Annotated in this window: 53 protein-coding genes and 1 pseudogene (1 of these 54 running past the window's edge); 39 read left to right on the top strand and 15 right to left on the bottom strand. The window is 55.1% G+C overall.

Translation table 11 applies throughout. The annotated features are described in order from the left end of the window. Positions 1-667, top strand: partial view of a cytochrome P450 gene (locus tag TU80_RS16405; RefSeq protein ID WP_057004921.1) — the 3' portion only. The gene continues 536 nt to the left of window position 1, outside the view; the window shows 667 of its 1,203 coding nt (coding positions 537-1,203); its start codon lies beyond the left edge, outside the window; it ends in the stop codon at positions 665-667. 85 nt (positions 668-752) lie between these two features. Here TU80_RS16405 and norR read toward each other — a convergent pair whose 3' ends face one another. After that, on the bottom strand, positions 753-2,276 hold the full coding sequence (gene norR / locus TU80_RS16400) for a nitric oxide reductase transcriptional regulator NorR (protein WP_046381570.1): 1,524 nt from the start codon (positions 2,274-2,276) through the stop codon (positions 753-755). Between the two features lie 160 nt (positions 2,277-2,436). Here norR and norV point away from each other — a divergent pair, with 160 nt between their 5' ends. Both norV and norW read left to right on the top strand, forming a co-directional pair. Further along, positions 2,437-3,879, top strand: a complete 1,443-nt coding sequence (norV, locus tag TU80_RS16395) for an anaerobic nitric oxide reductase flavorubredoxin (protein WP_017848948.1) — start codon at positions 2,437-2,439, stop codon at positions 3,877-3,879. Next, positions 3,876-5,009: an NADH:flavorubredoxin reductase NorW gene (gene norW, locus TU80_RS16390; RefSeq protein WP_057004920.1), complete on the top strand. Its 1,134-nt coding sequence runs from the start codon at positions 3,876-3,878 to the stop codon at positions 5,007-5,009. The genes norV and norW overlap by 4 nt, the downstream gene beginning before the upstream one ends. 138 nt (positions 5,010-5,147) lie before the next feature. Here norW and gyrB read toward each other — a convergent pair whose 3' ends face one another. From gyrB to dnaA, 4 genes are read right to left on the bottom strand one after another with little or no spacing between them, the layout of a single operon-like run. Then, positions 5,148-7,565, bottom strand: coding sequence for a DNA topoisomerase (ATP-hydrolyzing) subunit B (gene gyrB, locus TU80_RS16385; protein WP_017848946.1), 2,418 nt, complete (start codon positions 7,563-7,565; stop codon positions 5,148-5,150). 4 nt (positions 7,566-7,569) lie between these two features. Next, a complete protein-coding gene (recF, locus tag TU80_RS16380) occupies positions 7,570-8,673 on the bottom strand; it encodes a DNA replication/repair protein RecF (protein WP_010565854.1) in 1,104 nt (367 codons plus the stop codon). A gap of 20 nt (positions 8,674-8,693) precedes the next feature. Beyond that, positions 8,694-9,797 (bottom strand): DNA polymerase III subunit beta, encoded by a 1,104-nt coding sequence (dnaN, locus tag TU80_RS16375; protein WP_017848945.1) that lies wholly within the window; start codon positions 9,795-9,797, stop codon positions 8,694-8,696. A 38-nt stretch (positions 9,798-9,835) separates the two neighbouring features. After that, positions 9,836-11,353: a chromosomal replication initiator protein DnaA gene (gene dnaA, locus TU80_RS16370; protein ID WP_026140277.1), complete on the bottom strand. Its 1,518-nt coding sequence runs from the start codon at positions 11,351-11,353 to the stop codon at positions 9,836-9,838. A gap of 585 nt (positions 11,354-11,938) precedes the next feature. Here dnaA and rpmH point away from each other — a divergent pair. From rpmH to TU80_RS16220, 31 genes are all read left to right on the top strand, one after another. Continuing rightward, complete coding sequence (gene rpmH, locus TU80_RS31695) at positions 11,939-12,073, top strand: 50S ribosomal protein L34 (protein ID WP_003213577.1); 135 nt, start codon at positions 11,939-11,941, stop codon at positions 12,071-12,073. Positions 12,074-12,089: 16 nt separating this feature from the next. Continuing rightward, a complete protein-coding gene (gene rnpA, locus TU80_RS31690) occupies positions 12,090-12,494 on the top strand; it encodes a ribonuclease P protein component (protein ID WP_010565857.1) in 405 nt (134 codons plus the stop codon). Further along, positions 12,487-12,732 (top strand): membrane protein insertion efficiency factor YidD, encoded by a 246-nt coding sequence (gene yidD, locus TU80_RS31685; RefSeq protein WP_003213574.1) that lies wholly within the window; start codon positions 12,487-12,489, stop codon positions 12,730-12,732. Before rnpA ends, yidD begins: the two co-directional genes overlap by 8 nt. A gap of 2 nt (positions 12,733-12,734) precedes the next feature. Continuing rightward, a complete protein-coding gene (gene yidC / locus TU80_RS16360) occupies positions 12,735-14,417 on the top strand; it encodes a membrane protein insertase YidC (RefSeq protein ID WP_046381578.1) in 1,683 nt (560 codons plus the stop codon). A gap of 79 nt (positions 14,418-14,496) precedes the next feature. After that, positions 14,497-15,867, top strand: coding sequence for a tRNA uridine-5-carboxymethylaminomethyl(34) synthesis GTPase MnmE (gene mnmE, locus TU80_RS16355; protein ID WP_017848941.1), 1,371 nt, complete (start codon positions 14,497-14,499; stop codon positions 15,865-15,867). Between the two features lie 551 nt (positions 15,868-16,418). Then, entirely contained in the window at positions 16,419-18,311 is a 1,893-nt protein-coding gene (gene mnmG, locus TU80_RS16350) for a tRNA uridine-5-carboxymethylaminomethyl(34) synthesis enzyme MnmG (protein WP_057004955.1), read from the top strand. Continuing rightward, entirely contained in the window at positions 18,308-18,952 is a 645-nt protein-coding gene (rsmG, locus tag TU80_RS16345) for a 16S rRNA (guanine(527)-N(7))-methyltransferase RsmG (RefSeq protein ID WP_026140276.1), read from the top strand. The genes mnmG and rsmG overlap by 4 nt, the downstream gene beginning before the upstream one ends. Positions 18,953-18,970: 18 nt before the next feature. Then, positions 18,971-19,768, top strand: a complete 798-nt coding sequence (locus tag TU80_RS16340; protein ID WP_016978715.1) for a ParA family protein — start codon at positions 18,971-18,973, stop codon at positions 19,766-19,768. A 9-nt stretch (positions 19,769-19,777) separates the two neighbouring features. Beyond that, positions 19,778-20,650, top strand: coding sequence for a ParB/RepB/Spo0J family partition protein (locus TU80_RS16335; RefSeq protein WP_017848938.1), 873 nt, complete (start codon positions 19,778-19,780; stop codon positions 20,648-20,650). Positions 20,651-20,798: 148 nt separating this feature from the next. Continuing rightward, positions 20,799-21,206, top strand: coding sequence for a F0F1 ATP synthase subunit I (locus TU80_RS16330; protein ID WP_026140275.1), 408 nt, complete (start codon positions 20,799-20,801; stop codon positions 21,204-21,206). A gap of 16 nt (positions 21,207-21,222) precedes the next feature. Further along, positions 21,223-22,092: a F0F1 ATP synthase subunit A gene (atpB, locus tag TU80_RS16325; protein ID WP_017848936.1), complete on the top strand. Its 870-nt coding sequence runs from the start codon at positions 21,223-21,225 to the stop codon at positions 22,090-22,092. A gap of 133 nt (positions 22,093-22,225) precedes the next feature. Then, entirely contained in the window at positions 22,226-22,483 is a 258-nt protein-coding gene (gene atpE, locus TU80_RS31675; RefSeq protein WP_002555987.1) for a F0F1 ATP synthase subunit C, read from the top strand. Positions 22,484-22,540: 57 nt separating this feature from the next. Then, positions 22,541-23,011 carry a F0F1 ATP synthase subunit B gene (locus tag TU80_RS16315; protein ID WP_015886647.1) on the top strand — a complete coding sequence of 157 codons (471 nt, stop codon included), beginning with the start codon at positions 22,541-22,543 and terminating at the stop codon, positions 23,009-23,011. Positions 23,012-23,023: 12 nt separating this feature from the next. Then, complete coding sequence (locus TU80_RS16310) at positions 23,024-23,560, top strand: F0F1 ATP synthase subunit delta (RefSeq protein WP_017848934.1); 537 nt, start codon at positions 23,024-23,026, stop codon at positions 23,558-23,560. Positions 23,561-23,581: 21 nt separating this feature from the next. Next, positions 23,582-25,126 carry a F0F1 ATP synthase subunit alpha gene (gene atpA, locus TU80_RS16305; RefSeq protein ID WP_017848933.1) on the top strand — a complete coding sequence of 515 codons (1,545 nt, stop codon included), beginning with the start codon at positions 23,582-23,584 and terminating at the stop codon, positions 25,124-25,126. Between the two features lie 50 nt (positions 25,127-25,176). After that, positions 25,177-26,037 carry a F0F1 ATP synthase subunit gamma gene (gene atpG, locus TU80_RS16300; protein WP_017848932.1) on the top strand — a complete coding sequence of 287 codons (861 nt, stop codon included), beginning with the start codon at positions 25,177-25,179 and terminating at the stop codon, positions 26,035-26,037. 27 nt (positions 26,038-26,064) lie between these two features. After that, complete coding sequence (atpD, locus tag TU80_RS16295) at positions 26,065-27,444, top strand: F0F1 ATP synthase subunit beta (RefSeq protein ID WP_010565871.1); 1,380 nt, start codon at positions 26,065-26,067, stop codon at positions 27,442-27,444. Positions 27,445-27,488: 44 nt separating this feature from the next. Beyond that, complete coding sequence (locus TU80_RS16290; protein ID WP_046381581.1) at positions 27,489-27,914, top strand: F0F1 ATP synthase subunit epsilon; 426 nt, start codon at positions 27,489-27,491, stop codon at positions 27,912-27,914. Positions 27,915-28,029: 115 nt separating this feature from the next. Continuing rightward, complete coding sequence (glmU, locus tag TU80_RS16285) at positions 28,030-29,397, top strand: bifunctional UDP-N-acetylglucosamine diphosphorylase/glucosamine-1-phosphate N-acetyltransferase GlmU (protein WP_057004919.1); 1,368 nt, start codon at positions 28,030-28,032, stop codon at positions 29,395-29,397. Between the two features lie 230 nt (positions 29,398-29,627). Further along, the gene (locus TU80_RS16280; RefSeq protein ID WP_026140274.1) at positions 29,628-30,395 is read left to right on the top strand and encodes a DeoR/GlpR family DNA-binding transcription regulator; all 768 of its coding nucleotides are present in this window, start codon (positions 29,628-29,630) and stop codon (positions 30,393-30,395) included. Positions 30,396-30,405: 10 nt separating this feature from the next. Beyond that, positions 30,406-32,238 (top strand): glutamine--fructose-6-phosphate transaminase (isomerizing), encoded by a 1,833-nt coding sequence (glmS, locus tag TU80_RS16275; protein WP_057004918.1) that lies wholly within the window; start codon positions 30,406-30,408, stop codon positions 32,236-32,238. Positions 32,239-32,520: 282 nt separating this feature from the next. Then, the gene (locus TU80_RS16270) at positions 32,521-33,375 is read left to right on the top strand and encodes a TnsA endonuclease N-terminal domain-containing protein (protein WP_010567715.1); all 855 of its coding nucleotides are present in this window, start codon (positions 32,521-32,523) and stop codon (positions 33,373-33,375) included. Continuing rightward, complete coding sequence (locus TU80_RS16265; RefSeq protein WP_034101595.1) at positions 33,372-35,540, top strand: Mu transposase C-terminal domain-containing protein; 2,169 nt, start codon at positions 33,372-33,374, stop codon at positions 35,538-35,540. The genes TU80_RS16270 and TU80_RS16265 overlap by 4 nt, the downstream gene beginning before the upstream one ends. Continuing rightward, the gene (locus TU80_RS16260; protein ID WP_017848908.1) at positions 35,537-36,997 is read left to right on the top strand and encodes an ATP-binding protein; all 1,461 of its coding nucleotides are present in this window, start codon (positions 35,537-35,539) and stop codon (positions 36,995-36,997) included. The genes TU80_RS16265 and TU80_RS16260 overlap by 4 nt, the downstream gene beginning before the upstream one ends. A 16-nt stretch (positions 36,998-37,013) precedes the next feature. Continuing rightward, the gene (locus tag TU80_RS31670; RefSeq protein WP_082136168.1) at positions 37,014-38,681 is read left to right on the top strand and encodes a TnsD family Tn7-like transposition protein; all 1,668 of its coding nucleotides are present in this window, start codon (positions 37,014-37,016) and stop codon (positions 38,679-38,681) included. Between the two features lie 382 nt (positions 38,682-39,063). Continuing rightward, positions 39,064-40,695 carry a TnsD family Tn7-like transposition protein gene (locus TU80_RS31665; protein WP_232591053.1) on the top strand — a complete coding sequence of 544 codons (1,632 nt, stop codon included), beginning with the start codon at positions 39,064-39,066 and terminating at the stop codon, positions 40,693-40,695. 187 nt (positions 40,696-40,882) lie between these two features. Then, positions 40,883-41,215, top strand: coding sequence for a DUF2790 domain-containing protein (locus TU80_RS16240; protein ID WP_034101776.1), 333 nt, complete (start codon positions 40,883-40,885; stop codon positions 41,213-41,215). 217 nt (positions 41,216-41,432) lie between these two features. Next, a complete protein-coding gene (locus TU80_RS16235) occupies positions 41,433-42,758 on the top strand; it encodes an OprD family porin (protein WP_057004917.1) in 1,326 nt (441 codons plus the stop codon). Between the two features lie 484 nt (positions 42,759-43,242). Beyond that, positions 43,243-43,518 (top strand): metal/formaldehyde-sensitive transcriptional repressor, encoded by a 276-nt coding sequence (locus tag TU80_RS16230; RefSeq protein ID WP_010565096.1) that lies wholly within the window; start codon positions 43,243-43,245, stop codon positions 43,516-43,518. 11 nt (positions 43,519-43,529) lie between these two features. After that, positions 43,530-44,501, top strand: a complete 972-nt coding sequence (gene dmeF / locus TU80_RS31660) for a CDF family Co(II)/Ni(II) efflux transporter DmeF (protein ID WP_010565097.1) — start codon at positions 43,530-43,532, stop codon at positions 44,499-44,501. Between the two features lie 36 nt (positions 44,502-44,537). After that, a complete protein-coding gene (locus TU80_RS16220) occupies positions 44,538-44,720 on the top strand; it encodes a DUF1289 domain-containing protein (RefSeq protein WP_010565098.1) in 183 nt (60 codons plus the stop codon). 333 nt (positions 44,721-45,053) lie between these two features. Here TU80_RS16220 and TU80_RS16215 read toward each other — a convergent pair whose 3' ends face one another. From TU80_RS16215 to TU80_RS16200, 5 genes are all read right to left on the bottom strand, one after another. After that, a complete protein-coding gene (locus tag TU80_RS16215) occupies positions 45,054-45,521 on the bottom strand; it encodes a DUF411 domain-containing protein (RefSeq protein ID WP_010565099.1) in 468 nt (155 codons plus the stop codon). Between the two features lie 129 nt (positions 45,522-45,650). Next, positions 45,651-46,715: a copper resistance protein B gene (locus TU80_RS16210; protein ID WP_017848904.1), complete on the bottom strand. Its 1,065-nt coding sequence runs from the start codon at positions 46,713-46,715 to the stop codon at positions 45,651-45,653. Next, positions 46,687-46,935 (bottom strand): hypothetical protein, encoded by a 249-nt coding sequence (locus tag TU80_RS32705; RefSeq protein WP_130926104.1) that lies wholly within the window; start codon positions 46,933-46,935, stop codon positions 46,687-46,689. The genes TU80_RS16210 and TU80_RS32705 overlap by 29 nt, the downstream gene beginning before the upstream one ends. A 12-nt stretch (positions 46,936-46,947) precedes the next feature. Beyond that, positions 46,948-48,900 carry a copper resistance system multicopper oxidase gene (locus TU80_RS16205; RefSeq protein WP_016963499.1) on the bottom strand — a complete coding sequence of 651 codons (1,953 nt, stop codon included), beginning with the start codon at positions 48,898-48,900 and terminating at the stop codon, positions 46,948-46,950. Positions 48,901-49,078: 178 nt separating this feature from the next. After that, positions 49,079-49,285, bottom strand: coding sequence for a co-regulatory protein PtrA N-terminal domain-containing protein (locus TU80_RS16200; protein ID WP_010565102.1), 207 nt, complete (start codon positions 49,283-49,285; stop codon positions 49,079-49,081). Positions 49,286-49,684: 399 nt separating this feature from the next. Here TU80_RS16200 and flgB point away from each other — a divergent pair, with 399 nt between their 5' ends. Next, entirely contained in the window at positions 49,685-50,098 is a 414-nt protein-coding gene (gene flgB / locus TU80_RS31655) for a flagellar basal body rod protein FlgB (RefSeq protein ID WP_010565103.1), read from the top strand. A gap of 30 nt (positions 50,099-50,128) precedes the next feature. Here the strand turns inward: flgB and TU80_RS31650 are convergent, their stop codons facing one another. The 5 genes from TU80_RS31650 to TU80_RS16180 all read right to left on the bottom strand — a co-directional run bounded on the left by TU80_RS31650 (position 50,129) and on the right by TU80_RS16180 (position 54,197). Further along, positions 50,129-50,329, bottom strand: a complete 201-nt coding sequence (locus TU80_RS31650) for a heavy-metal-associated domain-containing protein (protein WP_010565104.1) — start codon at positions 50,327-50,329, stop codon at positions 50,129-50,131. 112 nt (positions 50,330-50,441) lie between these two features. Beyond that, on the bottom strand, positions 50,442-52,799 hold the full coding sequence (locus tag TU80_RS16195) for a heavy metal translocating P-type ATPase (protein ID WP_080943238.1): 2,358 nt from the start codon (positions 52,797-52,799) through the stop codon (positions 50,442-50,444). 2 nt (positions 52,800-52,801) lie between these two features. After that, positions 52,802-53,047, bottom strand: a complete 246-nt coding sequence (locus TU80_RS16190; protein WP_026140267.1) for a DUF2933 domain-containing protein — start codon at positions 53,045-53,047, stop codon at positions 52,802-52,804. Positions 53,048-53,140: 93 nt separating this feature from the next. Then, positions 53,141-53,677, bottom strand: a complete 537-nt coding sequence (locus TU80_RS16185) for a cupredoxin domain-containing protein (RefSeq protein ID WP_010565107.1) — start codon at positions 53,675-53,677, stop codon at positions 53,141-53,143. A gap of 166 nt (positions 53,678-53,843) precedes the next feature. After that, positions 53,844-54,197: a co-regulatory protein PtrA N-terminal domain-containing protein gene (locus tag TU80_RS16180; protein ID WP_010565108.1), complete on the bottom strand. Its 354-nt coding sequence runs from the start codon at positions 54,195-54,197 to the stop codon at positions 53,844-53,846. A gap of 205 nt (positions 54,198-54,402) precedes the next feature. On the opposite strand from TU80_RS16180, the gene TU80_RS16175 reads away from it, so the two are divergent. From TU80_RS16175 to TU80_RS16160, 4 genes and pseudogenes are all read left to right on the top strand, one after another. Next, positions 54,403-55,092 (top strand): heavy metal response regulator transcription factor, encoded by a 690-nt coding sequence (locus TU80_RS16175; RefSeq protein WP_010565109.1) that lies wholly within the window; start codon positions 54,403-54,405, stop codon positions 55,090-55,092. Further along, complete coding sequence (gene copS, locus TU80_RS16170; RefSeq protein ID WP_010565110.1) at positions 55,089-56,477, top strand: copper resistance membrane spanning protein CopS; 1,389 nt, start codon at positions 55,089-55,091, stop codon at positions 56,475-56,477. Before TU80_RS16175 ends, copS begins: the two co-directional genes overlap by 4 nt. A 359-nt stretch (positions 56,478-56,836) precedes the next feature. Further along, positions 56,837-57,220: a copper homeostasis periplasmic binding protein CopC gene (copC, locus tag TU80_RS16165; RefSeq protein WP_010565111.1), complete on the top strand. Its 384-nt coding sequence runs from the start codon at positions 56,837-56,839 to the stop codon at positions 57,218-57,220. 3 nt (positions 57,221-57,223) lie between these two features. Continuing rightward, positions 57,224-57,671: pseudogene (locus TU80_RS16160) on the top strand (copper homeostasis membrane protein CopD); the annotation flags it as partial.

Raw genomic sequence — 57,671 nt, 5'->3', positions numbered from 1 at the left:
TCTGCTGGACGTGCGCCGTACCGCTGGCGCCGCTGCGTCGCATGACATCACGACCCTCTTGCTACGCGACCAGTCCTTGGGAAGACCCCTGACGGACGACGAGATCGTCAGCATTCTACGTAACTGGACAGTCGGCGAACTCGGAACCATTTCCGCCTCGGTCGGCATTCTTGCGCACTATCTGGCGACCAACTTCGGGTGGCAGCAGCGATTGCGCGAACAACCCGCGCTGTTACCTGTCGCCATTGATGAAATACTGCGTATTCATGCACCACTGATCATGAACCGTCGGGTGACTACGAAAGAGGTCACGCTGGGCGGGCGCACGCTGGCGAAGGGTTCGCGTATTGCCCTCAACTGGGCGTCCGCCAATCGGGACGAAGCGGTCTTTGGAGATCCCGATGAATTGCGCCTCGATCGCGATCCCGAGCTGAACCTGCTCTATGGCGCCGGCATTCATGTCTGCCCCGGTGCGCCGCTTGCCAGACTGGAGCTACGGATCGTGATGGAGGAACTGCTTGGACGCACCAGCCGGATTACGCTGGCGCCGGATAAAGAACCAGTGAACGCGTTTTTCCCTGCCGGTGGGTTTTCTTCTCTACACCTGCAGATTCAGAAACCGCCGTCCCAACCGCTGGGCGCCGGCCTTCCCCCCGAGATCCGATAGCGTTTTATGCTGGACAGCTTGGCGGCGAGGGCGACATGTGGGTCAGCATGACTGACCTGCATTGAGCCCTGATCGGCCGCGAGTGTTATTTCAAACCGAGCCGCTTCGCCAGTCGGTGCAGGTTGGCCACATCCATATCGAGCATTCGCGCACAGGCAGACCAGTTATCTGCGCAATTTTTCAGCGTGCTTTCAATCAGCTGACGCTGGAAGCTATCCGTCGCGTCCCGTAGGCATTGGCCAACGCTGCTGGAAGGAACATCCACAGCAACAGGCAGTATCGCCAGCTGTTCGGGGACTTGATTGAAATGCTGTGCTTCCAGCAGCAGCTCTTCACTTTGCTGGGTCGCACGAGCAAGGATTGTCGCTCGATAAACAGCATGTTCCAGTTCGCGAACGTTTCCTGGCCACGAGTACTGCTTGAGCAACGACAGGCAACCGGCAGCCAACGCCACCCGTTGCAATCCCATGCGTACCCGGCTCTGCTCGCAGAAAAAACCCGCTAGCAATGTGATGTCCTGCCCACGCTCACGCAGTGGTGGCACATGCACAGGGAACACGCTTAAACGGTGGAACAGGTCGACCCGGAAGCGATTGTTCAGCACTTCCTGCTTCAGGTCACGATTGGTCGCGGCAAGCACCCTTACGTTGACCCGCAAGACGGTATCGTCACCGACCCGTTGCAGGTCGCCGTATTGCAATACCCGCAGCAGTTTTGCTTGCAGGCTCAGCGACAGTTCACCGATTTCGTCGAGGAACAGTGTGCCGTTATCGGCCATTTCGAACTTGCCGGTGCGATGATGGATCGCCCCGGTGAAGGCACCTTTGACATGGCCGAACAACTCACTCTCAGCCACTGACTCCGGCAGCGCAGCGCAGTTTAGATAGACCACAGGGTGACTGGCGCGTGATGAACCTTCATGTATCGCCTTGGCGACCAGTTCCTTGCCGACCCCGGTTTCTCCAGTGATCAAAACGTTCAGGTCGGAACCTGCCACCATTTCGATCTCTCTTTTCAACTGTTGCATGACCTCGCTGAGCCCGACCATTTCGGTGCCGGGTTTGCCCGCCGGGACATGACTGATGGAGAGAGGCGTAATGGTCTGACTCTCGAGTTGCTCGACCAGCAACGCATTGGTCAAGGCAGCAGAAGCGAGGGCGCCCACCAGTCGCAGCTCTTCGTCGCTGAAGTGATCAAACTGCGCCGGGTCCATGCCATCGATCGTCAGCGCACCAATCAGTGTCTGGTCCGCGAACAACGGTAACCCGATGCAGGCATGTACTTTGAGGTCCTGCCGGCTGGGGATCAGGCCGTCATAGGGATCAGGCAAATGACTCTCTGCCGGAAAGCGCACCACGTCACCGGCGCGGGCGATGGCTTCCAGACGTGGATGTGCATCAAGGCTGAAGCGGCGCCCCAGAACATCCGGTGCCAGGCCATCGATCGCCAGCGGACGGAACAGTCGCTGTTCATAACGTAACAAGGCAGAGGCGTCGCAACCCAGCAATTGGCGCAGGGTATTGATCAGACGTTGAAAGCGGTCCTGATGGGAAATGCCGCTTTGCAGCTCAATAGCGATGCGTGCCAGGGATTCAACGGAGAGACTCATGGTTTGTCACTTTGACAATGAATTAGTCATAAAGACAATAGTCGGGCAATGTCATATTGACAATCACTGTTTTATTTTTCCTTTAAAATCAACGATTTATTATGTGGCACGAAGGTTGCCATCTTCGATGTAGAACATCATTTCTATACCGAGGTAGGTCATGTCAATTCACGTCAAAAACAACATTCATTGGGTCGGTCAGCGCGATTGGGAAGTGCGGGACTTTCATGGCACAGAATACAAATGCCACAAAGGTAGCAGCTATAACAGCTACCTGATCCGTGAAGAAAAGACCGTACTGATTGATACGGTTGATCACAGGTTCAGTCGGGAGTTCATACAGAACCTGGCGATGGAAATCGACCTGAACACGCTGGACTGCATCGTCATCAACCACGCGGAAGAGGACCATGCAGGAGCGCTGACAGAGTTGATGTCGCTGATCCCGAATACGCCGATCTATTGCACCGCCAATGGCGTGGACTCGATCAACGGTCATCACCATCATCCCGAATGGAATTTCCACGTCGTCCATACCGGCGACACCCTGGATGTCGGCAATGGCAAACAGCTGGTTTTTGTGGAAACCCCGATGCTGCATTGGCCGGACAGCATGATGACGTACATGACCGGCGATGCCGTTCTGTTCAGTAACGACGCCTTTGGCCAGCATTACTGCGACGAACACCTGTTTAATGATGAAGTGGATCAAAACGAACTGTTCGAACAGTGCCAACGCTACTACGCCAATATCCTCACCCCCTTCAGTCGCCTGGTCATTGCCAAGATTACCGAGATCCTCGGTTTCAACCTGCCGGTCGATATGATTGCCACCGCTCATGGCGTGGTGTGGCGTGATAATCCGACGCAGATCGTGCACCGCTATCTGGAATGGGCGGCGGACTATCAGGAGGATCGCATCACCCTGTTCTACGACACCATGTCGAACAACACCCGCATGATGGCCGATGCTATCGCGCAGGGTATTCACGAAGTCGATCCAGGTGTGGCGGTGAAGATTTTCAACGTCGCGCGCCACGACAAGAATGAGATTCTGACCAACGTGTTCCGCTCAAAAGGCGTTTTGGTGGGCTCGTCCACCATGAACAACGTGATGATGCCGAAAGTCGCCGCGCTGCTGGAGGAAATAACCGGGCTGCGTTTTCGTGACAAAAAGGCTTCGGCGTTTGGCAGTTACGGCTGGAATGGCGGGGCGGTAGACCGTATCCAGACGCGCTTGATGGACGCTGGTTTTGAAACCACATTGGCGCTCAAAGCCAAGTGGCGGCCGGACGGCGAGGCGCTTGAGGTTTGCCGGGCTCATGGCCGCGAAATCGCTCGGCAATGGGCGCTGCATCCATCGACGGCTGCACATGTCGCACCCGCTGCAGCCACCGCAACTGCCCAGGCAGACCCCATCGCGGACAACGGCCTGCGCATGCGGTGCAGTGTCTGCCAATGGATTTACGACCCCGCGATCGGCGAGCCGATGCAGGATGTGCAGGCCGGTACGGCCTGGTGTGATGTGCCTGATTACTTCCTGTGCCCTGAATGTTCAATGGGTAAATCCGTGTTCGATGAGCTGCCTTCGGAGGCGACATGAACCGGGAAATCGTCATTGTGGGCTCCGGCTTCGCGGCTCGTCAGGTGGTCAAGAACTTGCGCCGGCTCGATGCGGCGGTGCCCATTCGATTGATCGCTGCAGACAGTTGCGATGAGTACAACAAGCCCGACCTGAGTCACGTCGTCAGTCTCAATCAGACCGCAGACGACATGACTCGCCAGCCTGCAGCAGAGTTTGCCGAGATGTATCGGTTGACCCTGAACTCGTGCTGCCAGCTCACTGCGATTGATCGCGAAAACCAGCGTGTTAGCACCGGTAATGAGGCATTCAGCTACGACCAACTGATTCTCGCCACGGGGGCGCAAGCCATGGTTCCGCCGATTCCCGGGCGGGAGTGGATGGTGACGCTGAACAGCCAGCAGGAATACCGTCATGCACAACATGCACTGCGGGCTGCACAGCGCGTACTGATCCTCGGGGCCGGCTTGATTGGCAGTGAACTGGCAATGGACATCAATCGTGCTGGAAAGCAGGTGGTGCTGATGGACAAGTCCTGCAGCCTGCTCGCATCGTTGCTTCCTGTTGAGGTGAGCAGCCGCCTGCAGCACCGGTTATGCCAGATGGGTGTGGAAATGCTGTTTAACCAGGCGTTGGTATCCATTGAAAAGAGAAACGATGGCCTGTTGGCGACGTTGTCCAACGGCCGACACATCAGCGCCGATGTGATCGTTGCCTCAATTGGGTTGAAACCCGATACGACGTTAGCCACACAGGCTGGCTTACGAGTGGACCGTGGCATTGAAGTTGATGAACGCATGTGTACCTCTGACCCACGCATATTCGCCGTTGGCGATTGCGCGCAAATCCAGGGCAAGCTACTGCCGTTTCTGCAACCTATCCAGGTAAGCGCCATGACCCTGGCGCGTAATGTGCTGGGTGGGAATGAGGAAGTTAAGTTCCCGGCGATGCTGGTGAAGGTCAAGACTCCGGAAATGCCGCTGCACCTGGCCGGAGAAACCAGCCGCAAGGATTTGCAATGGCAGATCAGCCTTGAGGCACAGGGGCTGATAGCCAGAGGCATGGATATGGCAGGGCAGTTACGTGCGTTCGTCGTCAGTGAAGACCAAATGAAGCAGGCCTTTACGTTACTACGGCAACTCTCGTTGTGAATCCAATTGGCAGAGCTCTCGCGCGTTCCTGGACATACGGGCAAAAAAAGGCCAACCCGCAGGGGTTGGCCTTTTTTGTAGCGCGGCGAAAGCAGCATAGTGTGAACGTCAGCTGCTTTTGTGAGTGCCTACACCCGATCAGAAATCCAGGTTAGACACCGCCAAAGCATTGCTCTCGATGAAGTCACGGCGAGGCTCGACCGCATCACCCATCAGGGTGTTGAAGATCTGGTCTGCGCCAATGGCGTCTTCGATGGTCACGCGCAGCATACGGCGCTGAGCGGGGTCCATGGTGGTTTCCCACAGTTGATCCGGGTTCATCTCGCCCAGACCTTTGTAGCGCTGGATGGTGTGACGCTTGGTGCTTTCGGCCATCAGCCAGTCAAGGGCTTCCTTGAATTCCCTGACCTGCTTCTTGCGTTCGCCACGTTGGATATAAGCGCCGTCGTCCAGCAGGGTGCTCAGTTGTGCGCCCAGGGTGACCACGGTTTTGTAGTCGTTGCTGCCGAAGAAGTCGCGGTTGAAGGTGACGTAGTTGGACAGGCCGTGGGAGATCAATTCGACCTCGGGCAGCCACACGTTACGTTCACGGTCTTCGCGCAGGCTGGCTTTGTACACCAGGCCGGATTTCTCGACGGTGCGCAGACGCACTTCGTACTGGGCCAGCCAATCCTGCATCGCTGCGTGATCGCCCAACTGCTCCAGGCTCACGGCCGGCAGGTAGATGAAGTGCTCGGTCAGCTCCTGAGGGTACAGGCGCGACAGACGCTTGAGCGTCTTCATGACCATGCGGAAGTCGTTGACCAGACGCTCCAGCGCCTCACCGGAAATGCCCGGCGCTTCTTCGTTCAAGTGCAGGCTGGCGTCTTCCAGGGCCGACTGCGTCATGTACTCTTCCATGGCGTCGTCGTCTTTGATGTATTGCTCTTGCTTGCCCTTTTTGACTTTGTACAACGGCGGCTGGGCGATGTAGATGTAGCCGCGCTCGATCAGCTCCGGCAACTGACGGAAGAAGAAGGTCAGCAGCAGGGTACGGATGTGCGAACCGTCGACGTCAGCATCGGTCATGATGATGATGTTGTGATAGCGCAGCTTGTCGATGTTGTACTCGTCGCGGCCGATACCGCAGCCCAATGCCGTGATCAAGGTGCCGACTTCCTGGGAGGAAATCATCTTGTCGAAGCGTGCTTTCTCGACGTTGAGGATCTTACCCTTCAACGGCAGGATGGCCTGGGTGCGACGGTTACGGCCCTGCTTGGCGGAACCGCCAGCAGAGTCACCTTCCACCAGGTACAGCTCGGAGAGGGCAGGGTCCTTCTCCTGGCAGTCAGCCAGTTTGCCCGGCAGGCCGGCGATGTCCAGCGCGCCTTTGCGGCGGGTCATCTCACGGGCTTTACGCGCGGCTTCACGGGCACGCGCTGCGTCGATCATCTTGCCGACAACCAGCTTGGCTTCGTTCGGGTTTTCCAGCAGGAAGTCGGAGAAGTACTTGCCCATCTCCTGTTCCACGGCGGTCTTCACTTCGGAAGACACCAGCTTGTCTTTGGTCTGGGAGCTGAACTTAGGGTCCGGTACTTTCACCGAAATAATCGCAGTCAGACCTTCACGCGCATCGTCACCGGTGGTGGCAACTTTGTGCTTCTTGGCCAGGCCTTCGGCTTCGATGTAGGTGTTCAGGTTACGCGTCAGCGCGGAACGGAAACCCACCAGGTGAGTACCGCCGTCGCGCTGCGGAATGTTGTTGGTGAAGCACAACAGGTTCTCGTTGAAGCTGTCGTTCCACTGCAGGGCGATTTCCACGCCGATGCCGTCTTCACGCTGGACGTTGAAGTGGAACACCTGGTTGACCGGAGTCTTGTTGGTGTTCAGGTATTCAACGAACGCACGCAGGCCGCCTTCGTACTTGAACAGCTCTTCCTTGCCGCTGCGCTCATCCTTGAGGACGATGCCGACACCGGAGTTGAGGAAGGACAGTTCACGAATCCGCTTGGCCAGGATGTCCCAGCTGAAGTGGATGTTCTTGAAGGTTTCGTCAGAAGGACGGAAGTGAATCTGGGTACCGGTAGTTTCGCTTTCGCCAACAACCTTCATCGGTTCCTGCGGAACACCGTGAACGTAGGTCTGCTCCCAAATCTTTCCGCTGCGACGCACAGTCAGCACCAGCAATTCGGAGAGGGCGTTTACTACGGAAACACCTACGCCGTGCAAACCACCGGATACTTTGTACGAGTTGTCGTCGAACTTACCGCCGGCGTGGAGCACGGTCATGATGACCTCTGCCGCCGAAACGCCTTCTTCTTTATGCACGTCTACCGGAATGCCACGACCGTTGTCGCGCACGGTGATGGACTCATCCGGGTGAATGATAATGCTGATGTCGTCGCAGTGACCGGCGAGAGCTTCGTCGATGGAGTTGTCGACCACCTCGAACACCATGTGGTGCAGACCGCTACCATCATCGGTGTCGCCAATGTACATACCGGGACGTTTGCGTACGGCATCCAAACCTTTCAGCACTTTAATGCTGGTCGAGTCGTACGTGTTTTCTTCGCTCATGCCTTCACTCCCGATGGTCGTGGGTCTGGGTGATACGGCCTTGTTCCACGTGGAACAAAGCGACTGGCGTTTCCGTCTGCCAGCCTTCCCTCAATAATTCGTGGTCTACACAGGTGATAAACACCTGGCAGCGTAAGTCTTCCAACAAGCGGCATAACGCTCGGCGGTGTTGCTCGTCGAGTTCTGACGGCAAATCATCCACCAGATAAATACATTGACCGCGCCGGGCCTGGCTAACCAAATGCCCTTGGGCGATACGCAATGCACATACCACCAGCTTCTGCTGGCCGCGGGACAAGATATCCGCGGCATTATGTGCGCCTAACCTAAGACGCAAATCAGCGCGCTGGGGGCCGGCCTGGGTGTGGCCGATTTGCTGATCCCGCTGCAAGGACGTGGCGAGCACTGCACTCAGTTCACGCTCTTTGTCCCAACCGCGGTAGTAGCTCAGCGTCAGCCCTTCGAGGTCCAACAACTCACTCAAGGTCTGCTCAAAGACTGGTTTCAAGGCTTTGATATAGGCGCGGCGGTATTCATCTATTTCGTCGCTGGCCAGGCACAGTTCCCGGTCCCAGGCTGCTTGCGACGCGGCGTCAAGTGTACCATGCCGCAGCCATGAGTTCCGCTGCCGCAAGGCCTTCTGCAGGCGCTGCCAAGTGGCCATGAAGCGCGGTTCCACGTGGAACACTCCCCAATCGAGGAACTGCCGACGGATTTTCGGCGCGCCTTCGAGCAAACGGAAACTGTCGGGGTTGATCAGTTGCAGCGGCAGGATTTCCGCCAACTGCGCCGCGCTGCGAGCATTTTGCCCGTCGATGCGGATCTGAAACTCGCCCCCGCGATCACGGGATATCCCCAGGCTGCTGTGGCCGCCTTCAGCCAACTCGACCTGGCCAAACACCGTACACGCCAGTTGTTCGTACTGAATCACCGGCAACAGGCGGGCACTGCGGAAAGACCGGGCAAGCCCCAACAAATGGATGGCTTCCAGCACGCTGGTTTTGCCACTGCCGTTGGCGCCATGGAGGATATTGATGCGGGGGGAGGGGGAGAAGGTCACCGGGTGCAGATTGCGCACCGCGGTGACCGAGACGCGACTGAGGGACATCTAGCTTCTGCTGAGCATGATTACAGACGCATCGGCATAACAACGTAAGCCGAGTCATCGTTATCGGATTCTTGCACCAGCGCACTGCTGTTGGAGTCGGACAGAATCAGGCGAACCTGTTCGGTGGTCATCACACCCAGCACGTCGAGCAAGTAGCTCACGTTGAAGCCGATTTCCAGCGAACCGCCGTTGTAGTCGACGCCCACTTCTTCTTCCGCTTCTTCCTGTTCCGGGTTGTTGGCCTGGATCTTCAGTTGGCCGTTGGCCAATTGCAGGCGAATACCCCGGTACTTTTCGTTGGACAGAATCGCAGTACGGCTGAACGCCTCACGCAGGGCCTGACGATCACCGACCACCAGCTTGTCGCCACCCTTAGGCAGTACACGCTCGTAATCCGGGAACTTGCCGTCAACCAGCTTGGAGGTGAAGGTGAACTCGCCGGTGGTGGCGCGGATGTGATGCTGGCCCAGGACGATGCTGACAATACCGTCCGGCTCGGTGAGCAGACGCGCCAGTTCAAGGATACCTTTGCGCGGCACGATCACCTGATGACGGTCCGGCTGACCGATATCGGCCTTCATCGAACACATGGCCAGGCGGTGACCGTCGGTGGCCACGGCGCGAATAATGCCTTCCGACACTTCCAGCAACATACCGTTGAGGTAATAGCGCACGTCCTGCTGGGCCATGGCGAAGCTAGTGCGCTCGATCAAACGACGCAGTTTGCTTTGCTCCAGGCTGCAGGTCAGCGAACCCGGGCCTTCTTCCACAGTCGGGAAGTCATTGGCCGGCAACGTCGACAAGGTGAAGCGACTGCGGCCGGCCTTGACCACCAGCTTCTGCTCATCGACCTTGATGTCGATCAGCGCGTCGTTGGGCAAGCTTTTGCAGATATCCATCAGCTTGCGCGCGGGCACGGTGATCTCGCCAGGTTCAGCGGGCTCTTCCAGCTGAACGCGACCCACCAGTTCGACTTCCAGGTCGGTGCCGGTCAAGGACAATTGCTGGCCCTCGACAACCAGCAATACGTTGGAAAGCACCGGCAAGGTCTGTCGGCGCTCGACGACGCCTGCGACCAGTTGCAGGGGTTTCAACAGGGCTTCGCGTTGAATGGTGAAGTGCATGGTCTAGTCCCTTGCCTTAATAAGCTGCGCTGGTGTCATCAAGTAGTCAGTGTACGCAGCAGGTTCTTGTAGTCCTCGCGAATATCCGCGTCGGATTCCTTAAGCTCGTTGATCTTGCGGCATGCGTGCAAGACCGTGGTGTGGTCGCGACCACCGAAGACATCGCCGATTTCCGGCAGGCTGTGGTTGGTCAACTCCTTGGAGAGTGCCATGGCCACCTGACGCGGACGTGCCACCGAGCGCGAACGGCGCTTGGACAGCAGATCGGAAATCTTGATCTTGTAGTACTCGGCCACGGTGCGTTGGATGTTATCCACACTCACCAGTTTGTCCTGCAGAGCCAGCAGGTCTTTCAGGGATTCGCGAATCAGCTCGATGGTGATGTCGCGGCCCATGAAGTGCGAGTGCGCGATGACCCGCTTGAGCGCGCCTTCCAGCTCACGCACGTTGGAGCGAATGCGTTGGGCGATGAAGAACGCGGCGTCGTGGGGCAGATCGACTTTGGCCTGATCGGCCTTTTTCATCAGGATCGCCACGCGGGTTTCCAGCTCCGGTGGCTCGACCGCCACGGTCAGGCCCCAGCCGAAGCGCGACTTCAAGCGTTCTTCCAGGCCTTCGATTTCCTTCGGGTAGCGGTCGCTGGTCAAGATGACCTGCTGGCCGCCTTCGAGCAGGGCGTTGAAGGTGTGGAAAAACTCTTCCTGGGAACGTTCCTTGCGCGCGAAGAATTGAATGTCATCGATCAGCAAGGCATCCACGGAACGGTAGAACCGCTTGAACTCGTTGATAGCGTTGAGCTGCAGGGCCTTGACCATGTCAGCCACGAAGCGCTCCGAGTGCAGGTACACGACCTTGGCATTCGGGTTCTTCTTTAATAGATGGTTACCCACCGCGTGCATCAAGTGCGTCTTACCCAGGCCAACGCCACCATAAAGGAACAGCGGGTTGTAACCGTGCTTGGGGTTGTCGGCGACTTGCCAGGCGGCCGCGCGGGCCAGCTGGTTGGATTTACCCTCGACGAAGTTCTCAAAGGTAAAGGTGCGGTTCAGGTAGCTGGTGTGCTTGAGCGCGCCTTCGACCTGCACGGTGCGCTGCTCGGCGCGAACCGGTGCTTGCTGGGAACTGGCACCCGCCATCGGATCGAAGCTGTCGCGGGACGGCTCTTCATTGGCCGGCGCGTTTTTCTGGGCCGACGATTTCGAAGGCGTCGGCGCGGGAGCCGGCGCGTGGTTGACCGGAGCCGTCACCGCCTGGGCTTGCGACGCGGCAGCCGCCAATGGCGCATTCGGCGCAGCGCGAGGCGCGGAGCTACGTTTGCTGCCTATTAATAAGGAGAGCACGGGCGCGAGGCCGTTGCCATGTTCATCGAGCAATTCGAGAACGCGGCTCAGGTACTTCTCGTTGACCCAGTCGAGAACAAAACGGTTGGGTGCGTAGACGCGCAACTCGTCGCCTTCGGCTTCGACCTGTAGCGGACGGATCCAGGTGTTGAATTGCTGGGCAGGCAGCTCATCGCGCAAAAGCTCTACGCACTGCTGCCAAAGTTCCACTGACACGGATATCCCCTAAGTTGAAAGCCGGTGAGGCAAAAACAGCCGCCATTGTAGCGGTCGGCCGCCCACTTATCCACATGTAGGTTGCGCACAGGCCAGCCAAAATCAACGCCTTAACGTGAATAAAGGCGACCAATGGTCTGTGCATAAGCTCTGTGGATAAGCGCCCCTGAGCTCGTTGCACAAGTGGGGTCGAAAGTCTGTGGGTAACTGGCCTGTGGATAACAACCCATTCCACCCACAGCTTATCCGACAGCGCAGCACAGGCAGAGCACCGTTTCTCCCCCGTGTTGTCATTCTCTGTACATCACGTGGAATAAGGCCTAAAGGCAGTTATCCACAGAGGAATGCCTGCCTAGCTTTTATAAGCTTTACAGAAAAGCTTTAAATAACTTCCTTCTTTATTTTTATATCTATGGCATTGCCCTTGGAAGCTCGCTGGACAAAAAAGGGCGGATTGCCTGTAAAGATCTAATTGAAGGAAAAGCTGGTTGGAAATTGACCTAGAGGCTTGCTTTCTCTAGAATCGCCGGTCTCTTAAAACGGGGGCCATTCCGGCCCGTTGTGGACGAACCAGGTAACAACGCCATGAAACGTACTTTCCAACCAAGCACCATCAAACGCGCCCGTACCCACGGCTTCCGTGCTCGCATGGCTACCAAGAACGGCCGTGCTGTCCTGTCGCGTCGCCGCGCCAAAGGTCGTGCGCGTCTGGCAGTTTGATAATCCGGTACTGGTGGTGAGTCAGGACTTCAGTCGGGAAAAGCGTCTGCTTACCCCCCGGCACTTCAAGGCAGTCTTTGACTCCCCCACCGGCAAGGTTCCGGGGAAAAATCTCCTGCTCCTTGCGCGTAACAACGATCTGGATCACCCCCGTCTCGGGTTGGTGATCGGCAAGAAGAGCGTAAAGCTCTCCGTTGAGCGCAATCGCCTCAAGCGTCTGATGCGCGAATCGTTTCGCCTCCACCAGGACACTCTGGTTGGTTGGGATATTGTTATCGTCGCGCGCAAAGGCTTGGGGGACGTAGAAAACCCCGAATTGATTCAGCATTTCGGCAAGCTCTGGAAACGTCTGGCGCGTACCAACAAACCAGCACCAGCAGTCAGCACCGAAACTGTAGGGGTAGACAGCCTTGATGCGTAAACTGGCACTCGTTCCGATCCAGTTTTACCGCTATGCCATTAGTCCTCTGATGGCCAACCACTGTCGTTTCTACCCCAGTTGTTCCTGCTACGCGTTAGAGGCCATAGAAAATCATGGTCTTCTGCGCGGTGGCTGGCTGACCTTTCGTCGTTTAGGTCGCTGTCATCCGTGGAATCCCGGTGGTTATGACCCGGTTCCACCTATCCCTACCTCCCGTTCTTCTTCGATGGCCGAGTAATCATGGATATTAAACGCACGATCCTGATCGTCGCCCTGGCAATCGTGTCCTACGTCATGGTTCTTAAGTGGAACCAGGACTACGGCCAAGCTGCCCTGCCGACTCAGAATGTTGCTGCCAATCAGGCTGCGCCGGCTATTCCGGACACCCCGCTGGGTAACAATGCGTCCGCGAGTGCCGATGTTCCCAGCGCGAATGGCGAGACAAGCGCCCCTGTAGAAACGCCAGTTGTCACCAATAAAGACCTCATCCATGTGAAAACGGATGTGCTCGACCTGGCTATCGATCCACAAGGTGGTGATATCGCGCAGCTGAAACTGCCGCTGTATCCACGTCGCCAAGACCATCCGGATGTTCCGTTCCAGCTGTTCGATAACGGCGGCGAACGCGTTTATCTGGCACAAAGCGGCCTGACCGGCACCAACGGTCCGGATGCGCGTGCTACCGGTCGTCCGGTTTATTCGACCGAACAGAAGACTTATCAACTGGCTGACGGCCAGAACCAGTTGAACGTCGACCTGAAATTCAGCCTCGACGGCGTCAATTACATCAAACGCTTCAGCTTCACCCGCGGTTTGTACGACTTGAAGGTCACTTACCTGATCGACAACGAAAGCGACAAAGCGTGGAGCGGCAACCTGTTTGCCCAGCTCAAGCGTGATGGCAGCGCCGATCCTTCTTCCAGCACTGCCACCGGCACCGCGACTTACCTGGGCGCCGCCCTGTGGACAAGTAACGAGCCGTACAAAAAAGTGTCGATGAAAGATATCGACAAGGGCGCGCTGAAAGAAACCGTCCAAGGTGGTTGGGTTGCCTGGTTGCAACACTACTTCGTGACCGCGTGGATCCCGAACAAGGGTGAAGCCAACCTGGTGCAAACCCGCAAGGACAGCCAGGGCAACTACATCATCGGCTTTACTGGCCCGACGTTGACCGTTGCTCCAGGCGCCAAGGCTGAAACCACCGCGACCCTGTACGCCGGCCCGAAAAGCCAGGCAGTGCTCAAAGAGTTATCCCCAGGTCTGGAACTGACTGTGGATTACGGCATCCTGTGGTTCATTGCCCAGCCGATCTTCTGGCTGCTGCAACATATCCACAGCATCGTCGGCAACTGGGGCTTCTCGATCATCTTCCTGACGATGCTGATCAAGGGGATCTTCTTCCCACTGTCGGCCGCCAGCTACAAGTCGATGGCGCGCATGCGTGCCGTGGCCCCGAAACTGGCCGCGCTGAAAGAACAACATGGCGACGACCGGCAGAAAATGTCGCAGGCCATGATGGAGCTGTACAAGAAAGAGAAGATCAACCCGCTGGGTGGATGCTTGCCGATTCTGGTGCAGATGCCGGTATTCCTGTCGCTGTACTGGGTACTCCTGGAAAGCGTGGAAATGCGCCAGGCACCGTTCATGCTGTGGATAACTGACCTGTCGATCAAAGACCCGTTCTTTATCCTGCCGATCATCATGGGCGCGACCATGTTCATCCAGCAGCGCCTGAACCCGACTCCGCCGGATCCGATGCAGGCCAAGGTAATGAAAATGATGCCAATCATCTTCACCTTCTTCTTCCTGTGGTTCCCGGCTGGTCTGGTGCTGTACTGGGTGGTCAACAACGTGTTGTCGATCTCTCAACAGTGGTACATCACACGTAAGATCGAAGCGGCTACCAAAAAAGCCGCGGCGTAACTTACTCTGTGGATAACCACTCAAGACGCCCCCTAGTGGGGCGTTTTGCTTTCCGTCACTTTTGTTCTGGAACCTGCTGATGAGCGCTCCTCGTGAAACCATCGCTGCTGTCGCTACCGCCCAAGGTCGCGGCGGTGTCGGTATCGTTCGAATTTCCGGGCCGCTCGCCGGCATGGCCGCCAAGGCCATCAGCGGTCGTGAGTTGAAACCGCGCTACGCCCATTACGGCGCGTTTCTGGATGCGGATAACCAGGTGCTGGACGAAGGCCTGGCCCTCTATTTCCCGGGGCCGAATTCCTTTACCGGTGAAGACGTCCTTGAATTGCAGGGTCACGGCGGCCCCGTCGTGCTGGATATGCTGCTGCAGCGCTGCCTGCAACTGGGCTGTCGCCTGGCCCGGCCGGGAGAATTCAGCGAGCGTGCATTCCTCAACGACAAACTCGACTTGGCCCAGGCCGAAGCCATTGCCGATTTGATCGAGGCCAGTTCTGCACAGGCGGCGCGCAACGCCTTGCGCTCACTGCAGGGCGCGTTTTCCCTGCGCGTGCATAACTTGACCGAGCAACTGATCAGCCTGCGCATCTATGTGGAGGCGGCGATTGATTTTCCGGAAGAAGAAATCGACTTCCTCGCCGATGGCCATGTGTTGGCGATGCTGGATAAAGTCCGCGACGAGTTATCCACAGTACTGCGCGAAGCCGGGCAGGGCGCGTTGTTGCGCGACGGCATGACCGTGGTGATTGCCGGGCGCCCCAATGCGGGCAAATCCAGCCTGCTCAATGCCCTGGCCGGCCGTGAAGCGGCGATCGTCACCGAGATTGCCGGCACCACCCGGGATATCCTGCGCGAACATATCCACATCGACGGCATGCCGCTGCACGTCGTCGATACGGCCGGGCTGCGTGACACCGACGACCAGGTGGAAAAGATCGGCGTGGAACGCGCCCTCAAGGCCATCGGCGAAGCCGACCGTGTGCTGCTGGTGGTAGACGCCACTGCGCCAGAGGCGGTGGACCCTTTTGCCCTGTGGCCGGAATTCCTCGAGCAACGGCCCGACCCGGCCAAAGTCACCTTGATCCGCAACAAGGCTGACCTGACTGGCGAAGCCATTGCCATGGAAACCAGTGAGGATGGCCACGTCACGATCAGCCTGAGTGCCAAGTCGGCCGGGGATGGCCTGGAGTTGCTGCGCGAACACCTCAAAGCCTGCATGGGCTATGAGCAGACGTCGGAAAGCAGCTTCAGCGCCCGTCGCAGGCACCTGGAGGCGCTGCGCCATGCCAGCGCGGCCCTGGAGCATGGTCGGGCGCAGCTGACCTTGGCTGGCGCCGGTGAGCTGTTGGCTGAGGATTTACGCCAGGCGCAGCAGCTATTGGGCGAGATCACCGGGGCATTCAGCTCGGATGACCTGCTGGGGCGGATCTTTTCCAGCTTCTGTATCGGTAAATAGACCTTCGTTGTCCACAGACAGGCCATTCGTGCCTGTCTGTTTCTCTTGTTTCAGCCGATTTCCTCTCTTTCTGCACTCCTGAGCCAGCCATTGGTGGCCTCACCGTGGGCGCGATTTGCGTTGGCGCAGCAATTTCTGTGGATTAAGCCCTGTGAATAACCGCGCCTGTGCCCGGTTGATAACAGGGCTTGAAACCTGAGCGAAAACCCCTCTGTGGATAACCGCCTGTTTAATCCACAGGCTTAAAGCACTTATCCACGCCGCTCATGGACACATGACCACAGACTTTTGAATCTCTGTACATTACGTAAATAAAGGGCTGTAGCAATCTATCCACAGAAATTAGGCTCAGTATAAATAAACATAAAAACAAAGATTTAATATCTTTCTCTCTTTTAATTTCTATTGTCTGTGATTCATCCACAGCTGGTTAAATTTTGTGCAAAGGGTTCTTTAGGAAGGGCTAAGTCCCTATACTGGCCGCCAAAGCTCTAAAACCAGCTCAATCAATCAATTCCTAATTACCTACATAAGCAGGCACGAGGTGCGTGGTGGATTTCCCTTCCCGTTTTGAAGTGATCGTCATCGGCGGCGGTCATGCCGGTACCGAGGCAGCACTGGCCTCAGCACGCATGGGTGCAAAAACCCTGTTGCTGACGCACAACGTGGAAACCCTTGGTGCCATGAGTTGCAACCCTGCCATTGGCGGCATCGGCAAAAGCCATCTGGTCAAGGAAATCGATGCCCTTGGCGGCGCGATGGCCATGGCCACCGACAAAGGGGGTATTCAATTTCGTGTGCTGAACAGCCGCAAAGGCCCAGCCGTGCGTGCGACCCGGGCACAAGCCGACCGCATCCTGTACAAGGCGGCGGTACGCGAAACCCTGGAAAACCAGGCGAACCTGTGGATATTTCAACAGGCAGCCGATGACCTGATCGTCGAACAAGACCAGGTCCGCGGTGTTGTTACCCAGATGGGCCTGCGTTTCTTCGCTGAATCCGTGGTGTTGACCACCGGCACGTTCCTCGGTGGACTTATCCACATCGGCATGCAGAACTATTCCGGTGGCCGCGCCGGCGATCCGCCGTCGATTGCCCTGGCACAACGCCTGCGCGAACTGCCGCTGCGGGTCGGTCGCCTGAAAACCGGTACGCCGCCGCGGATCGATGGGCGTTCGGTGGATTTCTCGGTGATGACCGAGCAGGCCGGCGATACGCCGATTCCGGTGATGTCGTTCATGGGTTCGAAAGAGCAGCACCCGAAACAGGTGAGCTGCTGGATTACCCACACCAATGCGCGCACCCACGAAATCATTGCCGCGAACCTCGACCGTTCGCCGATGTATTCCGGGGTGATCGAAGGCATCGGCCCGCGTTACTGCCCGTCGATCGAAGACAAGATCCACCGCTTTGCCGACAAGGAAAGCCACCAGGTCTTCATCGAGCCCGAAGGCTTGACCACTCACGAGCTGTACCCGAACGGGATTTCCACTTCCCTGCCGTTCGACGTGCAAATCCAGATCGTGCAATCGATTCGCGGCATGGAAAACGCGCACATCGTGCGTCCCGGCTACGCCATCGAGTACGACTACTTCGACCCGCGTGACCTGAAATACAGCCTGGAAACCAAAGTGATCGGCGGTCTGTTCTTCGCCGGACAAATCAATGGCACCACCGGTTACGAAGAAGCCGGCGCCCAAGGTTTGCTGGCCGGGGCCAACGCCGCGTTGCGCGCGCAGGGCAAAGACAGCTGGTGCCCGCGTCGCGATGAAGCGTATATCGGCGTGTTGGTCGACGACCTGATCACCCTGGGTACCCAGGAACCGTACCGGATGTTCACTTCGCGGGCGGAATACCGTCTGATCCTGCGCGAAGACAACGCCGACCTGCGCCTGACCGAAAAAGGCCGCGAGTTGGGCCTGGTGGATGACGCGCGTTGGGCGGCTTTCTGCAAGAAACGTGAAAGTATCGACCTGGAAGAGCAGCGCCTGAAAAGCACCTGGGTTCGCCCGGGTACCGAGCAGGGCGACGCGATCGCCGAAAAATTCGGCACGCCGCTGACCCACGAGTACAACCTGCTGAACCTGCTGTCCCGTCCGGAAATCGACTACGCTGGTCTGATTGAAGTGACCGGCGGCGGCGCAGACGATCCGCAGGTCGCCGAACAGGTCGAGATCAAAACCAAGTACGCCGGTTATATCGATCGCCAGCAGGACGAGATCGCTCGCCTGCGCGCCAGTGAAGACACCAAGCTGCCTGTGGATATCGATTACACCGGGATTTCCGGGCTATCGAAAGAAATCCAAAGCAAGCTGGGGATAACTCGCCCGGAAACCCTGGGCCAGGCTTCACGGATCCCCGGTGTCACCCCGGCAGCCATTTCGCTGTTGATGATTCATTTGAAAAAACGCGGCGCGGGCCGTCAGTTGGAGCAAAGCGCTTGAGTTCGTTGGTCACCTCGCAACACGCCGAAGAGTTATCCACAGGAGCACGCCAGTTGGGTGTCGACCTGAGCCCCGCCCAGCACGAGTTGCTGCTCGGCTACCTGGCCCTGTTGATCAAATGGAACAAGGCTTACAACCTGACGGCGGTGCGCGACCCCGACGAAATGGTCTCGCGCCACTTGCTCGACAGCCTGAGCGTGATGCCGTTCATCGAAAACGGCCGCTGGCTCGACGTCGGCAGCGGCGGCGGGATGCCTGGCATTCCGCTCGCTATCCTGTTTCCCGAGTCGCAAGTGACCTGCCTGGACAGTAACGGCAAGAAGACCCGCTTCCTGACCCAGGTCAAACTCGAACTGAAGCTGGACAACCTGCAAGTTATCCACAGTCGCGTCGAAGCCTTCACGCCGCCGCAGCCTTTCAACGGAATTGTTTCCCGGGCTTTCAGCAGCATGGAGAATTTCAGCAACTGGACCCGCCACTTAGGCGACCGCGACACACGTTGGCTGGCAATGAAGGGCGTTCATCCAAGCGACGAGCTGTTAGCATTGCCGGCAGACTTCCACCTCGATAGCGAACACGCCTTGGCCGTACCCGGTTGCCAAGGCCAACGCCATCTGCTGATACTGCGCCGCACGGCATGATTGGGAACACAAGCAAGAATGGCTAAGGTATTCGCGATAGCGAACCAGAAAGGTGGCGTGGGTAAAACCACCACCTGCATCAACCTCGCAGCATCCCTGGTCGCGACCAAGCGCCGGGTGCTGTTGATCGATCTCGATCCACAGGGCAACGCCACCATGGGTAGCGGTGTGGATAAACACGGCCTGGAAAACTCGGTCTACGACTTGCTGATCGGCGAGTGCGACCTGGCCCAGGCCATGCACTATTCCGAACACGGCGGTTATCAACTGCTGCCGGCCAACCGCGACCTGACGGCGGCGGAAGTGGTGCTGCTGGAAATGCAGATGAAAGAAAGCCGTCTGCGCAGCGCCTTGGCGCCGATCCGCGAGAATTACGATTACATCTTGATCGACTGCCCGCCGTCGCTGTCGATGCTGACGCTCAATGCGCTGGTGGCCGCCGATGGCGTGATTATCCCCATGCAGTGCGAGTACTACGCACTGGAAGGCTTGAGCGACCTTGTGGATAACATCAAGCGCATCGCCGAACTGCTCAACCCGAACCTGCAGATCGAAGGCCTGCTGCGGACCATGTTCGATCCGCGCCTGAGCCTGATGAACGATGTGTCGGCGCAGCTCAAGGAACACTTCGGCGATCAGCTGTACGACACCGTGATCCCACGCAACATCCGCCTGGCCGAAGCGCCAAGCTATGGCATGCCCGCGCTGGCGTATGACAAGTCCTCGCGTGGCGCCATTGCCTACCTGGCATTGGCCGGCGAGATGGTTCGTCGTCAACGCCGCAACTCCCGTACCGCTGCAGCCCAGCCAACTTAAGGAAACCCCATGGCCGTCAAGAAACGAGGTCTCGGACGTGGACTGGATGCACTGCTGAGTGGTCCGACTGTCACGACCCTTGAAGAACAAGCGGTACAGGCCGACGAGCGCGAGCTGCAGCACCTGCCGCTGGACCTGATCCAGCGCGGCAAATACCAGCCGCGCCGGGACATGGACCCGCAGGCGCTGGAAGAACTGGCCAACTCGATCAAGGCCCAGGGCGTGATGCAGCCGATCGTGGTCCGCCCGATTGGCGCCGGCCGCTTTGAAATCATCGCCGGCGAACGCCGCTGGCGCGCGAGCCAACAGGCCGGCAAGGAAACCATCCCGGCGATGGTGCGCGATGTGCCGGATGAAACCGCCATCGCCATGGCGTTGATCGAGAACATCCAGCGCGAAGACCTCAATCCGATCGAAGAAGCGATCGCTTTGCAGCGTTTGCAGCAGGAATTCCAGCTGACCCAGCAACAAGTGGCCGATGCCGTGGGTAAATCCCGCGTGACCGTGTCCAACCTGCTGCGCCTGATCGCACTGCCGGAAGTCATCAAGACGATGCTTTCCCATGGCGACCTCGAAATGGGGCATGCGCGTGCTTTGCTCGGTTTACCGGAAAATCAACAGGTTGAAGGGGCGCGACACGTTGTCGCACGGGGTCTCACCGTTCGTCAGACCGAGGCCCTGGTTCGACAGTGGCTCAGTGGTAAACCTGCACCGGTCGAAGCGGTCAAAACTGATCCGGATATCGCGCGTCTCGAACAGCGCCTGGCCGAGCGCCTGGGCTCTGCGGTGCAAATTCGACATGGCAAGAAGGGTAAAGGCCAACTGGTCATCGGCTATAACTCGCTAGATGAGCTTCAGGGTGTTCTTGCCCACATCCGCTGAAACAATTGCTTATGTAGCGTGTGATCGGAAATCACTACCTGACAGTTGAATAGGGGCAGAACCGCCCCTATACTCTGCGCGCATTTTGTCGGCACAAATTATGCCAAGTTATTGATTTCCGGCAGCCGACCATTGAGGAGCAAGAGTGGTGGAAACCCGCACGCCAAACACGTCGTCGTTCCATCGCTTGGCCGTTTTCCCGGTTCTATTGGCGCAATTTGTCATTTTGCTGATCGCCGCACTGGCGCTTTGGTATTGGCATGGAGTCGTAGCGGGATACTCGGGACTCTGCGGTGGCCTGATAGCCTTGCTGCCCAATATGTATTTTGCTCACAGGGCCTTTCGGTTTTCCGGCGCCCGAGCAGCCCAGGCCATCGTCCGGTCTTTTTATGCCGGCGAGGCGGGGAAATTGATTTTGACGGCAGTGCTGTTTGCACTGACCTTTGCAGGTGTGAAGCCATTGGCGCCGCTGGCTGTATTCAGCGTCTTCGTGTTGACCCAACTGGTCAGCTGGTTCGCTCCCCTGCTAATGAAAACAAGACTTTCGAAACCTTAGGGCGTTTGAGGCAACCATGGCAGAAACAACCGCTTCGGGCTATATCCAGCACCACTTGCAGAACCTGACCTTCGGTCAGCTTCCCAACGGCGGCTGGGGCTTCGCCCACACCGCAGCAGAAGCCAAAGAAATGGGCTTCTGGGCTTTCCACCTGGATACTCTGGGCTGGTCGGTCGCATTGGGTCTGATTTTCGTCCTGATTTTCCGCATGGCGGCAAAGAAGGCGACTTCCGGTCAACCGGGTGCCCTGCAGAACTTCGTTGAAGTATTGGTCGAATTCGTCGATGGCAGCGTGAAAGACAGCTTCCATGGCCGTAGCCCGGTGATTGCACCGCTGGCACTGACCATCTTCGTCTGGGTGTTCCTGATGAACGCCGTCGACCTGATTCCGGTCGACTGGATTCCTCAGTTGGCCATCCTGATCACTGGCGATCACCACATTCCATTCCGTGCGGTGTCCACCACTGACCCTAACGCCACCCTGGGCATGGCCCTGTCGGTGTTCGCGTTGATCATTTTCTACAGCATCAAGGTCAAGGGCATCGGCGGCTTCATCGGCGAACTGACCCTGCACCCGTTCGGCAGCAAGAACATCTTCGTTCAAGCCCTGCTGATCCCGGTGAACTTCCTGCTGGAATTCGTGACTCTGGTCGCCAAGCCGATCTCCCTGGCCTTGCGACTGTTCGGCAACATGTATGCCGGCGAGCTGGTGTTCATTCTGATCGCTGTGATGTTCGGCAGCGGTCTGCTCTGGCTTAGCGGCCTGGGCGTTGTTCTGCAGTGGGCGTGGGCTGTGTTCCACATCCTGATCATCACCCTGCAGGCGTTTATCTTCATGATGCTGACCATCGTCTACCTGTCGATGGCGCACGAAGAGAACCATTAAGGCCAGTCTCGACTAGTCTGATGTCCTTCCCGGTAAAACGGGAAGGTGGCCTGAAAGGGCTATGAAACGATTTGTTTTACCGCTTTAAAATCTAAAAAACCTAAACCATACGACGTAAAAGTCGGGAGGAAAGATGGAAACTGTAGTTGGTCTAACCGCTATCGCTGTTGCACTGTTGATCGGCCTGGGCGCCCTGGGTACTGCCATTGGTTTCGGCCTGCTTGGCGGCAAATTCCTGGAAGGCGCAGCGCGTCAGCCAGAAATGGTTCCAATGCTGCAAGTTAAAATGTTCATCGTCGCCGGCCTGCTCGACGCCGTGACCATGATCGGCGTTGGTATCGCTCTGTTCTTCACCTTCGCGAACCCCTTCGTTGGTCAACTCGCTGGCTAATCACTCGAATTTTCGAGTTGATTGGGGTGATGGACAACGAATGAGCGAGGTGTTGGCGTGAACATTAATGCAACCCTGATTGGCCAATCCGTTGCGTTCTTCATTTTTGTAGTGTTTTGCATGAAGTTCGTGTGGCCTCCGGTCATCGCGGCTTTGCACGAACGTCAGAAGAAGATCGCGGATGGTTTGGACGCTGCCAGCCGTGCAGCTCGCGACCTGGAGTTGGCCCAAGAGAAAGTGGGTCATCAACTGCGCGATGCTAAAGCACAGGCAGCTGAAATCATTGAGCAAGCCAAGAAGCGCGGCAACCAGATCGTCGAAGAGGCTGTTGAAAAAGCCCGCGTCGAAGCTGATCGTGTGAAGGCTTCGGCTCATGCCGAGATCGAACAGGAACTGAACGGCGTCAAAGACGCGCTGCGTGCCCAACTGGGTGCGCTGGCGGTCGGCGGTGCCGAGAAGATCCTCGGTGCCACAATCGATCAAAACGCGCACGCGGAGCTGGTTAATAAACTGGCTGCTGAAATTTAAGCGAGGGCGATCATGGCAGAACTGACCACGTTGGCCCGACCTTACGCTAAGGCAGCCTTCGAGCACGCCCAGGCCCACCAGCAGCTGGCCTCTTGGTCAGCCATGCTCGGCCTGGCTGCAGCAGTGTCGCAAGACGACACCATGCAGCGCGTGCTCAAGGCCCCGCGCCTGACGAGCGCAGACAAGGCCGCCACGTTTATTGACGTGTGCGGCGACAAGTTCGATGTGAAAGTGCAGAACTTCATTCACGTCGTTGCCGAAAACGACCGTCTCCCGCTTCTGCCGGAGATTGCCGCTCTGTTCGACCTGTTCAAGGCCGAGCAAGAGAAGTCGGTAGACGTTGAAGTGACCAGTGCTTTTGCATTGAACCAAGAACAGCAAGACAAACTCGCCAAGGTTCTCAGTGCACGACTCGACCGGGAAGTGCGCCTGCAAGTTGCGGAAGACAAATCCCTCATTGGGGGCATTGTCATTCGCGCCGGCGACCTGGTTATCGATGGCTCGGTTCGCGGCAAACTCGCGAGCCTTGCCGAAGCATTGAAATCTTGAGTTTGAAGGGGCAGCAGAGCAATGCAGCAACTCAATCCTTCCGAAATAAGTGAAATTATCAAGGGCCGCATCGACAAGCTCGATGTGACCTCCCAAGCCCGTAACGAAGGCACTGTCGTCAGCGTATCTGACGGCATCGTGCGGATTCACGGTCTGGCCGACGTCATGTACGGCGAGATGATCGAGTTTCCGGGCGGCGTCTACGGTATGGCCCTCAACCTGGAGCAAGACTCCGTAGGTGCCGTTGTATTGGGCGCGTACACCAGTCTGGCTGAAGGCATGAGCGCCAAGTGCACCGGCCGCATCCTGGAGGTTCCGGTTGGTAAGGAACTGCTGGGTCGCGTAGTCGACGCACTGGGTAACCCAGTTGACGGCAAAGGTCCGCTGAACAACACCGAGACCGATGCGGTCGAGAAAGTTGCTCCAGGCGTGATCTGGCGTAAGTCGGTAGACCAGCCTGTACAGACTGGCTACAAGGCTGTCGATGCCATGATCCCAGTCGGCCGTGGCCAGCGTGAGCTGATCATCGGTGACCGTCAGATCGGTAAAACCGCTCTGGCGATCGACGCGATCATCAACCAGAAGAACAGCGGCATTTTCTGCGTCTACGTAGCCATCGGTCAGAAACAATCGACCATCGCCAACGTGGTTCGCAAGCTGGAAGAAAACGGCGCCCTGGCCAACACGATCATCGTGGCTGCCAGTGCTTCGGAATCTCCTGCGCTGCAATTCCTGGCACCGTACTCCGGTTGCACCATGGGTGAATTCTTCCGTGACCGCGGTGAAGACGCGCTGATCGTTTATGACGATCTGTCCAAGCAAGCAGTGGCTTACCGCCAGATTTCCCTGCTGCTGCGCCGTCCACCAGGCCGTGAAGCCTACCCAGGCGACGTGTTCTATCTCCACTCCCGTCTGCTGGAGCGCGCATCCCGCGTTTCGGAAGAATACGTAGAGAAGTTCACCAACGGCGCAGTGACCGGCAAAACCGGTTCCCTGACCGCACTGCCGATCATCGAAACCCAGGCTGGCGACGTTTCCGCGTTCGTTCCGACCAACGTGATTTCCATCACCGACGGTCAGATCTTCCTGGAATCGGCCATGTTCAACTCGGGCATCCGCCCTGCAGTGAACGCCGGTGTTTCGGTATCCCGTGTGGGTGGTGCCGCTCAGACCAAGATCATCAAGAAGCTCTCCGGTGGTATCCGTACCGCTCTGGCTCAGTACCGTGAACTGGCGGCATTCGCCCAGTTCGCTTCTGACCTGGACGAAGCGACCCGTAAGCAACTTGAGCATGGTCAGCGCGTTACCGAGCTGATGAAGCAGAAGCAATACGCCCCGATGTCGATCGCTGACATGGCGTTGTCGCTGTATGCCGCTGAGCGTGGGTTCCTGACCGACGTTGAAATCGCCAAGGTCGGCAGCTTTGAACAAGCGCTGATTGCTTACTTCAACCGCGATCACGCCGAATTGATGGCGAAGATCAACGTGAAGGGTGACTTCAATGACGATATCGACGCTGGCATGAAAGCCGGTATCGAGAAGTTCAAGGCCACCCAAACCTGGTAAGCCGCAGCGGGAGCCGCAAGGCTCCCGCTTGCTAACCTGATAGGTGTTACATGGCAGGCGCAAAAGAGATTCGCAGTAAGATTGCGAGCATCAAAAGCACGCAAAAAATTACCAGCGCCATGGAAAAAGTGGCGGTCAGCAAAATGCGCAAGGCACAAATGCGTATGTCGGCTAGCCGTCCTTATGCGGAGCGTATCCGCCAGGTAATTGGGCATTTGGCCAACGCCAACCCGGAATACCGCCACCCGTTCATGATCGACCGCGAAGTTAAGCGTGTGGGTTATGTGGTAGTGAGCAGTGACCGTGGTTTGTGCGGTGGTTTGAATACCAACCTGTTCAAGGCCCTGGTCAAGGACATGGCGGTAAACCGCGAAAACGGCGTCGAGATCGATCTGTGTGTAGTTGGTAGCAAGGGTGCGGCCTTTTTCCGCAACTTCGGCGGTAACGTCGTTGCAGCTATCAGCCACCTGGGTGAAGAGCCGTCGATCAATGATTTGATCGGCAGTGTGAAGGTGATGCTGGATGCGTACCTGGAAGGCCGGATTGACCGCCTGTCCGTGGTATCCAACAAGTTCATCAACACCATGACCCAGCAGCCTACCGTGGAGCAATTGATTCCACTGGTGGCGACTCCGGATCAGGAACTCAAGCACCACTGGGACTACCTCTACGAACCAGACGCCAAAGAGCTGCTTGACGGCTTGATGGTGCGCTACGTGGAGTCGCAGGTGTACCAGGCGGTGGTCGAGAACAACGCAGCTGAACAAGCGGCGCGGATGATCGCGATGAAAAACGCTACCGATAACGCCGGTGATCTGATCAGCGATTTGCAGCTGATCTACAACAAGGCGCGTCAGGCTGCGATCACCCAAGAGATCTCGGAAATCGTCGGCGGCGCTGCCGCGGTTTAACGGTTCAAATATTCAGAGGATCCAGCTATGAGTAGCGGACGTATCGTTCAAATCATCGGCGCCGTTATCGACGTGGAATTTCCACGCGACAGCGTACCGAGCATCTACAACGCTTTGAAAGTACAAAGCGATGCAGGCACCACTCTGGAAGTTCAGCAGCAGCTGGGCGACGGCGTGGTTCGTACCATTGCAATGGGTTCCACCGAGGGCTTGAAGCGCGGTCTGGGTGTTCTGGACACTGGCGCTGCCATCTCCGTACCGGTCGGTAAAGCGACCCTGGGCCGGATCATGGACGTTCTGGGTAACCCGATTGACGAAGCTGGCCCGATCGACACCGAAGAGCGCTGGGGCATTCACCGTCCAGCACCTTCGTTCGCGGAACAAGCTGGCGGCAACGACCTGCTGGAAACCGGCATCAAGGTTATCGACCTGGTTTGCCCGTTCGCCAAGGGCGGTAAAGTCGGTCTGTTCGGTGGTGCCGGTGTAGGCAAGACCGTAAACATGATGGAACTGATCCGTAACATCGCCATCGAGCACAGCGGTTATTCCGTGTTCGCCGGTGTGGGTGAGCGTACTCGTGAGGGTAACGACTTCTACCACGAGATGAAGGACTCCAACGTTCTGGACAAAGTGGCACTGGTTTACGGTCAGATGAACGAGCCGCCGGGAAACCGTCTGCGCGTAGCACTGACCGGCCTGACCATGGCCGAGAAGTTCCGTGACGAAGGTAACGACGTTCTGCTGTTCGTCGACAACATCTATCGTTACACCCTGGCCGGTACTGAAGTATCCGCACTGCTGGGCCGTATGCCTTCGGCAGTAGGTTACCAGCCGACCCTGGCTGAAGAGATGGGCGTTCTGCAAGAACGTATCACTTCGACCAAGGAAGGTTCGATCACTTCGATCCAAGCGGTATACGTACCTGCGGATGACTTGACCGACCCGTCGCCAGCGACCACCTTCGCCCACTTGGACGCCACCGTCGTTCTGTCCCGTGACATCGCTTCCCTGGGTATCTACCCAGCGGTCGATCCACTCGACTCGACTTCGCGCCAGCTGGACCCGAACGTGATCGGCCAGGAGCATTACGACACCGCTCGCGGCGTTCAGTACGTGCTGCAGCGTTACAAAGAACTGAAGGACATCATTGCGATCCTGGGTATGGACGAGCTGTCGGAAACCGACAAGCAGTTGGTATCCCGCGCTCGTAAGATCCAGCGCTTCTTGTCGCAGCCGTTCTTCGTGGCTGAAGTCTTCACCGGTGCCTCGGGTAAATACGTTTCCCTGAAAGACACCATTGCTGGCTTCAAAGGCATCCTCAACGGTGACTACGACCACCTGCCAGAACAAGCGTTCTACATGGTCGGCGGCATCGAAGAAGCGATCGAGAAAGCCAAGAAACTGTAATCCCGGCGCCCGGCAACGGGCGCTCATCAGGTTGAGGCAATCAGATGGCTATGACAGTCCATTGCGATATCGTCAGCGCGGAAGGGCAAATCTTCTCCGGTCTGGTAGAAATGGTGATTGCACACGGCGAACTCGGTGACCTGGGTATTGCCATGGGCCACGCGCCATTGATCACCGGTTTGAAGCCAGGTCCGATCACTCTGACCAAGCAAGGCGGGGAACGGGAGGTGTTTTACATCTCCGGTGGTTTCCTCGAGGTTCAGCCGAACATGGTCACGGTACTTGCCGACACCGTGCAACGTGCTGCTGACCTGGATGAAGCCTCCGCTCAGGCTGCCGTCAAGGCTGCTGAGAAGGCCCTGAACGAAAGAGGCGCAGATTTCGACTACGGTTCTGCTGCCGCTCGTCTGGCCGAGGCCGCAGCTCAGCTGCGTACCGTCCAGCAGATCCGCAAGAAGTTTGGCGGCTAAGCCGTTACGCCTCATGCGTGATTGATTAAAAAGGGTAGCCTCGGCTACCCTTTTTCTTTTTTTGCAAAACACTTCTCTGGTCTGAAGCCGGACCGCCCAGGATTGGTAGCCATTCATGTCTCTAGAAATCGTCATTCTCGCCGCTGGCCAGGGCACCCGCATGCGGTCGGCCTTGCCCAAAGTGCTGCACCCGGTGGCCGGTAACTCCATGCTTGGCCATGTTATCCACAGCGCCCGGCAACTGGCCCCGCAACGCATCCACGTCGTCATCGGCCACGGTGCCGATGTGGTGCGTGAACGCCTGGCCGCGGATGACCTGAATTTCGTATTGCAAGACAAGCAACTGGGCACCGGCCACGCTACCGCCCAAGCCGTGCCGTTCATCAAAGCCGACACGGTGCTGATCCTCTACGGCGACGTGCCCCTGATCGAAGTGGAAACCCTGCAGCGCCTGCTCAAGCACGTCGTGCCCGGCCAGATGGGCCTGCTCACCGTCGAACTGGATGACCCTACCGGCTACGGCCGCATCGTGCGCAACGCCGACGGCAAGGTCGCCGCTATCGTCGAGCACAAGGACGCCAGCGACGCCCAACGCGCCATCACCGAAGGCAACACCGGGATTCTCGCAGTGCCGGCCAATCGCCTGGCGGACTGGATGAGCCGTTTGTCCAACAACAACGCCCAGGGCGAGTACTACCTGACCGACGTGATCGAAATGGCCGTCAACGATGGCTTGCTGGTCGCCACCGAACAGCCCCACGACCCGATGGAAGTGCAGGGCGCCAACGACCGCAAGCAACTCGCCGAACTGGAGCGTCACTACCAACTGCGCGAAGGCCGCCGCCTGATGGCCCAGGGCGTGACCCTGCGCGACCCGGCGCGCTTCGATGTGCGCGGTGAAGTCACCGTGGGCCGGGATGTGCTGATCGACATCAACGTGATTCTTGAAGGTCGTGTGATCATCGAAGACGACGTGGTGATCGGGCCGAACTGCGTGATCAAGGACAGCACCCTGCGCAAGGGCGTGGTGATCAAGGCCAACAGCCATATCGACGGTGCGGTGATGGGCGAGGGCAGCGATGCCGGCCCGTTTGCGCGCCTGCGTCCCGGCAGCGTGTTGGAAGCCAAGGCCCATGTGGGTAACTTTGTCGAATTGAAAAACGCCCATCTGGGCGAAGGCGCCAAGGCCGGCCACCTGACGTACCTGGGCGATGCGGTGATCGGCGCGCGGACCAACGTCGGCGCTGGCACCATCACCTGCAATTACGATGGTGCCAACAAGTATCAGACGACGATTGGTGAAGACGTATTCATCGGCTCCAATAACTCGCTGGTTGCACCTGTAACCATCGGTGATGGCTCAAACACCGCAGCGGGTTCAACCATCAATCAGGATGTGGATAAGTCCCAGCTTGCCGTGGCCCGCGCCCGTCAGCGCAACATCGACGGTTGGAAACGCCCGGTCAAAATCAAAAAGAGCTGAGTTATCCACAGTCTTATCAGCAACAAATAGTCAATGTGGGAGGGGGCTTTCCCCCGATGGCGACGGTCCAGTCAAAGCACTTAATGACTGACACACTGCTATCGGGGGCAAGCCCCCTCCCACATTAGCCCTTCGCCAGTTTCAAAAATTTGCGGCATGCTGCTTGACGATCTTTCGCCAATAGGTTTTTATTGCCTTCGTTATCTTTCGAAACGAAACATAAAGTCACCATGTCGAAACGAAATACACCCCAACGACGCCACAACATCCTGACCTTGCTCAATCAACTGGGCGAAGTCAGCGTGGATGAATTGGCCAAGCGTTTCGAAACCTCGGAAGTCACCATCCGCAAGGACCTGGCCGCCCTCGAAAGCAACGGCCTGCTGCTACGCCGTTACGGTGGCGCGATCACCATGCCCCAGGAGCTCGTCGGCGACCCTGCCCAGCCGATCTCGGTCTACAAGCGCGCCATCGCACGTGCCGCCGTGATGCGCCTGCGCGAACACGCACGCATCATCATCGACAGCGGCAGCACCACCGCCGCCATGATCCCCGAACTGGGCCACCAGCCCGGCCTGGTGGTGATGACCAACTCCCTGCACGTGGCCCGCGCCTTGAGCGAGCTGGAACACGAGCCGGTGCTGTTGATGACCGGCGGCACCTGGGACCCGCATTCGGACTCGTTCCAGGGCCAGGTCGCCGAGCAGGTGCTGCGTTCCTACGACTTTGATCAACTGTTCATCGGCGCCGACGGCATCGATCTGCAGCGCGGCACCACCACGTTCAACGAGCTGCTGGGCCTGAGCCGCGTGATGGCCGAGGTTGCCCGTGAAGTGGTGGTGATGGTCGAGTCCGACAAGATCGGCCGCAAGATTCCCAACCTGGAACTGCCCTGGAGCAGCGTCCATACCCTGATCACCGATGATCGCCTGCCGCATGAGGCCCGCGACCAGATCCAAGCCCGCGGCATTACGCTGATATGCGCGGCAATCATCTAGGAGAAACACCATGTGTGGCATTGTTGGCGCAGTCGCTGAACGTAACATCACCCCCATCCTGATCGAAGGCCTCAAACGCCTGGAATACCGCGGCTATGACAGCGCCGGTGTGGCGGTCTTCACCAACGCCGGCAAGCTGGAGCGCCTGCGTCGTCCGGGCAAGGTCAGCGAGTTGGACCAGGCCCTGGCCGGCGAACCGCTGGTCGGTCGCCTGGGCATCGCCCACACCCGTTGGGCCACCCACGGTGCGCCGTGCGAACGTAACGCCCACCCGCACTTCTCTGGCGACGTGGCCGTGGTACACAACGGCATCATCGAAAACCACGAAGCGCTGCGTGAACAGTTGAAGAGCCTGGGTTACGTGTTCACCTCGGACACCGACACCGAAGTCATCGCCCACCTGCTCAACCACAAGCTCAAGGACCACAACGACCTGACCGCCGCCCTCAAGGCCACGGTCAAGGAACTGCACGGCGCCTACGGCCTGGCCGTGATCTGCGCGAGCCAACCCGACCGCGTGGTTGCCGCACGCAGTGGCAGCCCGCTGGTGATCGGCCTGGGCCTGGGGGAAAACTTCCTCGCCTCCGACCAACTGGCCCTGCGCCAGGTCACCGACCGCTTCATGTACCTGGAAGAAGGCGATATTGCCGACATCCGCCGTGACAGCGTGGCGATCTGGGACGTAAACGGCAATTCCGTCGAGCGCGAAGCCGTGCAATACCGCGACGGCGCCGAAGCGGCCGACAAGGGCGCGTTCCGCCACTTCATGCTCAAGGAAATCCACGAGCAACCGGCCGTGGTGCAACGCACCCTGGAAGGTCGCCTTGGCGACAAGCAAGTGCTGGTCAACGCCTTCGGCCCGCAAGCCGCCGAGCTGTTCGCCAAGGTGCGCAATGTCCAGATCGTGGCCTGCGGCACCAGCTACCACGCCGGGATGGTTGCGCGTTACTGGCTGGAAGAACTGGCCGGCATCCCGTGCCAGGTCGAAGTCGCCAGCGAATTCCGCTACCGCAAGGTGGTGGTGCAGCCCGACAGCCTGTTCGTGACCATCTCGCAGTCCGGCGAAACCGCCGACACCCTGGCTGCCCTGCGTAACGCCAAAGAGCTGGGCTTCCTCGCCAGCCTGGCGATCTGCAACGTCAGCATCAGCTCCCTGGTCCGTGAGTCCGACCTGACCCTGCTGACCCAGGCCGGTCGCGAAATCGGCGTGGCCTCCACCAAAGCCTTCACCACCCAACTGGTCGGCTTGCTGCTGCTGACCCTGTCCCTGGGCCAAGTGCGCGGCACCCTGGCCCCCGGCGTCGAAGCCACCCTGGTGGAAGAACTGCGCCGCCTGCCGACCCGCCTCGGCGAAGCGCTGGCGATGGACAGCACCGTAGAAAAAGTCGCCGAGCTGTTCGCCGACAAGAACCACACCCTGTTCCTCGGCCGTGGCGCGCAATACCCGGTGGCGATGGAAGGCTCCCTGAAGCTCAAGGAAATTTCGTACATCCACGCCGAAGCCTACCCGGCCGGCGAACTGAAACACGGCCCATTGGCCCTGGTGGATGACGACATGCCGGTGGTCACCGTCGCGCCGAACAACGAACTGCTGGAGAAGCTCAAGTCCAACCTGCAGGAAGTGCGCGCCCGCGGCGGCCAACTGATCGTCTTCGCCGACGAGAAAGCCGGCATGGTCAATGGCGAAGGCACCCACGTCATCAACATGCCGCACATCCACGACACCCTGTCGCCGATCCTCTACACCATCCCGCTGCAATTGCTGTCGTACTACGTCGCCGTGCTCAAGGGCACCGACGTTGACCAGCCGCGCAACCTGGCGAAGTCGGTGACGGTGGAGTAATACGGCTGGCGCCGGAAGGCCCGTCTGGTTTTGAACAATAAAGATTGACACAAAACAATAAAGTTTGACACTGATGAACATAGATTGACACAAGGCTCAACCCCCCGTATCTACAGGGGTTTTCCTTTCCAGGCTTTCCCTTTGGTCTGGATTCATCGCTTCAACTTTCAGCGGGTGTAGTCTGGAAAATGTTTTGAATACGGCCGCTTTGGCAGTCGTGTCCTTCTACGACTTTTTCTCGACGCGAGGTGAAGCGGTCCGCATCGACTGAGGAGGCGTGGGTTGCGAGGTCGTAAGTTTGCATCACAGCAGGACATTGAACGGCACATTGCAAATGGATTTGGCGAAGGCGCCGGGGCAAGCTACGTGCCTTGGCTGCGGGTACAAGATGTCCCGTCGATAGGTCGTTCGCACAAGATTCAAGGTGTGAAGATCGAGAGAATTCATCACCTACTGTCAGATCTCGAGCGTTCGTACTTCCTTGTGTGTGAATTTTCTGAAGACGTCGTGGATATCCGAGAGCAATACCCTTTACTACCCACAGAGCGTGCGCAAGCGATAGCGTCGGCGATAGCTGTACGCTATCCAAGATACCCTAGAACAACACTGCCTTATGTGATGACAACAGACTTCCTGTTAACTGTTAAAGACCCGAGCGGAAACTTCAAATCGGTAGCTAGGACGGTGAAGTATCGTTCCGATTTAATTGGCAACAGAAGTAAAAGAACGCTTGAGAAACTTGAGATTGAAAAGCGCTTTTGGGAAAGCCAAGGTGTTGATTGGAAAATCGTAACAGACGAGTTTTTTACACGAGATTTGATAAAAAATATTGGACTAATCAGGAGATACTCGAAGCTCTCTCGTGATTTAATGAAACTGCCGTTGCATTCGAATTTTATTGAGTGCCTAGTGAACAGCCGGGAATATTCGTGGACCTTGGCCACCTGTCTAAGAAAAATAGCATCCCTTCTGTCAATTTCCTATATAGACGCTCAAGCAATTTTCTTTCATCTGGTTTGGACCAAGATACTGAAAATAGATTTGGTTAACACTCCTCTCCATCTTACTGGTCTAGTTCCTGACTTCGAAGTTTCCGCGAGCCCTGTCCAAGTATCGTTGAAGGAGAAAATGTCATGACTGTTCTCGTTAATGACGTTTTCGAGCCTGTAACCGATCTGTCGGTCATCTCTACGATAGCCAGGCTCCTTTACCAGGATGAAACGCGTGACTTAGCAGTTGTGATAGATCTAGCTGACCCACCCCGGCAGCCGTACGCGGTTGGTCTGGAGGAGCTGCGTCGCTCGATAGCATCTGGTCACACCAAACCAGCAGCCATCACCACGCCCGAGTTTATGCTTGTGCTTGAGGAACAGTTGGATGAGAGAGCCAAGCAAGGCCGGGACGAAAAGTGGGCCGTTATCGCCCCTCTATTAGATCCTGAATACCCGGGACAAATATTTGTACGAGGTGAGTTAGGCCGGCTTGTTAGCAGACGGGCGTCAGAGCTCGGAATCCAGCGGAAAACGATCTATCGGCTTCTTTACCGATATTGGTTTTATGGTCAAGTTCGCAACTCATTGCTTAGTAATTATACGGCGGTAGGTGTTGCGGATAGAAAATATGATCCAAGTAGGCCACCAGGGCGAAAGCCTAAATTTCAAGGCGTTCTTACTTCGCCTTCCAAGATGCTTAGTGCGGTTGATAAACGATGCATCCGTGTTGGGTATGCTCTATATGTAAGAGATAAGAAATCTTCTATTTCGAGCGCATATGACGAAATGTTGAGACGATTCTACTCAGTTCGAGACATCTCTAAAAACAGTGAAGAAGAGCTTCGTTTGTTGCCTGGTTCAGAACTCCCCAGCTTGAGGCAGTTCCAATATTGGGGACAGATTTTTTTCGACGAGATTGAAACCGAGCGTGGCCGTAAAGGATTGAGGAGATGGTTAAAAGACTGCCGTCCGCTTTCAGGTACCGTTCGCGATTGGCTGCGTGGACCCTGTCATCAGTTCGAGATCGACGCGACTATTGCCGATATTTATTTGGTCAACAGCTACTCCAGGCGGATGCTCATTGGCCGGCCCGTAGTTTATATCGTTGTGGATAGCTTCTCCGGAATGATTGCTGGTCTCTATGTAGGATTGGAGGGCCCTAGTTGGAATGGGGCCAGGCAAGCGCTGTTCAACGCATTTACCTCCAAAGTCGAGTTCTGCGCTCAGAACGGCGTCGAAATCAATGCAGATGATTGGAATTGTCACCACCTGCCCCACCAGATTTACGCCGACCGAGGAGAGATGCTGTCACTCGCAGCAGAGGGGCTATCGTCAGGATTGGGAATTGAGATGGGCACTGCTCCGCCTTATCGGCCGGATTGGAAGCCTATGGTGGAAAGTCGGTTTGGCATTTTGAATGATTTGACGGGTATCAGATGGCTACCTGGCGGGGTAGCAGCGCGAGACAAAGAGCGAGGCGAGCGAGACTACCGGCTCGATGCCACGCTGAATCTCAAAGAGTTCACCCAAATCCTCATCAAGTGCGTACTCCACTATAACGGGCACCATCGACAGCCTGAACGACTGACTCAGGCGATGATGAATGACGGCGTTGAACCTACACCCAACGGGATATGGAATTGGGCCTACGACAACGACCTGATCGAATCCAACAAACGTCCTGACGAGCTGGTTTACCTCCATCTCTTGCCTCGCGAGCGCGCGACCGTTCAAAAGGGCGGGGTGATGTTTCGCGGCATGCACTACGTGTGTGATATGGCCATAGAGAAAGATTGGTTTGCCAAGGCTCGCAAAGGGGGCGTTTGGTCAATAGAGTGTTGGTTCGATCCGAACTCTGCGGCACACATTTGGATTCAGGGAGAGGCCAAGCAGTTTATCCGTTGTGATCTTCGACGATCGGATGCCGGTTACGCGAATTACCGCTCGGACGAGATTTTTGATCTGCTCGAAGCCTATCGCCAAAAACCGCCTACTCGCCGGCGAGCCGAGCTGGAAAGCCGTGTGCAGCTTAGCGATCAGGTCCACCAGATCATCAGTCATGCACTCGCAGAACGAAAACTGGAACCTGCTCCGCCCACCAAGGCAGAGGCCACTGGAAACATCCGCGAGAACCGCGCAGAAGAACGTCTCCGTGAGCGTGAAAATGCTGTTGTTCCTGAAGGCGTTAGGGCGGAGCCAGCTTCACTTCAATCTGAATTGACACCGAAAGCGCATGATTCATATGCCGGCGAGCGCACTGCGCAGGTTATCGATTTGCTCAAAAGAATTCGGCCAGGACAGGCAAAATGAAAGGTGCACAGACGTTTGCCAATTACGTCAGACAGGACATTAGTGAGTATGCGGGTAACCCGCTTATCGAAGCTTTGCCTCCGATATTGTCGGAGGCGGCGGCTGTTGAGCTGATCTCGAATTTTCCTCAGCCGGTGGATCCGAAAGAGCTGACGCTCGAAGGAGCCACTCGAATTCACTGTATCGACCGGCTAAGAACCGTGGTACAGCCGTTTTTGCTACATCTGGAACTGGAGGCCCTGTTCTCACTGCTCATTCGTCGAGGGTATGTTGGGCGTAACCCGATGTCGCCCGCTACCGTCCGGCATTTGCATTCTTTATCTGGGGCTCAGCGTTACCACGATGCGTTCAAGTCCACTGCAGAAACGTTTACCGTCGTTGGCCTGAGCGGCATTGGCAAGTCAACGGCACTCCACGCCATTTTGAGCCTTTATCCACAGACAATCCGTCATGAGCGCTATGAAGGAAAGCAGTTTGTTCATACCCAAATCACATGGCTGAAGCTTGACTGCCCTCGGGATGGATCGCTGGCTGGATTTTGTCAGCAGTTTTTTTATGCGGTGGGTGACGCTCTGGGAGACAAGGACTACCACAAGCGCTACAGGCATCGAAACATCAATGATGCGCTGCAACAAATGGAGCAGGTGGCCAGCACGTTTTTCATCGGCGCCTTATTGATCGACGAGCTGCAAAACCTCCACCTGGCGAAAACCGGTGGTAAGGAGAGCATGCTGAATTTTTTTCTGCATTTGGTAAATAACATTGGGATCCCGGTCGTTTTCAGTGGCACGAATTCGACGATTAGCCTGTTCTCAGAAGCCATGCGGACTGCCCGCCGAGTCTGTGGTGCCGGCACGCTCGAATTCAAACGATTCGAAAAGGATGATGAGGAGTGGCGGTTGTTGGTCGAAAATCTCTGGAGCTATCAGTGGTGCAAGCAGATTGCTGAGCTGACCGACGAGATTTTTGACACGCTGTATGAGCACACTCAAGGCGTCACAGATTTCTTGGTCAAGCTGCTGGTATTGAGTCAGCGTTATGCGGTCCAGAGTGGCTCGGAGTGTTTGACTGCTGAGATCCTGGTGAAGGTAAGCAACTCAAAAATGCAGATTCTAAAGCCAGCCCTTTCAGCTCTGCGTAGCCGAGATCCGAAGCGGATGCGACAGTTCGACGATTTGCTGCCGATCGAGGATCAGCTGAGCGAAATGATGGTCTTCGATGGTTTGGCACGAGAGGATCGCCTTGCCTTGCTTCGAAGCGTTGTATCCCGTGAGAAGCCGGCAGACCCATCTCCAAGCATTCTTGCGAAAGACCACCCATCGCCGATTGCTACTGCTGTGGAAAACTCAGAGGCTAAAGCGCTTAGCGAACATGACGCTCCTCTCGAAGCTCTGCGCGCTTCGGGCTGGCTCAACGAGGACCTTTTTGAGTTCTCACCGATGTATCACAAAGCGTGAGTCGGAGGGTGGTGAAGTGCACCTTAAACTCCATTTCTTCCCTGCTGCGTTTCCCGACGAGACGCTGCACAGCGTGATTTCTCGCTATGCCCGTCTTTGTGGTGTTCGTAATTGCCAAGCAGCATTTGCCGGACTGAAATCGGCGGCAGCATTTTCGCAAAATGTGGCATTCCCGAGTCACTTAGGGGATTTTGTCGATGCACTACCCAGCGGTACCGAGCTATCGGTAGCCGAGGTCCTCATGCGCCACACATTATTACCCTACTATGCGCCGTTTTTGAGGATGAGCCAGGTTGAACACGCTCGGACGCTGATGACCGCTGATGGGAAAGGTTTGATGTTAAAGCTGGGCGTCAACGCGAGCCGTATTGGATTCGCCTCCCGAGTGCGGTTATGCCCAGAATGTATCGCCCAAGATCAGGCTCAACGGGGAGTTGCTTACTGGCACAGGGTACACATGCTTCCAGGCGTGCTGGTATGTCCGCATCACGGCACGTCACTCAGGATTCTTGATCCTCGCTGGTCCAGCCGCAGCTCTCGACAACTTAATCTGCCGAGTGATGAGAATGTGCAAGCACACACGGTACTTCTCGACACCCCGTTGCGGTGTATGCCGCCGCTTCACGAAATAGCGTTGCGTTCGCTTCAGGTCATAGAGTCTGAAGTCAATGCTTTGTCGGCGGAGGCGGTGCGCTACACGCTTTTACAAAGGGCGACGCAGCTCAACCTTGCCTCTGATAACCATCGCTTGCACCTGCACATGCTGGCGCAGCACATGGCCGATTTTTTTGCCGCACTCCCGCGTGAATGGGAATTTTCTATACTCGGAGATGTTCGTGCAGGTACACCCGCCTCATGGGTCACGAAGCTGCTTCGCACGCCTATAACCTCCCACCATCCGCTCAAATACATTTTATTGGCCGGTGCTCTGGGCATTGAAATGGTGAGCTTGCTGCATGGTCAATGCCCAGTGAAACAGGCGGTGGCATGTGATCCGAAAGCTCACATTCGGCTTCTCGCGCGCCTTTCTCCGGTGATGCCTAGTAAAGGCCTGGACTGTTCGTCAGCCGCTGTGTGGAAACATGCTCTTGAAGGAGCTGATGCCAAAAAGATCGCTGCCGTTCTAGGCGTTTCATCAGCGTATGTCTATCGTCACATCCGAAATGTACCCGGTGGGCAAGATGCTTGGAGGGAGGCACGATTTCACATTGAGCTATGCGCAAGACGCGCGGCTTTCGAGGCTGATTATCGATGTTACAAAGCACATGCATGCAGGGGGTATGCATGGCTGTATCGTCACGATATACAGTGGCTTTCGGAGTCAACTGCAAACCCAAGCCCACATCGTACGCCTCGTCTAAATAGCACCGAAATGTTCGCTGCCCTCGATGCGAGACTGGCCGGCGAAGTCCGTCAGTGTGCCGATACGCTTTATGCTCTCGCGGGTAAGCCTGTCCGCATTTCGCGTACCAGGATTGGTCGGGAGCTTCATGTTCTTTCTCGCTTCGAAAAGCAGCTCTGCAAGCTTCCTCTCTGTGCAGCAATGCTCGAAAAAGTATGTGAACCAATCGAAGGCTTTCACGATAGGCGTCTGCGATGGGCTAGACGCCAATTGTTCTCGGAGGGCAAGCCTATATCACGTTCTTCGCTCTACAGGGTCGCGAGCATTCGGCCCCCGCTGTAATCCAGCCGGGCATTCCCTCTATCTAAAAAAAGTTCTAAATCAATTCACCGTGAACACATTGTTTTTCTGTTAATGAAAATTTACACCCACCAGAATAGCGCCGGCATACGCTGGATGATCACAATCATCATCTAAAACGTATTAACCCGCGATCACCCGAAATAGTTTTGCAATCGCCATTGGCTGACCTACACGGGTTATCGATACGTGTTCTGTATTTCAAGCAGTACGGGCGCGGCGGGGTTTAGATGAATTTACTACGATTCAAAGTTGAGCGGCTGTGTAATTTCCAAATCCAGACCGGATACAGAATTTTACGGGTTGCATATATACTGCCCCCGGATGCACGTTCTCTTCGACCCCTACCTTTAATTGGTAAATGATGTCTGATCTATTATTTTTTCCCGTGTCGATGCCGGATGAAATGCTGCACTCTCGTGTCACCCGCTATCACTATCTGTCAGGCAATAGAACCGCGGCAGAAACCTACCGCGATTTGTTCGCATCGAAACCCTTTTGCATTGGTGGCATCGTACCCAAGCAGATCGAGAGGCTCGCGCACAGGCTGCCGGGGCAATCGGAGAGCAATCTCGCAGAGCTGATCAGTAGCAATACTACTTTTCCTGCTTACCGGCCGTTTCTTGGGGTTAAGCAGGGGCCGGAGAACAACGAAGGACCGCTGGGTTATGACGGGGTGGTACGGGTGCCCCGCAGAGAAGAGTCCACCCATGGCAAGGCTAAGCTTTGTCCTACCTGCGTTCAGGAAGATTTGATTGAGCGGGGTTCTGCCTACTGGCATCGATCTCACCAGATACCCGGTGTTGCCGTCTGTTGGCGTCATGGCGACGCATTGATCCATGCCTGCCCCGAGTGCTCTCGCCCGTTCTACCGTAAATTGAAACTGCTTCCCAATCTGACTGAGCCATGCGCATGCGGCTGGAGCCCGTTAAACAGCGCAGCAATACACAAGGGTTCAAAGATGGAACAGAAAGTCGCTCTGTTCGCACACGATATCTTGCAACGCAATATTCCTCCGATAGGCAGCACGGTATTGAGTTCGTGCTACGTCCGCCAATGCAAGAAGCGCGGATTCATTTTCGGAAAAAATGCGGGCATTGCGAAACTATTCGACAGCATCCAAAGCGCTTACGGCGATGAACTTTTGGCGCAGATTGATCCAGCCTACAACAACGGAAAGCATGAGCAATGGATCCGGCTCAAATCAGATAAAGGTCAGCTAAATATGCCGCTCGCGCGGCATTTGATCATTGCTCTTCATTTGTTTTCCAGTGCAGATAACTTTGAAGAGGCTCTGAAGAATGAGTCTATCCTGCTGAGTGCCTCTGTTTCTACGCGAGTTCCCAAAGGCGAACAATCGCTTCCTAACCAAAAAACTAGATATCGCCAAAAAATTGAGTTGCTTTTAGCGCTGCGTACCGACGCCGATGTCGAGTACCTCTGGAAGAAGGCGTACAAACCTACGCAATGGATTCTAGAAAATGATAACGCATGGTTAATGGCAAAACTCCATGCACCTAAAAAACCTACAGTTACGGTCGAAAAGTCCGTCGACTCAAGAGACGGCGCCTATGCAGCCCTTATCGAAGCGGGCGTAGATGAGCTGTATAAAGTTACGAAAGATCCGAAGAGAGTGAACATTCGGAATTTGCAATCGCTACTCCCAGGTTCGTTACCTCATGAGCTGGATCTACGCAAGCAGAGGTTCCCCCTTACTTATCAACAGATCAAGATTCATCAGGAGTCAGTATGGCATTTCCGTCTAAGAACTTTGGTGTGGACTGTCTCTGAACTCATCAGGATGAAGCTCCCCGTGAATTACTCGACGGTAAGATTGACCTCAGCGGTATCAAGCAAGGTTTTCCTGGTTTTTTCCAGTTTCTTCGAGTGGGATCTGGAAAGCCTGGCCAGAACAGGGGTCGACGCAGAGGCCTTGCTCAGATCTACCGGCGTATCAAGGGATTGGGAGGGACCACCGGTTTCAATAAGCTTTTGAGGGCATCTGTGTTCCGTTAGCTTCTGCCAACCTTTGGTGATAACAAAAATGCCATCTGGCTTGAAAGCGTAAACGCGGAGTAGGGTCCACCTTTCACATTAGTAACCTTCGCGGCAGCTTTCTGAAAGCTTTCACTTGTTACTCTTTAACTCAGAAAATTGAGCTTTAGGAGAAAATCATGAAAGCAATGACAGCAATGAAAGCGTTTTGCGCCGCTTCGATTTTGACCTTATCTTCATTAGCCATGGCTGAAGGAGGCGGTGACCGTGTGTATGGTCGGATGATGCAAGAGAACCAACAGGCAATGGAGCAGTACGCCTTAGAAAACGGAAAGGCGATACCTGAAGTTGTTCATTATGAATATGGAATGAACCTTGATGTCCAGAAGGTAATCAGTACCACTCAGGCCAATAAAACCTGCGGCGTAGCCCCTTCGCGCATGACTTATGAAGATTCGGCGGGCAAGATCAACACCTTGGAGTACATGGTCATGGGCACAAACTGCCCGCACGGAAGCTAGTAGAGATAAGCGATGTCTGCACCAGACTACTCGATATATTTTTAGGCATGCTTACTGTTCGCTGACATAGAAGTAATTTTCAGGTCACGCTGGAGTTATCTATTGTATGAAATTATGTCTGCCGGCGCGTAGAGGAAACCCTCACGTGCCGGTGGCTTTTATAATGATAAAAATATTTCACAAAGAAACTCTGCCAAGCTAAAGCCTGGAGTGTTAAATGAACAATAAAAGCTTTTACAGTCTTTCTCTCATTGCCCTTGGCATGAGCATGGGGCAAGTTGCAGTGGGCGTTGAACAAAAGCCTGAAGGGTTCATTGAGGGGAGCACCTTTAGTATTCTCAATCGAAATCTTTATTTCAATCGAGATTATCGAAAAGGCCAGTCAAGTCCTACGGGCAATGGCTACTCAGCAGAGTGGGCTCATGGCATTATCGGTCGTTTTGAGTCTGGTTTTACACAAGGCGCCGTCGGGTTCGGCATCGATGCGTTTGCAATGGAAGGCCTCAAGCTTGACTCAGGCGATGGTCGCTCGGGAGCTCGAAGTTCAGTCGATGTCTTGCCGCACAACAGTAAAGGCCAACCTGAAGACTCCTATTCAAAAGTAGGCGGCGCCGCAAAGGTCCGTTTCCTGGATACAGTCGTCAAGGTAGGGGATGTCTTTCCGTCGACTCCTGTCGTGGCGTATGGGGATTCCCGACTCCTCCCGGAAAGTTTCCGTGGTGCAACGTTTACCAACACCAGCATCAAAGACCTGACCCTTCAGGGTGGTCGGCTGCATGCGATGAGCCAACCCAACTCCAGTGGCATGCGTGATGGCTTTTCGACTTTCTACGCCGGGGCGGTTGATGCTCCGTGGATTGCTTATCTAGGGGGCGATTACACCGTCAATGAGCACGTAGGTGTAAGTCTTTACACCAGCCAATTCAAGGATGTTTGGAACCAGTATTACGCGGGCACCACATTGAGCTATCCACTCTCAGACAGCGTATCGCTGATCGGTGGCTTTAATTATTACCGAGCCGTTGATGAGGGAAAAAAACTTCTGGGGAGCTTCGATAACAACATCTGGAGCGGCAAGACCGGGGTCAAACTCGGAGCTCATACGGTGACCGTCGGGTATCAGCGTAACAATGGCAACGACGACTTTGACTACCTACGTCAATCAGATTCGATTTTCTTGGATAACTCTATTCAGTACAGCGACTTCAACTCCCCGAAAGAGCAATCTTTGCAGCTACGCTATGATCTAGATATGCAGGCTTTCGGCATCCCCGGTCTTAGCTTCATGACTCGTTACGCGAAGGGTTGGGACGCGGACTATTCCAACGCGAACAGCGTGTACATGCGTCGCGGAGCGGATGGTGCCCCATTACAGGACCAAAAGCGTTGGGAGCGAGACATTGAGGCTAAGTACGTCATCCAGTCAGGTTCTCTGAAGGATATGTCTTTGCGTGTTCGCCAGGCAACGACACGAGCCACCGATTTCGAATCTGATTTGGACGAGGTCCGACTGATTGTCGAATATCCACTGCAACTCCTTTAACGGGCGCTAGCCCTCGGCATCAGGTGTCCGATTACCAGATACACCCCGTCTCTTTGTTTCTCCTTTGGTTTTGGAGACGGCTTAGGCGCCCTAGTGGCGCCTTTTTTTGTGGACTGTCGTTACAGTTTATTTGTCTTAGCCGTCGTTCCAGTGTTCGCACTATGGGGCCAACTACTGTACTGAGTCGCTTTTGCGGAAGATGACGTCTTGCTTGAGAGGCCTCATAGCCTATCCCTGAGTTGTACGGGGTTCTGCGCGATCCAAGGCTAGGGCATTCAGATAATCCTACAGACACCCGCCATCTAAGCGTGACTGAGGGGCGTATCTGCTCCTCGACTTTATTGGTTTTGCCCAGCAAAACGATATTGTTTCGATTGCAGATTTTATTGCAGCAACGCTGCCGGTCGGAAGGCTTCCACGGCACGCTTGTATGGTTCGTTGGAGCATGTGATGATGCACTCAATATAGGCAGGGGGGGTATGGTATGGGTCATTTGAGATCAAGCAAAGACAATCTTCTTAAACGCGTGAAGCGCATCGCTGGGCAGATCCAGGCGATTGAGCGAGCACTCGACTCTGATGATGACTGCTCCAAAACCTTGCTTTTGGTCGCTTCGACCCGTGGCGCTATTAATGGGCTGATGGATGAAATCATCGAAGATCACGCTCGTGAACACGTCGCGAATCCCACACTCAGCAACGAAGAAAGAGCGAAAGGCGTCGATGAGCTTCTCGAAGCCATTCGCCGCTATTCCAAATAGGATTTACCCAAATGAGTAATGCGTACATCGACTTTTCCCACGACCATATGTTCCTTGGGAAATCACATGAAGAAAACGCAAAGCGAACCTTGTGGGTAGTGGCTCTGACCGTCGTAATGATGGTTGCTGAAATCACTGCCGGTTATCTCACTGGCTCAATGGCATTGCTGGCAGATGGTTTTCACATGGCAACGCACGCCGGAGCACTTGGCATAGCCGCAGCTGCTTACGGTTACGCAAAAAGACATGCCTCAAGTGCGCGCTACAGTTTTGGAACTGGCAAGGTGGGAGACCTGGGTGGCTTCGCCTCTGCTCTGATTTTGGGACTGGTCTCCTTGGGAATTGCCGGAGAGTCGCTATTTCGTCTCTTTCAACCGACTCAAGTGCAATTCGGAACAGCGACTTTTATCGCAATTGTAGGATTAGCAGTGAATGTGGTGAGCGCGCTTTTGCTGTCTGGTGGTCATGATCATCACCATGGGCATGACCACGGCCACGATGAATCTCACCATGCGCATGGTCACGACAATAATTTGCGCTCTGCTTACGTTCACGTCATTGCAGATGCACTGACTTCGGTTCTGGCCATCGCAGCACTGCTTGCTGGTCGATACCTTGGCTGGGTATGGCTCGATCCTGCAATGGGGATTGTGGGTGCAGTTGTCATTGCGCGCTGGGCTTGGTCGTTGATGCGGGTGACTGCGGGTGTATTGCTCGATCAGACAGATGATCATGTCGCTGAAGAGATTCGTGAACTGGTTGAGCAACCGGGAGATGCTTCGATCATTGATCTTCATGTCTGGCAGGTGGGGCCGCAAGCCCGCGCTGCGATTGTGAGTGTTCTGGGCAGCCCAGCAGTGAATGCGGAAAACATACGAGAACGGCTTGCAACGGTTCATGAGATCACTCATTTGACAGTTGAGTACCGCACGAAGTTGGTCGCTGATTCACCCGATCAGCTCGCCGTGCTTGCTTCGCAATGAACCCGTAGCACGTAGAGTTCGACGAGAAATTGAACAATGGCCAAGGACATCGAAAATCCCTGTATCTCTGTTTGCCAGCTGAACAGCGAACTGTGCGTCAGCTGCGGTCGCACCAAGGAAGACATCAAAAAATGGAAACGAATGAAGCGTCCAGAAAAAATGGCCTCTGTACAACGGGCGACCCTGCGCCTGAAAAGCCTGCAAAAAAAGAACTCTTAAACCACCGTCATTTACATTTTCAACTTTTTCAGCCGAGACAGATGTCCTGGTTTGGGAGGGCAAGCTGAGGGGCAACGCCATTTCCAAACCGATCACTATCGCGGTCAGCAATCTGCTGCGCAGTGCGTGTCACGGCGTCATCACCAATTACTTGAACTCATCTAAAATTGTTATTGAGGACAGCGGTGCGGGGTTATCCGATGTGGTTTAAGTGCGCCTGTACAACTGTTGCTGATCGTCCTTGGCGAATTGTTTGAGAATAATGTCGACAGAGCAAGTCCCACTGCATGGCCATGAACGGTGACCATGCTGTAACGGGATGGATCGGGGGGGTTAGTTTTCGGGGTATTCAGCAATGACCTGATCTGTGCCAGCTTTGTTCCGGCCGATGATCTGGTAAGCCTCATGCACTCCGTCGACTTCCATTCCTGGAGAACCTGCTGGCATACCAGGGGCGGCGATTCCGAGAAGGTCGTCACGTTTGCTCATCGCAATTATTTGCTCGGCAGGCACGTGACCTTCAACAAACTTTCCGTTGATCATCGCAGTGTGGCAAGACGAGAGTCGTGGAGCGACCCCCAGATCTTGTTTGACAGCACTCATGTTGGTCTCTACATGATCTATGACGGTGAAGCCATTGGCCTCAAGATGCTGAATCCACTTCTTACAGCATCCGCAGTTAGCATCTCGGTGAACATCGATGGCCAACGCCTGTGCTGCTTGAGCGGTTGAACCGATGAACAGTGCGGCGAACGTTGCGATACGCAGAAATCGACTTGAGAGTCGGAAGCTACCTGTCATGGATATTTCCTTTTCCCTTGGCGGCGGCGAGATGAATGCCGCTGCAAAGGTTTGGTTGAAGGTATTATATTTGAGTCGGGGAGCCGCCCCCCTGTTATTCAAAAATCGTAGGGCTTTTGCTCAAACCACTCAGAACCACATCCGAATACCGGCTACAAATCGAGCCTCGTTGGTCTTTTCCCCTTCATCGCTGGCCAGGTCGGCGGTCTTGCCGTAGGAGCGATTCCAGGTAACCCCGACATAAGGGGCAAATTGGCGAACAATCTCGTAACGCAACCGGAACCCTACTTCGGTGTTGGCCAATCCAGATCCTATGCCGCGCTGGGGATCATTTTTTCCATACATGTTTACTTCGACTGTCGGCTGTAAGATCAGGCGATTTGTCAGCAGGATGTCGTAATCGCCTTCAAATCGAGCAGCGGTTTGACCGTTTTCACCGATATAGGCAGTCGCTTCAGCTTCAAAGTTATAGAGGGCCATGCCCTGAATACCGAGCGCTCCCCATGTTTGAGGCGACCCGGGTTTGAAGTCTTGCCGAACGCCCGTGACGACATCCCACCATGGACCGATGGCGTGCCCCCAGAGTGCTTGGAGTTCGGCGTTTTCCGTCACGCCATTGGTACGTTCACCTTCCGAACGCAGCCACAGGCGATCAACGTCACCGCCGATCCACCCTTTGGCATCCCAGGCCAACGCACTCCCGTTGTCAGCGTCTTGGTACTCAAACTTATCCAGAAGGATGAACGAGTTGATTTTTTTGTCGTGTACACCATGACCTGCCACATCTGGAAAGGCGGCTGCACGGTCAGCGTCGGTAAGTACGGGGACAGGGGTTCGGCTTGTGGTCGTAGCCCCTCCAGCCATGCTTTCCATACCGTCCATTTGCCCGTCGTCCATGCTCATCTTGCTGTGATCCATGGCCCCCATCTTGTTATGGTCCATAGTTCCCATTGAGCCGTGGTCCATCTTGGAGTGATCCATTGCGCCATCTTTTGCTTTGGCTGGTTTGGATTTCTGCGCAGTTGAAGGCTTCGCGTTCGCACTTGATGGCATCGCCATCGACGGATCCATCTCCTCAGCAGCTTGGGCCATGAAGAAAAATGCAGGACTGGTAGAGACTGCAAGTGCCATCAACGTTGGGCGTAAAAATTTACTGGTCATGATCTCAATCTGCCTTTTTGGTTTTTTGGTCATGATCCATCGACTCATGGCTCATCTTGCTATTGTCCATTGCCCCGTGATCTAGCTTCGAATCGTTCGCCGTCATTGCTGGCTTGTCCGTTGCTGTAGCAGGAACATTGGTTGAATGATCGCTGCCATTTTCTTGTGCCAGCACCATGGGCGGGAGTCCACCCAGCAGGCCAACGGCAAAGAGGCAACCCACCAGGGAATTACGATTAAGGTATGTGCTCACAGATCGTCTCCTTTACTCATCAACCCGTACTTCACGGAACATGCCCATTTCCATATGGAAAAGCAGGTGGCAGTGATAGGCCCAACGGCCTAAGGCATCAGCGGTAACTCGATAGCTGCGTTTGGTACCTGGCGGCATATCGATCGTGTGCTTGCGCACCATGAACTTGCCGTTCTCATCCTCGAGGTCACTCCACATGCCGTGAAGGTGGATGGGGTGGGTCATCATGGTGTCGTTCACCAAGGTGATGCGCAGACGCTCACCGTACTTCAGGCGAAGCGGCTCGGCGTCAGAGAATTTTATGCCGTTAAACGACCACGAAAACTTCTCCATGTGACCGGTCAAATGAAGCTCGATGGTACGATTTGGCTCGCGGCCGTCAGGGTCTTGGAAAGTGCTTTTCAAGTCGGAGTAAGTGAGCACTCGACGACCATTATTCCGCAAGCCTATTCCAGGATCGTTTAGTTTTGGCGTTGGATTCATGGCTTGCATGTCAACCAGGGGGTTGTTGGTTTCGGAGGCAGGGTGTGTCTGCATTTCTCCACCCATACCGCCCATGCCAGCCATCCCTGACATATCACCACTACCCATTCCAGCCATCTTGCTGTGGTCCATCCCGGCCATGCTGGACATGTCGCCTTTGTCCATGCCCGCCATCTTGCTGTGATCCATACCCGCCATGTTAGTCATGTCACCGCTGTCCATGCCGGTCATCCCGGTCATGTCGCTTTGGTCCATACCGGTCATCTTGCTGTGGTCCATGCCAGCCATGCCCGACATTTCACCTGACTTCTTCTCGGCGCCGCCCATACCGGCCATGCTGCCATGGTCCATACCAGCCATACCGCCCATCCCCATGTCATCCATAGTGACGATTGGACGTGGATCTATAGCAGGTACCTGAGCAACTAGCCCTTCACGAAGTGCGAGGGTTCCGCGTGCATAACCCGTCCGATCCATAGACTGGGCGAAGATGGTGTAAGCCTCTTCACTGGCAGGCTCTACGATCACGTCATACGTTTCAGCTACGGCGATGCGGAATTCGTCAACGCTCACTGGGTTCACGTGTTGGCCGTCGGCGGCCACAACGGTCATTTTCAAACCAGGAATGCGGACGTCGAAATAGCTCATCGCCGAGCCGTTGATAAAGCGTAGGCGTAGCTTCTCACCCGGCTTGAAAATACCGGTCCAGTTACCGTTGGGCGCCTGGCCATTCATGAGATAGGTGTAAGTATCTGCGCTGACGTCTCCAAGGTCGGTTGGGCTCATGTTCATTTCAGCCCACATCTTCCTGTCAGCTACTGTTGCTGACCAACCTTGCTTACTGACATCGTCGATGAAATCACCAACAGTGCGTTTATGGTGGTTGTAGTAGCCCGACTGTTTCTTAAGCTTGGCCATGACACGACTAGGATCTTCATCGGTCCAGTCAGTCAACATCACCACATAGTCGCGGTTGTATTGAAAAGGTTCAGGCTCTTTCGAGTCGATAACGATTGGTCCGTAAACCCCTGCCTGCTCCTGTAAGCCCGAGTGGCTGTGGTACCAGTACGTACCATTCTGATGAACCTTGAACTTGTACTCGTACATGCCGTCGGGTGCAATGCCATGGAAACTCAAGCCAGGTACACCGTCCATATTGGCCGGCAGGATGATCCCGTGCCAATGAATTGAGGTGTCTTGGTCCAGGCGGTTTTTTACACGCAGAGTGACCGTCTCTCCTTCGCGCCAACGCAGCAAAGGTCCTGGCAATGATCCATTGATAGTCATGGCTGTTCGCGGCGAGCCGGTTATGTTTACCGGGGTTTCACCAATAAACAGATCAAATTCATTGCCGGTGAGTACGCTCGGCAGACCAGGACTTGTCACCGCCCATACAGGAGTGCGCCAAAGGCCAAAGCCGCCGAGAATGCCACCAGCGGCCAAGCCTTTTACGAATGTCCGTCTAGAGGTTTTGGAATGCATGCCGTTTATTTCCAATCAGTCAAAAGGGAAGCCGTGCGAAACAACCGATCATGAGTTGCCCGGATCAGCTTTGCCCACCGTCACAAAAGACAAACTCTTACGGCAAGCGAGTTCAGAAATTGCCACATTTAAACCACCGCAGTGATTACATTTCTGTCAGCTTGGAGGGCCCAGCTATTTAGCAATTCTTGTGGTCCATCGCCTTGGCTTTGCTTTCAGCGACAGGAGGTTGGGCATTTTGCGTTTGAGCCACTCGGTACGATTCCATCGAATTATTCCTGGCCACTTCCATGCGTGCGAAAGTCCGGTCACCACCGCCTTCAGCCATAGCCAAAGAAGAAACGGTCAGAGCAGCGATGACGAACAAGGTTTTGATAGGATTCATTTGGGGTTCCTCGGATGAGTATTGATGCCCCCTGAATCCACATCAATCGTTGACTCTAAGAGGTGAGCTTGAGGCTCAATAGGACTATAAGACTCATCCCCTGACAGGAAGCTTAGGCCAATATTACAGTTGTGTCAGGTTGCGATATTTCTCTTGAGATACAGAGTGAATAGTCCGTAAGGTCTAAGCCATCCAGCGTCACATAACCGCCATTTACTCTTTAAAACTTACCTGTGCGGTTGTGTAATCTTCCGGTCACTTTCGCGGAGGTTTGACGTTTTTTCGTTCGCACTTGAATTGTATCTCGACTCGGATGCACTACGTTAAGCACTTGAGTGTTCGATATAGGTGGGAATGCTAAATGGCAGCGTAACTTAGCGTAACTAAAGGTGGCCACCGGTGAGTATTAATTTTGAAAAAGCGCTTGGCTCCGCAGAAAGAGCATTACTTTTTCGCAGCCAACGAGCTGAGGTGCTTAGCAATAATATCGCTAATGTCGACACTCCTAACTTTAAGGCCAGAGATTTGGACTTTTCCGCTGTCCTGGCTAGCCAGACAAAAGGAGGTTTTGCTACTCCGTTCTCTTTGAAAACAACAAACCCAAAACATATTGCCGTAAACGAATTAGCAAGTGATATTCACAGCGGCGCTTTGCTTTACAGCACGCCGAACCAACCTTCCATTGATCAAAATACTGTGGATCAACAGGTCGAGGTGGCAAAATATACGGAAAATTCGATTCATTTCGAAACTGCTTTTACTCGATTGAATGGAGCATTTAAGGGGCTACTTAAAGCTCTACGAGGTGACTAATAAACCTCACCCAGCGAGGGAATCAGCGCCTCAGGCGCTGATTTGGGAAGGGAAACCGAGTGCTTCCACAGTTTTACGGACCTGCTCTGGGGGTTCGCTGCTTTCAACGGTTACCTTACCTGCCGCGCGATCCACGGAAACCGTAGCCTTGCTGTCCAGTGACTGAATTGCTTTGGTGATTTTGCTGACGCAGCTACCGCAACCAATGCCTGATACGTTTAAGACGAACATGGTTATTCCTCTTGTGCTGAGCGGTCTCTTTTCACCGCAACACCAGCATCAACGTTGACACAATGGCAAGGTCAAGGGTTATGTATTAACGGGCTGCGAGCATCGGTTACGCTCAATCTATTCGGGTATTCCTCAGTCTCAAAGCATTGAAAACTACAGATGCAGAACTGACGCTCATGGCTAACGCAGCGATCATTGGCGACAGAAGGTGCCCCGTCAGTGGGTAGAGCAGGCCTGCGGCGAGGGGGATACCCATTGAGTTGTAAAGGAAGGCGAACCCCAAGTTTTGCCGCATGTTTTTCACCGTTGCAACCGAAAGTGCCCGTGCTCGTAAAATCCCCATCAGGTCGCCTTTTACCAGCGTGAGCTGCGCGCTATTCATCGCGACGTCAGTCCCTGTACCCATGGCAATGCCCACGTCTGCTCGCGCCAAGGCCGGTGCGTCGTTGATACCGTCGCCGGCCATGGCAACCTTTCGACCGGATTGCTGGAGGTCCGCCACCAGGCGCTCCTTGTCCTGAGGTTTCACTTCACCATGAACCTCTTCAATACCCATCTCCCTGGCGACAGCACGTGCGGTGGTGAGCCCGTCTCCGGTGGCCATGATGATTTTTACGTTATCAGCCTTAAGCTTGGTGACTGCTTCTTTAGAGGTCGGTTTTATCGGGTCTGAGACCGCCAGTAATCCTGCCAAGACCCCGTCAACTGCTAGATAGATGATGCTGATGCCTTCAAGGCGCAACAACTCTGCACGGTCTTGTAAGACCTTAGTGCTCACGCCGGCAGCTTCCATCAGTGCAGTGTTGCCCAGCTGTACTTTCTTACCATCAACGAGGCCACTGACTCCAATCCCTGACCCGGACTCAAACGATTCAGGCTTGGTGAGCGCAACATTTTCAGTTCGGGCGTGATCGACGATGGCATGAGCCAAAGGGTGTTCGCTGCCTTGATCAAGGCTAGCGGCCAGTTGAAGAACATCGTGTGGGTTGAAATCTGGTGTGGCCTCCACACTGTGAAATACCGGCCGTCCCTCTGTCAGGGTCCCAGTTTTATCGACAATCAGTGTGTCGATCTTGCAAAGGTTTTCGATGGCTCTGGCATCCCTGAACAGCACACCCATACTGGCGGCTTTACCCGTCGAAACCATGATCGACATGGGCGTTGCGAGACCCAGTGCACAGGGGCAAGCGATGATAAGTACGGCGACAGCGTTGATCAGGCCGAAGACCCAGCTGGGTTCTGGGCCGAATAGCCCCCAGCCTAAGAGTGTCAGCAACGCAATCGCGATAACCCCCATCACAAAGTAGCCGGCAATCGAGTCGGCCATTCGTTGCATTGGCGCTTTGGAGCGTTGGGCTAGAGCGACCATTTGTACTATCTGCGACAGCATGGTGTCGGCGCCGACCTTTTGCGCCTCCATCACCAAGCTCCCATGAGTATTAAGCGTGGCGCCGATCAAACTATCCCCTGCTCTTTTCATTACCGGCACAGGTTCACCAGTGAGCATGGATTCATCCACCGCACTTTCTCCCTCGAGTACGGAGCCATCAACTGGCACCTTTTCACCAGGTCTGACCCGCAAATGGTCTCCCAAGTGAACATGGGTAAGAGGAATGTCTTCCTCCTGACCATCGGCGTTGATCTTGCGTGCAGTCTTGGGAGACAGGCCTAGAAGGGACTTAATGGCGGCGGAGGTTTGTGAACGTGCTTTGAGCTCAAGAATCTGCCCAAGCAAGGTGAGCGAGATGATGACCGCAGCGGCTTCGAAGTAGACGCCGATGCGTCCATCTTGCATGAAGGTGGTGGGAAAACTTTGGGGAAATAGGGTTGCCGCGACGCTGTAAAGATAGGCTGCGGCAGTCCCCAGCCCAATCAGAGTCCACATGTTTGGACTGCGATTTCTAACAGATGCTATGGCCCTTACAAAAAAGGGCCAACCTGCCCATAAGGTGACCGGCGTCGCCAGAGCGAACTCGATCCAGTTTTGAACCGAGCCGTGGAAGAATTGTAATGAATGACCCGCCATGGCTAGAAGGGTCACTATCACGGTTAAAGGCAGCGACCACCAAAAGCGGCGAGCGAAATCCCGGAGCTCGGTTTTGTCATCGTCATCTAGCGCGGGCATGACCGGTTCTAATGTCATGCCACATTTAGGGCAATTGCCGGGCCCTGGCTGTCTTATTTCCGGGTGCATAGGACAGGTAAATTCAGTGGCTACTTGTAGCACAGGCTCTGTAGCGGAGATGCTGGGTTCAGTGCTGGGATGATTACCACTGTAGTGGTCTGGATCTGCCCGAAATTTCTCTTGGCATTTCTGGCTGCAAAATTGATACATCTGTCCCTGATAAGACTCGCCAAATTTACTTGGAGGCGTAACCGCCATACCGCACACCGGGTCACGTAGATCACCGTCAGGGGGCGAGGCAGCGTGGGCGGGACCGTGATCGTGATGGCTCGGTGTAGTGGGCATAGCTATTTTTCGTCCTTGTTGGTTGCTGCCTGATCGCCATGATCATGTCCGCCATGTCCATGCCCAAAAAAATGCATCAATGGACAGATCAACAGAATGAGATAGGGCAAATACGGATAAACGTGGCTGAAATGTTCCCGCACCACGTAGAAGGCACCGATCGCGATGAGCATGATCAGTACAACGCCTGTTTTGCGCCTCCAAAATGGAGGGGTGGTGCTTCCAAACGGATGCTGATGGTTATTCATGATCTAGACCCCAGTGTGAGCGAGTTGCTCTGATCTCTGCCTCAGAGCGTAGTCAACTCTCGCGTCGACGCGGTTTTAGCTGTCAGCTCAGGCTTACTTCAAGTCAAATTGACCGACCATCCCCGACTGGTAATGACCTGGCACGTTGCAGGCAAATTGAAGTCCGGCGCTGTTGTTGAAGGTCCAGATCAACTCCTTGGTTGCTCCTGGCTCGACCAGCACGCTGTTCGGGTCGTTATGTTCCATTCCGACCATCTTCATCCCTCCCATGCTGTGGCCCATGTTGCCCGTCATCTTCCCAGCACCGATGGGTGTAAGCGTTCCATTCTGGAACATGCTCGCCATTTCTTTTTGGTGCGCCGCATGAGCAGCGGCCTGACCGATATTGAACTCGTGCAGCAGCGCCCCTTTGTTGTGAAGTACAAAGCGAACTGTTTCACCGGGCTTTACGTCGATGTTTTTAGTTTTGAAGAAAATATCACCCATCTCCACATCAACCGTGCGAGTAACCTCAGAGGCGACTCCAGGCTGGCCAATATCCTCTTTCCCATGACCTGCGCTGGCCATCGCTGTAGCACCGAAGAGTAGGGTGATTGCCGCAATAACTGGGGTAATAAGCTTATTTTTCATGGTGACCTCGTGGGTTAAGAGCGAATCACTGGCTATGCTAAAGGGGCGGAGCTGCCACTTAACTGACCTGAACACTACATTTCTGTAAGTTTTCAAAAGAAAACGCGGCGCCCGAATGACGCCGTGTTTAGAGGACCGGTTCAAAAAACCAATGAGACCTGGTTGGTCACTGATGGTTTTCAGAAAGCATCAGTTTGTGCTCGCGCTGCATTTGGCTCAAAACGTCATCAACCATAGCATCGTGTTTTTCCATCCAGGCGAGGTGCTGCTGAGGTGACATTGATGCGTTTGGGTGATCTTGATGGAGCTGGCTCATGATTTCGCCCAGCATTTTCATATGCTCGGCCATGTGTACATGGCGCTGTCCTTCAGGGGCTTTTTCAGCTTGTACCAAGGTTGCTTCTGCTTTGTCGCGCAGGCTCTCCATACGCTCCGCGATCCGGTCTGCGCCACCTTCAGCCAACGCAGAAGCCGAGACGAGTATCGAGCTCACAAAGAAAAGGACTTTTAGGCGATTCATAGGACAGCTCCTTATGGATTTATTTTCCGGCTCCCTTAGGTTTCATGCTGAAGAGTCGGTCGAGCACCAAGAAGTACTCATGTTTGAACCCTAGACAGCGCTCGCTGACAACTACCTGAAGCCAATATTACTTTTCTGTCAGTTGCTGGTTGGCAGAAGCATTTCGTTGCAGACTCAGCCTCACAATTATTTGAGAGCCACCCCCATGAGACTTCTGGTTGCGGAAGACGAACCCAAAATAGGTATCTATTTGCAGCAAGGACTCACTGAGGCGGGGTTCAATGTTGATCGCTTTACCAATGGCCAAGACGCGCTTCAGCACGCTTTGAGCGAGGCGTATGACCTGCTGATTCTCGATGTGATGATGCCTGGGCTGGACGGATGGGAAGTACTTCAGAAGGTGCGAGCATCCGGAAAAAATGTCCCCGTGCTTTTTCTCACGGCGCGAGACCGCGTTGAGGATCGCGTCAAAGGACTTGAGCTGGGGGCAGACGATTACCTTATAAAACCCTTCGCATTTTCTGAATTGCTGGCCCGCGTCAGAACGCTGCTGCGAAGAGGGAGCACAGCCCCCTCCCAAACCCACATGAAATTGGCGGATCTTGAGGTTGACCTGCTCAAGCGCAGGGTTGTCCGTGGAGGCAAACGTATAGATCTCACAGCCAAAGAGTTTGCGTTACTCGAATTGCTGCTCCGTCGTCGAGGCGAGGTTCTCCCCAAGTCACTTATTGCTTCCCAAGTTTGGGATATGAACTTCGACAGCGATACCAACGTCATCGAGGTCGCGGTCAGGAGGCTCAGAGCGAAGATTGATGATGATTTTGAGGTCAAGCTGATCCACACCTCTCGGGGGATGGGTTACATGTTGGACGCACCGGACTCGGGGTCGGAATGAAGCGAATGTCACTGACTACCCGCATGAGCCTGATGTTCATGCTTGCTGTAACAGCTGTGCTCACCGTCGCCGGACTCAGTTTTAACAACCTTAGCCGGCATCACTTCAAGATGCTGGATCAGCAGGCGCTGAACGAAAAGCTTCACTCGACGCAAAGAATTTTGACTGGGTTGAATAGCATTGATCAGTTCAGTGATGTTAAGCCCGAGCTGGAGGCGCTGCTTGGTGCTCATCGTGATTTGACAGCACTTATCATCGATGGTGACGGCAAGCTCCTGTTTGCTGATCCTGGTCCGATCGTAGTGCCGGAAGACTACCGAACAATCACAAACAGCAATGTCTGGGAGTGGCGAGATGAGGAGCAGGTATTTCGAGGAGTGACGGCACAAGCCATTGTGACAGGGCAAGACAAGCCATTGACCGTGATGTTGATCTTTGATGTTACTCAACATATGGCTTTCTTCGAGACGCTTGAACGCTGGTTTTGGATAGGGCTGGTGATCAGCGCGCTGGTCAGTGCTGCACTGGGCTGGATGGTCGCGAGTAGTGGCCTACGGCCTATCCGCCTAGTTACTCAGGTCGCGGCTTCAATGTCAGCTAAATCACTCAAAGAGCGTATTCCGTTAGGTCCCGTTCCTAAAGAGCTCCAGCAGATGGTGTTGTCGTTCAACGCAATGTTATCCAGATTGGACGATGCGTTTGTTCGTTTATCGAACTTCTCTGCGGACATTGCTCACGAATTACGAACGCCGGTCAGTAATTTGATGACTCACACTGAAGTGGTTTTATCTAGAAAAAGGAATATTGAGGACTACGAAGATAATCTGTACTCAAATCTTGATGATTTAAAACGTATGGGCCGGATGATTGATGACATGCTTTTTCTGGCGAAATCAGACAACGGTCTGATTACACATGAAAACAAACCGATAGACCTGGTAGCGGTAGTAGAGAAATTACTCGAATACTACCGCTTGCTTGCTGATGAGCGAGGGATCGACCTCAAAGTCACAGGGAGGGGGAGCGTCCGAGGTGACGTCCTTATGCTCGACAGGGCCATCTCTAATCTGCTCTCAAATGCACTCCGGTACACCCCCGAAGGGGAGTGTATTAGTGTCGATATCCGGCAGAAAGGAACTTCAATATCGGTCTCCGTGGAGAACCCTGGAAAGCCAATCGCGCCTGAGCATCTTGAAAAGTTGTTCGATCGTTTTTATCGCGTGGACCCGGCTCGCAGAGAAGGGAGCCCAAGCAATGCAGGGCTAGGTTTGTCGATCACTCGATCAATCATAGAAGCGCATGACGGCAAGATTTGGTGTACGTCATCAAGCGGAAAAACAGCCTTTCATATTGAACTCCCTTGTGCGGATGAAAAAAAGGCGTAAGGCCCGTTGCTCATATATATATAGCAGCATGTGGTTAGCTCAAAGGGAACGTTCGTGGATGACGGAAACCTCTTGGCGCGTCGCAAAGGGAGTCACGTATTCGGCCCTGTATACGCGCTTATCAGTGTCCAAAATCCCACCTCAAGCTGACTGAAATGTAATCGAATAGTTTGCGTTCATGTGGCATCGTGTACTCGCACTGTGACGTTAGAGTTCTTGTGATTTCTTCCTGTCCAGCCCGCCCTAGGACACGGAATCTGCTAGGTATTCGCCAGTGGCTTTAACAAGCGTCAAAAAGTAAAAACTAGATATTCCCTAAAAAACCTAGAACCAACAGCTCTTGCTGTGAGGAGTCTTGCATGTCATTCCTTAAAACTACCACCGTAGCTGTTGCGCTGACTGCGGGTTTGCTTCTGAGTGCAGTTGCTCAGGCGCATCCAAAGCTGGTTTCTTCTACTCCCGCTGAAGGGTCGGATGCGGCGGCTCCTTCTAAAATTGAACTGCACTTTTCTGAGAATCTAACGACTCAGTTCTCTGGTGCCAAACTGATCATGACCGATATGCCTGGCATGCCGAACTCTCCTATGGGCGTAAAAGCCGGCGTTGCAGGTGGCAGTGATCCGAAGACGATGGTTATCACGCCCGCATCGCCATTGACCACGGGTACTTATAAAGTCGAATGGCGTGCCGTCTCCTCGGACACTCACCCGATTACCGGTAACTTTTCCTTCAAAGTGAAATGATTCATGAGCGACTCAATAAATATCGCTGTTCGCTTTGCCCTTTATTTCGATCTTATGCTCTTATTTGGACTGGCAATTTTCGGTCTTTATAGCCTGAGGGGTAAAGAAAGAGTATCGGGAGCGGTTTTGAATTTTGAGTCGCTTCTTTACGGTACATCTGTTGTAGGTGTAGCTCTGTCCCTTGCAGCCATGCTGTTGCTTGCGAAAGCAATGAGTGGCGTATCGGGCTTTATGGAGCTACATCACCATATTTTTCAAATGGTTCTCATGGGGACTGACGTCGGTTTGACCTGGATGGTCCGAATAGGGGCGTTGGTGACGGCAATTATTGGCGTTTCCCTGAACAAGCGCTTTCCAACACTGAGTCTTTGGATTGTCACTGTCTGTGGCGCGATTGCGCTAGCGACGCTGGCATGGACGGGGCACGGAGCAATGGACGAGGGAAGCCGTC

Origin of the sequence: Pseudomonas veronii (genome assembly GCF_001439695.1) — a bacterium.
In the GTDB taxonomy this organism is placed as follows: Bacteria; Pseudomonadota; Gammaproteobacteria; order Pseudomonadales; family Pseudomonadaceae; genus Aquipseudomonas; species Aquipseudomonas veronii.
The sequence above is the reverse complement of the archived record's forward strand: the minus strand, read 5'-3'. Positions and strand labels throughout refer to the sequence as shown.

What these genes read in the sequence shown, in the direction of transcription:
- atpD (WP_010565871.1), top strand. Translation starts at nt 26,065, where the DNA reads ATGAGTAGCGGACGTATCGTTCAAATCATCGGCGCCGTTATCGACGTG.
- rpmH (WP_003213577.1), top strand. Translation starts at nt 11,939, where the DNA reads ATGAAACGTACTTTCCAACCAAGCACCATCAAACGCGCCCGTACCCAC.
- copC (WP_010565111.1), top strand. Translation starts at nt 56,837, where the DNA reads ATGTCATTCCTTAAAACTACCACCGTAGCTGTTGCGCTGACTGCGGGT.
- TU80_RS16335 (WP_017848938.1), top strand. Translation starts at nt 19,778, where the DNA reads ATGGCCGTCAAGAAACGAGGTCTCGGACGTGGACTGGATGCACTGCTG.
- atpG (WP_017848932.1), top strand. Translation starts at nt 25,177, where the DNA reads ATGGCAGGCGCAAAAGAGATTCGCAGTAAGATTGCGAGCATCAAAAGC.
- TU80_RS31650 (WP_010565104.1), bottom strand. Translation starts at nt 50,329, where the DNA reads ATGTTCGTCTTAAACGTATCAGGCATTGGTTGCGGTAGCTGCGTCAGC.
- TU80_RS16175 (WP_010565109.1), top strand. Translation starts at nt 54,403, where the DNA reads ATGAGACTTCTGGTTGCGGAAGACGAACCCAAAATAGGTATCTATTTG.
- TU80_RS16215 (WP_010565099.1), bottom strand. Translation starts at nt 45,521, where the DNA reads ATGACAGGTAGCTTCCGACTCTCAAGTCGATTTCTGCGTATCGCAACG.
- atpE (WP_002555987.1), top strand. Translation starts at nt 22,226, where the DNA reads ATGGAAACTGTAGTTGGTCTAACCGCTATCGCTGTTGCACTGTTGATC.
- TU80_RS16340 (WP_016978715.1), top strand. Translation starts at nt 18,971, where the DNA reads ATGGCTAAGGTATTCGCGATAGCGAACCAGAAAGGTGGCGTGGGTAAA.
- copS (WP_010565110.1), top strand. Translation starts at nt 55,089, where the DNA reads ATGAAGCGAATGTCACTGACTACCCGCATGAGCCTGATGTTCATGCTT.
- TU80_RS16290 (WP_046381581.1), top strand. Translation starts at nt 27,489, where the DNA reads ATGGCTATGACAGTCCATTGCGATATCGTCAGCGCGGAAGGGCAAATC.
- norW (WP_057004920.1), top strand. Translation starts at nt 3,876, where the DNA reads ATGAACCGGGAAATCGTCATTGTGGGCTCCGGCTTCGCGGCTCGTCAG.
- recF (WP_010565854.1), bottom strand. Translation starts at nt 8,673, where the DNA reads ATGTCCCTCAGTCGCGTCTCGGTCACCGCGGTGCGCAATCTGCACCCG.
- dnaN (WP_017848945.1), bottom strand. Translation starts at nt 9,797, where the DNA reads ATGCACTTCACCATTCAACGCGAAGCCCTGTTGAAACCCCTGCAACTG.
- atpA (WP_017848933.1), top strand. Translation starts at nt 23,582, where the DNA reads ATGCAGCAACTCAATCCTTCCGAAATAAGTGAAATTATCAAGGGCCGC.
- TU80_RS31665 (WP_232591053.1), top strand. Translation starts at nt 39,064, where the DNA reads ATGTCTGATCTATTATTTTTTCCCGTGTCGATGCCGGATGAAATGCTG.
- gyrB (WP_017848946.1), bottom strand. Translation starts at nt 7,565, where the DNA reads ATGAGCGAAGAAAACACGTACGACTCGACCAGCATTAAAGTGCTGAAA.
- TU80_RS16235 (WP_057004917.1), top strand. Translation starts at nt 41,433, where the DNA reads ATGAACAATAAAAGCTTTTACAGTCTTTCTCTCATTGCCCTTGGCATG.
- norR (WP_046381570.1), bottom strand. Translation starts at nt 2,276, where the DNA reads ATGAGTCTCTCCGTTGAATCCCTGGCACGCATCGCTATTGAGCTGCAA.
- TU80_RS16185 (WP_010565107.1), bottom strand. Translation starts at nt 53,677, where the DNA reads ATGAAAAATAAGCTTATTACCCCAGTTATTGCGGCAATCACCCTACTC.
- mnmE (WP_017848941.1), top strand. Translation starts at nt 14,497, where the DNA reads ATGAGCGCTCCTCGTGAAACCATCGCTGCTGTCGCTACCGCCCAAGGT.
- TU80_RS16195 (WP_080943238.1), bottom strand. Translation starts at nt 52,799, where the DNA reads ATGCCCACTACACCGAGCCATCACGATCACGGTCCCGCCCACGCTGCC.
- dmeF (WP_010565097.1), top strand. Translation starts at nt 43,530, where the DNA reads ATGAGTAATGCGTACATCGACTTTTCCCACGACCATATGTTCCTTGGG.
- glmU (WP_057004919.1), top strand. Translation starts at nt 28,030, where the DNA reads ATGTCTCTAGAAATCGTCATTCTCGCCGCTGGCCAGGGCACCCGCATG.
- TU80_RS16190 (WP_026140267.1), bottom strand. Translation starts at nt 53,047, where the DNA reads ATGAATAACCATCAGCATCCGTTTGGAAGCACCACCCCTCCATTTTGG.
- glmS (WP_057004918.1), top strand. Translation starts at nt 30,406, where the DNA reads ATGTGTGGCATTGTTGGCGCAGTCGCTGAACGTAACATCACCCCCATC.
- norV (WP_017848948.1), top strand. Translation starts at nt 2,437, where the DNA reads ATGTCAATTCACGTCAAAAACAACATTCATTGGGTCGGTCAGCGCGAT.
- TU80_RS16200 (WP_010565102.1), bottom strand. Translation starts at nt 49,285, where the DNA reads ATGAATCCTATCAAAACCTTGTTCGTCATCGCTGCTCTGACCGTTTCT.
- TU80_RS16210 (WP_017848904.1), bottom strand. Translation starts at nt 46,715, where the DNA reads ATGACCAAAAAACCAAAAAGGCAGATTGAGATCATGACCAGTAAATTT.
- TU80_RS16220 (WP_010565098.1), top strand. Translation starts at nt 44,538, where the DNA reads ATGGCCAAGGACATCGAAAATCCCTGTATCTCTGTTTGCCAGCTGAAC.
- TU80_RS16205 (WP_016963499.1), bottom strand. Translation starts at nt 48,900, where the DNA reads ATGCATTCCAAAACCTCTAGACGGACATTCGTAAAAGGCTTGGCCGCT.
- TU80_RS16260 (WP_017848908.1), top strand. Translation starts at nt 35,537, where the DNA reads ATGAAAGGTGCACAGACGTTTGCCAATTACGTCAGACAGGACATTAGT.
- TU80_RS16280 (WP_026140274.1), top strand. Translation starts at nt 29,628, where the DNA reads ATGTCGAAACGAAATACACCCCAACGACGCCACAACATCCTGACCTTG.
- yidD (WP_003213574.1), top strand. Translation starts at nt 12,487, where the DNA reads ATGCGTAAACTGGCACTCGTTCCGATCCAGTTTTACCGCTATGCCATT.
- TU80_RS16310 (WP_017848934.1), top strand. Translation starts at nt 23,024, where the DNA reads ATGGCAGAACTGACCACGTTGGCCCGACCTTACGCTAAGGCAGCCTTC.
- atpB (WP_017848936.1), top strand. Translation starts at nt 21,223, where the DNA reads ATGGCAGAAACAACCGCTTCGGGCTATATCCAGCACCACTTGCAGAAC.
- TU80_RS16180 (WP_010565108.1), bottom strand. Translation starts at nt 54,197, where the DNA reads ATGAATCGCCTAAAAGTCCTTTTCTTTGTGAGCTCGATACTCGTCTCG.
- TU80_RS16230 (WP_010565096.1), top strand. Translation starts at nt 43,243, where the DNA reads ATGGGTCATTTGAGATCAAGCAAAGACAATCTTCTTAAACGCGTGAAG.
- TU80_RS16240 (WP_034101776.1), top strand. Translation starts at nt 40,883, where the DNA reads ATGACAGCAATGAAAGCGTTTTGCGCCGCTTCGATTTTGACCTTATCT.
- TU80_RS16265 (WP_034101595.1), top strand. Translation starts at nt 33,372, where the DNA reads ATGACTGTTCTCGTTAATGACGTTTTCGAGCCTGTAACCGATCTGTCG.
- yidC (WP_046381578.1), top strand. Translation starts at nt 12,735, where the DNA reads ATGGATATTAAACGCACGATCCTGATCGTCGCCCTGGCAATCGTGTCC.